This window comes from Nonomuraea sp. NPDC050540 (assembly GCF_044457485.1).
Lineage (GTDB): Bacteria > Actinomycetota > Actinomycetes > Streptosporangiales > Streptosporangiaceae > Nonomuraea.
The window spans coordinates 1-53,723 of record NZ_JBITHA010000023.1 but is presented as its reverse complement, the minus strand read 5'-3'; the positions used below and the strand labels follow the sequence as shown (position 1 = coordinate 53,723).

Here is a 53,723-nt window from a genome sequence, read left to right as displayed (position 1 = left end):
GACGCCGGCGCCGACCCTGGCCACACGACCGTCCAGGGTGACCTCGTCCAGGCGGGAGGTGCGCAGGAGGATCGTGCCCTCGGTGTCGCCGCTGGCACCGTGGCCGCTCGGCTGGGTGGTGACGGTCAGGCCGTTGCCGGCCGCGTGGCGGACGAGCGCGGCCACGTCGGCGGCGTGCGCGGCGTGGGCGACGGCCAGGACGGGCTGCTCGATCGCCAGGTTCCAGGGCTTGGTGGCCTGCTCGAAGGCGGCGTCGCCGGGGCGCAGGATCAGGCCGTCGAAGTTCTCGATGTTCATGGTCTTACGCTCCTGCGGTGGTGCGGATGGTGACGTTGATGCGGTTCCAGGCGTTGATGTTCGCGATGGCCAGGACGAGGGCGGCCAGTTGCTCTTCCGTGTAGTGGTCGGCGGCGGCGTCCCAGACGTCGTCGGGCACGCCCGCCGGGTTGTCGCTCAGGCGGGTGGCTGCCTCGGCCAGGGCCAGGGCGGCGCGCTCCTCGTCGGTGTAGTACGGCGCCTCGCGCCACGCGGCCACGGACCAGAGGCGCTCGTCGCTCTCGCCGGCCCGCTTGGCGTCGCGGGCGTGCATGTCGACGCAGTAGCCGCAGCCGTTGATCTGGCTGACCCGCAGGCGGAGCAGCTCCAGGGTGCTCTGGGGGACGTCGCAGCGGCGCAGGTGGGCCTCGACGGCCAGCAGGCCCTGGTACCCGGCGGTGGCGATCTTGATGCGGGCGCTCATGCGCTATTCTCGCTTTCCTGGATGTTTGATATCTAGAATCTGACGACGGGAGAGGCCCGCTCAGGTGCGCAGGCTCTCGAAACGGGCACGGGTGCCCTCGCGGGTGCGCGGATGCTTGCGCTGCACGGTCGCGGCGATGTCGGCGACGGTCCTGCCCGCCAGCGACGTGCGCCAGGCGAGGTCGGCCTGCCGCATGGCCACCGAGATTTCACAGTGCGCGCGGTAGTCCACATCGTCGCGGCCGCCGGGACCCTTGCGCAGGATGCCCTCGCAGCGGAACGCGTCCTCGCGGCCCTCGATCGCGGTCACGATGTCGAGCAGAGTGATCTGGTCGGGCCGCCTGGCCAGCCTGAAGCCGCCGCGCGGGCCCGAGATGGAGGTGAGGATGCCCGCCTTCACCAGGGACTGAAGCTGTTTGTTGAGGTAGGCGGCGGGCAGCTCGTAGAAGGCGGCGAGCTTCTTCGCCGTGATCGCCTCTTCCGGGTCGAGCCACGTCATGTTGACGCAGCTGTGCAGCGCCCACTCGACGCCCTCGTTCATCCGCATATTCTGGATACTAGACCTCCAGAATAGGAAGCGCAACCCGGTTAGCATCTGAGGGGTGCGTATCGGGATCTTTCTGATCGCGGCCCAGTTCCCCGGACAGGACGCCGGTCAGGCGCTGGCCCAGGCCGTGGAGTGGATCGAGGCCGCCGAGGAGGCCGGGTTCGACGACGTGTGGATCGCCGAACACCACTTCATGTCGTACGGCGTGTGCCCGTCAGCCACCACGCTCGCCGCGCTGGCCCTGGGACGGACCCGGCGCATCGGCGTCGGCACGGCGGTCAGCGTGCTGTCGGCCTGGCACCCGGTGGCGCTGGCCGAGCAGGCGGCGATGCTGCACCATCTGTCCGGCGGCCGGTTCACGCTCGGGGTCGGGCGCGGTGGGCCGTGGCTGGAGCTGGAGGTGCTCGGCACCGGCGTGGAGCGCTACGAGCGCGGGTTCACCGAGTCGCTCGACCTGCTGTGCGCGGCGATGTCGGGGGAGCGGGTCGCGGCCGACGGGGAGTTCTTCCGCTTCCGTGAGGTGGAGATGGTCCCGGCGGCCCGGATGCGGCCGGTGGTGGCCTGCACGTCGCGGGCGACGGTGGCGCTGGCGGCCGAGCGGGGGCTGCCGATGCTGCTGGGCATGCACGTCGGCGACGAGGAGAAGGCGGACCTGCTGCGCGAGTACGCGGCGCTGTCGGGCGGCGTCGTGCCGGACGGGGACGGCGGGCATGTGGCGGCCGCCGTGGGGTTCGTGGGGGACTCGACCGAACGGGCGGTCAGGGAGCTCAAGGAGGCCATGCCGCGCTGGCTGGAGCCGGGTCTGGCGGGATATGTGCCGGTGGACGGCCGGGCCCGCCCGCCCCGCGATATCCCGAAATATGTGGACTTCTTGAGCCGGGCACACCCGGTCGGCGACGCCGATCTCTGCGTCGAACGGATCCGGCGCACCGCCGAGGTCACCGGCCTGCGCCACCTCATCCTCATGGTCGAGGGCGGCGGGCCGGACCGGACTCTGGACAACATCCGCCGCCTCGGGCGGGAGGTGCTGCCGAGGGCCCGGCGGCCGACACCGCCGGGCCCCGCGCCGCCGGCTAGCAGTCCACCAGCTCCGGCTTCTGGTTGAGGATCTGTGCCCTGGGGGTCACGAACTCGGCGAGCGCCTTCTCGGCCGACGGGTCGAAGACGGCGACCCGGTGGCAGTTCTGGAAGGCGAGCCGTACCCCGAAGTGGCGCTCCAGCGCGCCGCGCATCGAGTCGCTCGCGAGGCAGCGCAGGAGCTGTCCCCGCGCCTCCTCCGACGGCGGCGGTACCTGGTTGTCGGCGAACTCGGCGCCGCTCTGACCACGCTGCTGGACCAGCTCGCTGATCACCGACCAGGCGTAGGGCAGGGAGTCGCGTACGCAGGCGACGAAGGCCGCGTCGTCGACGTCGCCCGCACGGGCCCGATCGAGCAGATCGTTCGGAACGGTCAGCGACATGCTGTCTCCTCACTATGGAAGAAAGGGATCTATCTGACGCTAGGTGAGAGCCCCGGAGGGCTCCAGATGGCGGGAGGGGGACAGTCGTCTACTGGGCCAGCGCGGCCGGGCCGTACACGAAGCCGGGGTCGATCTGTGTGGCGAGGTCGAGTCCGGTGCGCTCGTTGGCCCACGCGCGGGCGTTGCGCAGGTGGAACTCGGCCGTCTGACGGCCGAACCGCGCCCAGTCCTTGGGCTGCGCGTCGAGCTGCTTCAGCAGTACGGCCAGCGCGTCGAGGTTGCCGGTCTCCAGATCGGCCAGCGCGAACGGCCGCCCCTGCTCCAGCGCGCGCACGGCGGGCGAGTGCTCCATCCAGGTCAGCAGGTCGTCGCCCACGTGCTCGCGCAGGAACGCGACGTCGCCGGGGTCCTGCACCTTGTTGCCGACGACCGCGATCGGCACCTCGAAGTCGGCGGCGTGGTCGCGGTACTGCCGGTAGACGCTCACGCCCTGCCGGGTCGGCTCGGCGACGAGCACGGTCAGGTCGAAGCGGGTGAACAGCCCGGAGGCGAAGGAGTCGGCGCCGGCGGTCATGTCGACCACGACGTACTCGCCGGCCTCGTCCACCAGGTGGTTGAGCAGGAGCTCGACCGCGCCGACCTTGGAGTGGTAGCAGGCGACGCCGAGGTCCTCCTCGCCGAACGGGCCGGTCACCATGAGCCGCGGGCCCTCGGGCGTCGGTACGGAGTAGGGCAGGTCCTCGAACGTCAGCAGCCGCGAGCCGCGCCCCGGCGGAGTGGTCTTGACCATGGCCGCGGCCGAGGGGATGCGCGGGTTGTCGCCGCGCAGCAGCTCCTTGATCTCGGTGAGGCGGGCGCCGAGTGGCTCCGGCTGGGTGTCGAGGCCGAGCACGAGCGCGAGGTGCTGGTTGATGTCGGCGTCGACGGCGACGACCGGGCTGCCCTGGCCGGCCACGTATCTGGCGAACAGCGCGGACATGGTGGTCTTGCCGCTGCCGCCCTTCCCCACGAATGCCACGCGCACGCCGGAGCCTCCTTTGGTTTTGAAAACCGTTTTCGTTCTTGGGTGGGCTCATCATGCCACACTGCGGCCATGAGAGAAGAGGCTTTGGCGCGAGTCGCGGAACTGAACCGGGAAGGCAAGCTGGAGGAGGCGCGCGCGGCGCTGCTGGAGTTGTCGGCCGCGTATCCGGGTGATCCGGACGTGGCCCGGGAGACGGCCTACGCGCATGACCGGCTCGGCTTGGAGAGCGAGGCGGTGCCGTACTACGAGAAGGCGCTCGAACTGGGGGCGGACGACCGGGCCGGGGTGTTCACCGGGTTCGGCAGCACGCTGCGCGTGCTCGGGCGCTATGACGAGGCGTTGGCGACACTGGAGCGCGGGCTGGCCGAGTTCCCGGGCGATCCGGCGTTGCGCGCCTTCCACGCCATGGCGCTGCACAACAAGGGAGCCCACCGCGAGGCGGTGAGCTCCCTGCTGAAGCTGGTGTCGGAGGGCGAGCAGGCCGGTGGTTACGGCCGCGCGCTCGCCTACTACGCCGACAACCTCGATCTGGTCGTGGACTAACCGCAGGTCTCGTCGAGGGCGATCGGGCGGTCGGCGCTCGGCTCCTGCGTGGGCGTGGGCGACGGCCGCTCGCCGGGGGCGGTGGCCGTCTTGTTCGCCGGGCGCTCGGCCAGCGCCTGCTGGACCTTGCGCCTGATCAGCTGCCAGTCGGGGTAGGCGGTGCTGATCAGCGGCGGCACGAAGCTGAGGCTGCGGATCCTGGTGTCCTTGACCTTCTGCGCCAGATCGACCAGGGCAGGCAGCAGGCTCTGCGGGATGTCGGTGGAGATGGCCCGCTTGGTGGCGGTGGCCAGGCTCTCGAAACTGTTGAGCACGGTCATCGGGTCGGCCTGCTTGGCGACCGCGTTGAGCAGGCACTTCTGGCGGCCCATGCGGACGTAGTCGTCGCTGTCGGTGCGCGAACGGCCGTACCAGAGCGCTTCCTCGCCGGAGAGTTTGCGGGTGCCGGCGGGCAGCAGGCCCTCGCGGTACTTGCCGTAGACGATGGGCTCCTTGATGGTGACCTTGACTCCGCCCATCGCATCGACGATCTGGGCGAAGCCATACATGTCGACCATCGCGTAGTAGGTGACCGGGATGCCGAGGATGCCGCCGATCGTCTGCTTGAGCAGGGCCGGGCCGCGCTGGCCCTTGTGCACGCCTGGGGTCGTCTCGGGGTAGTCCTCGGCGTACTGGAAGACCTCGTTGAGCAGGCCGGGCGTGTACGGCGGTTCGCCGGTGAAGCCGTAGGGGAAGCGCTGCCGGGCCGGGCCGGCGGGCAGGGGCACGTTCTCCAGGTTGCGCGGCAGGCCGAGCAGGGTGGTGGCGCCGGTGGCCACGTCCACGCTGGCCACGGTCATGCTGTCGGTACGCACGCCCGGCCGGTTGGCGGCGGCGTCGGCGCCGATGAGCAGGATGTTGACCCGGTCGGCCCCGCTCCAGGGGTCGGCGGCGACGACGGGAGCGGTGTTCGTGTTGTTGAACAGGCTGGTGACCACGTCGCGCGAGACATAGGCCAGGCGGGCGGCGTAGGCGGTCGGGGCGACGACCAGGACGCACAGGACGACGGCCAGGATCGTGGTGGCCTTGCGGGCGGCGGTGTCGGAGGCGGCCGGCCGTACCAGGGCATAGGACCAGATGATCACCGTGGACCAGGCGACGGCGATCGCGATCAGCGTGATCGTCAGGGTGGTCAGCCAGCTCGGCTGAACCGCCAGCGACAGCAGGTGGCTGCCCAGCACGGTGACCACGGTCAGCACGGAGGCGAGCAGCAGCGCGTAGACGGCCATCAGCGCCAGGCCGGTACGCCGCCGGCCGGTGGCCAGATGGGCCACGCCCCACAGCAGGGCCGAGCCGAGGGTCAGCGCGATGCTGGCGCCGAGGCTGAAGTCGCGATCTCTGGCTGCCATCCCCTGCCAACCCCCGTTTCGAGCAGATCATCTCAGATTAGTAACGGTTTTGGGATGATTGGGACAAAATCCGGCTCGTGGCGCGTCAATTCACGGCAACGGAAACTTGCGATATAACGTGAGTGTGAGACGTGGAAAATATGGATTCGACGCGCCGTTGCCCTTCGCGGGGCTGGTCGTGGGAGCCGTTGTGCTGCTGGCTCTCACGATCGTCTCCTTCGCCTATGACGTGGTCCCCGCCGGCCTCGCGTTCCTCCTCGGAGGTCTATATACCCTGGCCAGCGCGTTCAGCTACGCGTACACCACGCGCCGGGGAAAGTTCGAGGTCTGGGCGGGGGAGCTCGACGACCTCGACGGCGGCGAACGCGTGCTCGACCTCGGCTGCGGGCGGGGCGCGGTGCTCATGGCCGCCGCGCGGCGGCTGTCCAAGGGGTACGCGACCGGCCTCGACCTGTGGCGCGCCAAGGACCAGTCGGGCAACCACGCCGCCGCCACCCGGGCCAACGCCGAGGCGGAGGGCGTCGCCGACCGGATCGAACTGGTCACCGGCGACATGCGGGCGCTGCCGTTCGTCAGCGACAGTTTCGACGCGGTCGTCTCCAGCCTCGCGATCCACAACATCGGCACGGCCGGGGGACGCGCCGAGGCCGTGCGCGAGGCCTACCGCGTGCTCGCGCCGGGCGGCCGGCTGCTGATCGCCGACTTCCAGCGCACCGAGGAGTACGAGGCGGTCCTGCGCGGCCTCGGCGCCTCCGACGTGCGCCGGCGCGACCTCGGCTGGCGGTTCTGGTACGGCGGGCCCTGGTTCGCCACCCGGATGGTGGAGGCCTACAAGAGGTGATCGGTCAGAGGAGGCGGGGGAGGGCGGGGCGCATGACGCGGAGGGCGGCGCCGGCGTCGGCGAGGTAAAGGTGGGGGACGTCCACGAACACGCGCATCGGGCCGTGGTCCAGGCCGAGATTCCGCGCCATCTCGGCCTGGACGTCCGCGAGCGGCAGGTAGTTCAGGTAGCTGGTGAAGGCGTTCTGGGAGCGGAAGGTGGCCGTCATCAGCAGGCGGTCGTCCCTTGCCCGGAAGGCCAGGCCGGTCAGGCAGGGGACCGAGTCATACGGCTCGCCGGGCGTGGTCAGCGAGATCCAGCCGCTCTTGCTGTACGGCCTGGCCCGCAGCAACTCCGCCGCCCAGGTCAGCTGGCCCTTGATGCGGGCGCCGTAGCTGTACTTGAAGGGCTCCACGATCGTGTCCTCGGTGAATTTTCTGGTGTAGAGGGCCAGCTTGGCGGCGTCGCCGTACCGCTCGACGATGGGGTCGGCGGGGCTGGGGCGGGTGATCTCGACCAGCACGGGCGGGCCTTCGATGACGGGGCCGCGGTCGTCGTCGGCCGGGACCCCGGATATCCAGACATGGCGGATCAGACCGATCCACGCCTCCCCACATGACGCCCATTGCACTGGGCTGTCCATTTACGTCTCCATATTCGGGAACTTGTAGGGGTTGTGGGGGAGCCGGCGCCGTCTTGTCACGTTGCAACGCACGTAGTAGATCGAGTAGTGCACCAGGGCGACGAGCAGGATGCTGGTCAGCAGCAGGAGCAGATTCGGGTACGTCCTGGACAGCCCGGTCACCCCTACCGTCAGGTAGGCCGAGTTGACCAGGGCCATCATCATCACGTTGATGCCCGGCCAGGTCAGCGGCGCGTAGGTCTCCGGGAAGCGCGGGTCGACGGGCAGGTTGGGCGTCCAGTCGAGCTCGTCCTTCAGCTGCGCCGTGTACAGCAGGCGGAAGTTGTTGATGGCCCTGGCCGTCCTGCCGTGCGCGTTGACCGCTTCGATCAGCCGCAGGAACGGCAGCACCCCCAGCAGGCCGAAGGCGGCCACCAGCGCGAAGAGGTACGGGGGAACGCTCTGCCAGGTCGTCAGATCATGTGGATTGACGACCTTGGCACTGGTCAGCGCGATCGTGGCGAGGAACGGCACCGACAACAGGCTCATCGCGAGCCTGGTCATCTTGAGCCGTTCTTCCTTCGCGGCCAGGTGGACCTGGTAGATGCCGTTGAAGTCCACGGCGGCGAGTTGGAGGAAGTGGGTCGCTTCGAGCGGCCCCGGTGAGGGGGATGACTTCCGCATCGGCGTGCTCCTGGATGGCCCGGTGAATCCAGTATGAGCACAGTTTCCGGAATTTGACTGGCATTCCTGCCAATCATTCCAACAAATCTCAACTTGTGGATGTCAGTGCAGGTCGGTTGATGGTTCTGATGATTGTGTTGATGTATGCGGTGGGAAGAGAGCGGAGGATTCCGGCGATCTCGTGGTCGCCGATCTCGGGGAGTGCGGCGAGGGCTTCGGCGGCAAGTCCGCGGCAGTATTCGATGGTCGTCTCGATCATCGTGGTCTGGCGAAGCTGGGCGAGGATCGCGGCTACTTGCTCATCCGAAATTCCCCTTTGTAGTGATATATCACCGTTTGTGAGGAAATTCGCTTTTGAGAGGATTAGCGGGAGGCTGTAGACGCCCTGCTTGAGGTCGTTGCCCGCGGGCTTGCCGAGTTGCTCGCTGGTGGCGGTCAGGTCGAGGAGGTCGTCGAGGATCTGGAAGATCAGGCCGAACCGCTCGCCGTACGCGGCCATCCTCGCCCGGTCCTCCGGGGAGGCCTGGGCGCAGACGGCGGCCACCAGGCAACTGGCGCGGAAGAGCGCCGCGGTCTTGCCGGTGATCGAGCGCAGCGCGCTGGCCTCGGTACGGCGCGGGTTGAACAGGTCCGTCGTCTCCAGGTACTGGCCTTCGGCCAGCTCCACCACCGTGGCCGCCAGCACCTCGGCGACCGGGCGGGAGACCGAGGTGATCGCGGCCAGGCCCGCTCTGGCCAGCATGAAGTCCCCGATGACCAGGGCCTTGCCGTCGCCCAGGTCGGAGTTGAGCGTCGCCGCGCCCCGGCGTTCCGTCGCGCGGTCCATCAGGTCGTCGTGGACCAGCGAGCCCGCGTGGATCAGTTCCACGCAGGCCGCCGCGGTGATGACCCTTCTGTCGGGGGTCTTGCCCAAGGCCATCGCCGTGGCGAGCGTCAGCGCGGGTCTCAGGCGTTTGCCGCCGGAGTTGATCACACGGGAGGCGCCGGCGTTGATCCCCGGCAGCGCCGAAGAACCGCTCAGTCGCGCCACGCGCGATTCCACCTTGCGGAGGCCGTTGACGATCGCCGGGTTTCGCAGCAACTGATCCATACCTCCAGACTGCGTCGCGGTGGCTGTGCCGTACCTGAGAGACGCTGAGGTTTTTCTCAGGAGACCCACCAGTCTCAGGGGAAGGTCAGGCGGGTGTTGGGGAGGGCGATCAGGGCCACCAGGGCGACCAGGGCGCCGGCCACTCCCAGGACGGGGATGATCAGGGCGGCGGCGGAGGCGTGGGCGGCGGGCAGGCCGTGGAGCGGGGTCTGCTCGGTCAGGACGGAGGTGTAGGTGGTTCCGGCCAGGGCCAGGGCGACGGAGCCGCCGATGTGGCGGAAGAAGTTCAGGTTGGCGGAGGCGGTGCCGAGGTACTGGGGCGCGACGGAGGCTTGGGCGGCGACCGTCAGGCCGGACAGCATGGGACCCATGCCGAGCCCGATCAGTGACATCCAGACGATGAGCAGCCAGTTCGGGGTGTGGACGGTCAGGTTCAGGCAGAGGAGGGTGCCGGCGATCATCAGGGCGGGCGCGGCGACGAGCCAGGGCTTGTAGACGGCGGTTCTGGCCATGAGGACGCCCATGATCCAGCTGCCCGCCAGCATGCCGAGCATCAGCGGGTAGATGCGCAGGCCGGAGGTGGTCGCGTCCTCGCCGAGCGCCTCCTGGAAGTAGCGGGGCAGGAAGACGACGCCGGTGTACATGACGAACGCGGTGAAGAACGACGTCACGTTGACCAGCGTGTAGCTGCGGCCGGCGAACAGGTGCATGGGCATGACCGGCGAGGCGGCCCGCCGTTCCACGAGGACGAAGGCGGCGAGCAGGACCAGCGCGAGCCCGATCGGCCCCAGCACCGGGAGGCTGGTCCAGGTGTTGCCGTCGAGGCCCTTTTCGGTCAGGCCGATCAGCAGCGCGCCGATCGCCAGGCTGAAGATCGAGATGCCCAGGTAGTCGGGGCGTTCGCGGCCGGTGCCGGGCTGGTGGGGCAGGTTGCGCGCGACGACGGCGAGCAGCACCAGGCCGATCGGCACGTTGACGTAGAAGGCCCAGCGCCAGGTCGCGTGGTCGGTGAACAGCCCGCCGAGGAACGGCCCGGCCAGGTAGCTCAGCGCCATGACGCCGCCAACGGCCCCCTGGACCCGGCTGCCACCCTGGGTGGGCGGGAAGAGGCTGAGCGCCAGGGCGAGCGACAACGGGACCAGCGCGCCCGCGCCCAGGCCCTGGATGGCGCGGAACGCGATGAGCTGGGTCATGTCCTGCGCGAGGCCGCACAGGGCCGAGCCCAGGACGAAGATGACCATGCCTATCAGCAACAGCGGTTTCCTGCCGTGCTGGTCGGACAGCCTGCCGTACAGGGGCATCGTCACCGTCGAGGTGAGCAGGTAGGCGGTCACGACCCACGTGTAGAGGTCGGATCCGCCCAGTTCCGCGGTGATGCGGGGCAGAGCGGTGCCCACGATCGTCTGGTCCAGCATCGCGATGAACATTCCGCCGAGCGCGGCGGCCACGAGGAGGGTGGTGCTTTGAGGCTTTGTGTCAGTCGGCACCTGTGAAGGTTCATATGTAAGGCTTTACATGTCAAGCCTTGGGTATGCTCCGGAGCATGTCCCTGCGGATCGCGTTGCTCGGCCTGCTGGCCGTCAAGGGCCCGGCGAGCGGTTACGACCTGGCCAAACTGTTCGAGGGTTCGCTCAACCATGTCTGGCAGGCCGGGCACACCCAGATCTATCCGGAGCTGGTGAGGATGGCCGGTGACGGGCTCCTGGCGGTCGAGGCCGAGGGCGCCAGAGGGCGCAAGATCTACACGATCGCGGAGGAGGGGGCGCGGCAGTTGCACGAGTGGCTGGCCGATCGCGAGCCGACCACGACCGTCCGCAGTGAGACCGCTTTGCAGGCGTTTCTCCTGCCGATTCTCGACACCGACGAGGCCATCGCGGCGGTCGAGCGAGTCAAGGCCCGCGCGCAGAAACGCCTGGACGAACTGAAATGCCTGCCGCCCGTCGCGAAGAACCCCAAGTTCGGCAGGTACGCGCTGCGCCTCGGCCTGGCCCAGACCCGCGCGACGATCGAATGGGCCGACGAAACACTCCACGCGCTGCGCACCAAATAGGCCATGATCTACCGATGATCGGTCATATCGGAGTCAACGTTCCCGACCTCGAAAGCGCGCGGACCTACTACGACGCGTTGATGCCCTTGCTGGGCTTCGAGAAGCACCTGGATATGGCCGATCAGTTCGCTTTCCGTCCGGCGGGGGGCAAACCGGGCACGTACCTCTTCTTCTATCCGGCGCTCACGCAGACCCTCTACAGCAGGCACCAGACCGGGTTGCAGCACCTGGCCTTCATGGTCAAGAGCCGGTCGGCGGTACGGGCGGCGCATGACTGGGCCATCGGAATGGAATGCCAGATCCTCCAGAAGCCACGAAATTTCCCTGAATATCCGCCGCCCTACTACGCGACGTTCTGGCTGGACCCGGCGGGGATCATGCTGGAGGCGGTCTGCCATCATGACCGGCCTTGACCCTCACACCGTGTGAGATGGGACCGTATGCCGCATGACGGAACTTGCTGAACGAGTCGACCAGGTCATCCGCGACGGTCGCGCGCCCGGCCTGCACGGGCTCGTGGTGATCCGTGGCGGCGAGACGGTCCTTGAACGCTATGGCCAGGGCGAAGACTTCAAGTGGAACGACTCGATCGGCACCGTGGTCTTCGACCGCGGCACCCTGCACGACATCAGGTCGGTGACGAAGAGCATCACGGCTCTGGTGTACGGCATCGCCCTGGGCAAGGGCTTGGTGCCCGATCCGGACGAGCCGCTGATGGCAGCCTTCTCCGAGTACCCCGACCTGGCCGCATCCAAGCGGAACCACACCATCGGCCACGCGCTGACCATGACGCTGGGCCTCGAATGGGATGAGAGCGTCCCCTACACCAGCCCGGCCAACAGCGAGATCGCCATGGAGATGGCGCCGGACCGCTATCGCTACGTCCTGGAACGTCCGGTCGTCGAGGAGCCCGGCACCCGCTGGGACTACTGCGGCGGCGCCTCCGCGCTGATCGGCCGTCTGATCGTCAAGGGCGCCGGCACCACCCTGGACGCCTTCGCCCGCGACACGCTGTTCGATCCGCTCGGGATCTCGTTCGAGTGGATGGCGGGTGAGGACGGCGCGGTCTCGGCCGCCTCCGGTCTGCGCCTGGCGCCGCGCGATCTGGCGGCTGTCGGGCAGCTTGTGCTGGAGGGCGGGCGGGGCATCGTGCCCGGGGAGTGGATCACGCGGTCGCTCACGCGGCACGTCGCGCGGGAGGACGGGTCGGGGTACGGGTACCAGTGGTATCTGGGCGACGGGTGGTTCGGCGGGTTCGGGAACGGGGGGCAGCGGCTCTTCGTCGTGCCGGGCGAGAACCTGGTCGTGGCGACCGCGGCCGGCGAGTACAACGACTTCGAGCAGCCGAGCGCCTCCGCCGTCATGGACGCCGTTCTCAGCGGGTGACGGCGCTCTTGAAGGCGGCCACGGCGGCGAGGATCGCGGGGTGCCGGCCGTACCCCTTGCGGAAGGCGACGAGCGTGCGGCGGGACAGCGGCAGCGGGGTCAGGCGCACGCCCGGCGGCGGCGACTGCGTGGCCAGGCCGGGCACCAGCGCGACGCCCTGACCCGCGGCGGCGAAGGCGAGGACGGTGTCGAAGTCGTCCACGTGGTGCCGCACGTGCGGCTCGAACCCGGCCGCCTGGCAGGCCCGGATCGCCATCGTGTGGCAGAGCGTGCCCGGTTTGCTCATGATCCACGGGTCGTCGCGGGCGTCCCGGATCGAGGGCCGGTCGGTGAGGTACATCGGCTCCTCGAACAACGGCTCGGCGCAGATCCCCAGATCCACGACAGGCGGCACGAAGTCGTACTCGTGCACCAGCGCCACGTCCAGCTCGCCCGCCCGCAACGCGGCCGACACGTCCGCCGGGTCGATCTCCGACACCATCGGCTCCAGCGCCGGGTGACCCGCCGCGAGCTCGGCGAGCGCGCGCGGCAGCAGCACCCTGGCCGCGGACGGGAACGCGCCGATCCGCAACGGCCCGCCCGGCCCGCCGCTGAGCGCGGCGAGCGCCGCCGTCGCCCGCTCCAGCTCTTCGAGTACGGCATGCGCATGCGTCACCAGCACCTGAGCCGCCGGGGTCAGGCTGACCGTGCGGCCGGTGCGTTCGAGCAGGGGCAGCCCGGCCTCCCTTTCCAGGGCGCTGAGCTGCTGTGACACGGCCGACGGGGTGAAGTTGGCGGCTTCGGCGACGGCGGCGATGGTGCCGCGCTGGGCGAGTTCGCGCAGGAGGTGGAGCTTGCGAGGATCGAGCATAAGACAAGCTTAAGCTCGACCGTAGGAATCGGCGCTGGACCTAATCAATGATCGTGCCGCACGCTCGGAACATGCTGAGAGGAATCTACGTACCGCTGATCACGCCCTTCACCGCGGGCGATCAGGTCGATCTGGAGGCGTTCGAGAAGCTCGCGCACCACGTGCTCGACCAGGGCGCGAGCGGGCTCGTGGCGCTCGGCACGACCGGCGAGGTCGCGATGTTGAGCGCCGAGGAGCGCGCCGCGGTGATCGAGAACTGCGTGCGGGTGTCCGGTGAGCGGGATGTTCCGCTGATCGTGGGCGTTTCCGGCAACGACACCCGCTCGACGATCGCCGCCCTGCGCGCTTTGCCGTCCGGGGTGACGGCGGCGCTGGTGCCGGTGCCGTACTTCCTGCGCCCGTCGGAGCGCGGGGTGATCGCGCACTTCGAGGCGCTGGCCGAGGCGTCGCCGGTGCCGCTGGTGATCTACCACATTCCCTACCGGACGGGTCAGCCGGTCTGTGCCGCCACGCTGCGGCAACTGGGCGCGCACCCGATGATCGCCGGGGTCAAGTACGCGGTGGGCGGCATCGACCAGGACGCCGTCGACCTTCTGGCCGATCTGCCGACCGGGTTCCAGGTCCTGGGCGGGGACGACGCGTTCATCTCGCCGCTGCTAGCGCTGGGGGCGTCCGGCGGCATCCTGGCCTCCGCGCATCTGGCCACGGACCGGTTCGTCGCGTTGGTGGAGGCTTGGGAGTCGGGTGACGCCGTTCTCGGGCGTTCGCTCGGACATCGGCTGGCGCGCCTGTCCGCGACGCTCTTCGCCGAGCCCAACCCCACGGTGATCAAGGGGGTGCTGCACGAGCGCGGGCTGATCCCCACCGCGGAGGTACGGCTGCCGCTCCTGCCCGCCGGCGACCAGTCGGTCACCCAGGCCATCGCCGCCCTGTCCACCATGGGCTGACCCCGTCACAAGGAGACGTGGTGGCGGTACAGCCAGGACAGGGACTCCTGGCTGGCCGTCTTCTTCAGGAACAACGGCATCATCAGGTCGCGGAACACCCGCCCCACCGGTCCGGCGGCCTTGCTGTTGCTGATGGTCCGCGAGTACGACACCACCCGCTCGGCCCGCTCGCGGCGCTCGGCCTCGAACGCGGCGAAGGCCGCACTGTGGTCAGGGGCGTCACGCAGGCAGCGGGCCAGCACGATCGCGTCCTCGATGGCCTGCGAGGCGCCCTGGCCGGCGCTGGGCGAGGTGGCGTGCGCGGCGTCGCCGGTCAGCACGACCCTGCCCTTGTGCCAGAGGGGGACGGGCGGCAGGTCGTACACCGGGAAGCCGTCCCCGATCGGGCTGTCGCGCAGGAGGTCGGCGGTGCGGTTGCCGTCGTGGCGGAAGGCCTCGACGAGCAGCGGCCGCCAGTCGCCCGGCACGTCGCCCTCCTCGCGCGGCAGGTTCGCGAACCACCAGACCTCACCCGAGGCGGCCACCGTGTAGCCGAAGAACGCCTTCTTGCCGAAGATCATGTGGTACGTGCCCGGTTCGCCGGTCAGGCCGGGGAAGGTGGTGAGACCGCCGAAGCTGTACAGGCCGGAGTAGCGGGGGGCGGGGGCGTTCGCGTCGATCAGGGTGCGGGTGCGTGAGTGCACGCCTTCCGCCGAGATCAGGATGTCGCCAGTCGCCCGCGTACCGTCGTCGAAGTGGGCGACGACCTGGTCGCCGGTGTCGTCCAGGGAGACGAGGCGCTTGCCGTACCGGATCTTGATGCCGCGCGCGGTGGCCTGGTCGCGCACGATGCGGTAGAGGTCGGAGCGCAGGATCGTGTGGCTGACCGTGCCGTCGTCGAGGGCCAGGCCGTTGGCGACCTCGCCGAGGCGTTTGCCGGAGCCGCTGGTCATGACCATGCGCGGGGTCGGGATTCCGGCGGCCATGACCTCGCGGTGCGTGTCGAGGACGCGCAGGGCGGACAGGCCGTTGGAGGCGACGTTCAGGAACGAGCCGACGCCCTCCGCCGTCGCGCCGTAGGCCTCGAAGATCTCGGCCTCGATGCCTGCCTTCTGCAGCGCCATCGCGGTCGCCGGTCCGCCGATCCCGCACCCTGTGATGAGAGCCTTCATCGTGATAACCTTTCGTTCGGTCGAACGAAATATATGACGATAGGAGAGGGTGTGTCCAGAGATATTTCGGAACACCGAAAGAATCTTCTCCAGGCGCTCGGCGACGCGGGGCGGGAGAGCAGCAACGCCGCGGTCATGTACCACACCGTCATGAGCGGGCTGCTCGGGCTCGGTGTGACCGAATGGAAGGCCCTTGACCTGCTCCAACGCCTTGGTCCGCTGACCGCGGGCGAACTGTCGCAGCACACCGGACTGGCTCCGGCCTCCGTGAGCGGGCTGGTGGACCGGCTGGAGGCGAAGTGGATGGTACGCCGCATCCGCGACCTCAAGGACCGGCGCCGGATCATCGTCGAGATCAACCCGGAGCAGTTGTCAGGGGCGAGTGCCGAGGCGATCGAGGTGTTCGAGCCGTTGATGCGGGGACTGGCCGATCTGTACGACGCGTACACGGACGAGCAGTTGGAGCTGATCCTCGACTACGTGACCAAGGCGGCGGCGGTCCAGCGCGCCGCGACCACCATCCTCACCGAACGCCAGCCCCGGCGATCCCACGATTAGGTCTTGACATATAGCAACATCCGCCCCAACCTAAACCGCATGGGTTCCCTGTGATTCTCGCACCGGACGCGTAGAGCGCTGCTCCGCGATCCGTCCCGCCATCGATCCGTTCGTTTTCGATGCGGCATTTGTGCCGAGAATCGGAGGTGGCTGCTTTATGCGTGCTACCCAACTATCGCTCACAGACATCACCAAGCGTTACGAAGACCGCGTCGTCCTTGACCGGGTGACCTTCACCGTGAAGCCCGGCGAGAAGGTCGGCGTCATCGGGGACAACGGCTCCGGCAAGTCCACGTTGCTGCGGTTGATCGCGGGGGCCGAGAGGCCCGACAACGGCGAACTCACCGTCGTGGCGCCGGGCGGCATCGGGTACCTGCCCCAGGCACTCGACCTGCCCGCCGGATCCACGGTGAGCGACGCCATCGACCGCGCCCTCCACGACCTACGCACCCTGGAGGCCCGCATCCGCACAGCAGAAACCCGCCTCGCCAAAGCCGACCCCACCCCCACTTTCACCACCCCGCCCACGGTCCCGTCGGCCACGGGCTCCGTGTTCCCGGGCGTCGGGACCACCGGTGGCGGGGCCGTAGCCGGTGATCAGGGCGCCGGGACCGGAGGGGTGACTGTGGCCGAGCTGGAGGTGGAGCTGGCTGCCTATGGGGAGCTGGTGGCGGCCTTTGAGGCGCGGGGCGGATACGAGGCCGACGCGCGGGTGGAGGTGGCCCTGCACGGACTGGGGCTTCCGGGGCTCGATCGGGAACGCCCGCTGGACACCCTGTCCGGCGGCGAACGCTCCCGTCTCGCCCTGGCCGCCACCCTCGCCGCGGCCCCCGAACTGCTCCTGCTCGACGAACCCACCAACGACCTGGACGACCAGGCCGTCACCTGGCTCGAAGAGCACCTACGCGCCCACCGCGGCACCGTCGTGGCCATCACCCACGACCGGGTGTTCCTGGACCGGATCACCTCCACGATCCTGGAGGTCGACCAGTCCCAGGTACGCCGCTACGGCAACGGCTACACCGGCTACCTCACCGCGAAGGCGGCCGAGCGGGCGGCATGGGCGCTGGAGCACGAGGAGTGGAAGAACGAGCTGGCCCGCCACGCCACCCTCGTCGACGCCAACGCCTCCCGCCTCGGCGCCATCCCCCGCAAGGTCGCCAAGGCCGGCATGGGCACCGGCGCCTGGCGCGCCCGCTCCCGGGCACATGGCGCGATGAGCCGCATCCGCCAGTCCAACCAACGCCTGGACTGGCTCCGCACCCACCCCGTCCCACCCCCACCGGCCCCCCTCCGCTTCACCCCCACCCCGTTCTCCCCGCCCGCCGCCCCCGCCCAGGTCCCCGCTACCCAACCGGGCCGGCTGTCCGGGTCGGACCGGCCGTATGTGTCCGGGCCGGACCGGGATGGGGCGTCTGGGCCGAGACAAGCGTCTGGTCCCGACTCGGTAGCCGGGTCGGACCGGTTGTCCGTGTCTGGCCTGGGCTGGGACGGGGCGTTCGGGACGAAGCGAGCGCTTGGGGCGGACCGGCCGTCCGGATCGGGCCAGGTCGGTGGGGTGGAGGGGGCTGGGATGGTGGAGCTTGGTGGGGTTCGGGTGGGGGAGCGGCTCAGGCTGGACTTCCTGCGGATCCTGCCCGGCGAGCGGCTGCTGGTCACCGGGCCCAACGGGGCGGGCAAGAGCACGCTCATGCAGGTCCTGGCCGGCGAGCTGGTACCCGACGCCGGAACGGTCAAGCGCCCGCCCCGCGTGGGATACCTGCGGCAGGAGGACCGGCCGGGGCGGATGGATCGGACCGTGCTGGGCGCGTTCGCCGAGGGACGGCCGGGCAGCATGGACGAGCACGCCGACGCGCTGCAGTCCCTGGGGCTGTTCCGTCCCGCGGACCTGCGGTTGCGGGTGGGTCAGCTGTCGTACGGCCAGCGCCGCCGCATCGACGTCGCCCGCCTGGTCAGCCGACCCGTCGACCTGCTCCTCCTGGACGAGCCCACCAACCACCTCTCCCCTCTCCTCGTCGAACAACTGGAGGAGGCCCTGTCCGTCTACGAGGGCGCCTTGGTGATCGTCACCCACGACCGCCGCATGCGGGCCGCCTTCCAGGGCTCACGCCTGGAACTCAAAGACGGCCACCCCACCACCTGACCCACGCCCATCCACACCCTGTGGATAGACACGGCACCGACAGCCAGTCCGCGCGACCTGCTCGCGAACTGGTCCCCAACCTGCGGCACCGCGGCCCACGCCAGACGGGGAAGGCAAGCGCGGGGCAAGGTGGGCGCGGGGCATGGTGGGCGCGGGGCATGGTGGGCGGCCGGGGCGAGCCAGGCGGGCTGACGGATGACCTGCTCACGCGTCGGACAAGGGGAGTCGCGTGGTCACGCGCGCCCGTTGCCCCGTTGCCCGGGTGGGTGGGGCGGCGGGGCGTAGGCGGCGTGGTGCTTATCGTCAGGGTTCGGGGGTGGATTGGCGGATTGCGGTGGTGATGTCGGTGACGCGGTCCGTCAGGAGGCCGATGGCGCCCACTGTCCGGGTCACCGGGTCGTCCTCGGCCCCGCCCAACGCCCTCGTACGCAGGTACGCGGCCTTGATGGCGGTCCAGCGCTCCTGCTGTTCCGGTGTCAGGCGGCCCCTGAGCTCGGCGAGCTTGAGCAGGTTGGCCTCGGCGTCGGAGGTGAGCGTCTGGGCCTCGCCGACGTAGTGGTCGTCGATCACCGCCTCCAGTTCGGCGTCGTTCATGGCGGGCACGATCCGCTCGGCCAGCTTGTTCATGTTCCGGTAGGAGCCCTGCAGCTTGTACGGCGGCTCGGTGCGCGCGTCGTCCGACTGCGCCGCCGAGGCGATGTACGCCTGGTTGTTGGCCAGCACCACCTCCTGCACCCGCACCAGCTTGGCCAGCACGGACAGGATCTGGTCCAGCTCGACCTTGGAGTAGGGGTGCTTGAGCTGGTCGGAGCGGACCGCCTGGTCGCCGCGCGCCAGCCGTACGAGCAGTTCGACGTCGGAGCGGTCGCGGGTGGAGAGCGGGGCCAGGACGGGGTTGGAGGTGAGGGCGTTGTCCACGTAGCTGAGCGCGAACAGCTCGTCGCGGCCGGAGAGCACGTCGCCGAGGTTCCACACGTCGGCCCGGTTGGCGAGCATGTCGGGGATGCGGAAGCGCTTGCCGGACTCGGTGTACGGGTTTCCGGCCATGCACACGGCGAAGCGCTTGCCGCGCAGGTCGTAGGTGCGGGTGCGGCCGTTCCAGACGCCTTCGATGCGGCGCTGGGCGTCGCACAGCGAGATGAACTTCTGCAGCAGTTCGGGCGAGGTGTGCTGGATGTCGTCGAGGTAGAGGAGCGTGTTGTTGCCGGTCTCCAGCGCGAAGGAGATCTTCTCGACCTCCTGCCTGGAGGTGGCGTCGGGGGCCTCCTCCGGGTCGAGCGAGGTGATGGCGTGGCCCAGCGCCGGGCCGTTGACCTTGACGAAGACGAGGCCCAGGCGGCTGGCCACGTACTCCATGAGGGTGGTCTTGCCGTAGCCGGGCGGTGAGATGAGCAGCAGGAGGCCCATCTGGTCGGTGCGTTTGCCCGCTCCCGCCGCGCCGAGCTGCTTGGCCAGGTTGTCGCCGATGAGCGGCAGGTAGACCTCGTCGAGCAGGCGGTTGCGCACGAAGGCGCTCATGACCTTGGGCTTGTACTCGTCCAGCCGCAGGCGATCGCGCTCGGCCGCGACCAGCTCGACGCGGCGCTTCTGGTACGCCCGGAAGGCGGGGACACGTTCGGCGGCGAACGTCCTGGTCCTGGTGAGGATCTCGTCGAGCCGGAGCGGCAGCGTGCGCTCGGTGATGCGCGGATGGGCGCCGAGCAGGCCCTCGACCACGGCGCTGACGCTCGCGCTGGAGTCGTAGCGGGGCAGGTCGCCGCAGAGCTGCAGGGCTATGGCCTCGGGCAGCTCGGGTGACCGGTCGAAGGCGCCCAGCCAGGCCTCGGCGAGCTGGATGCGCGCGGGCGGCTCCAAGGACCTGAGATCGTCCTCGAACGAGCGCTGCGCCGCCGGGCCCAGCCGGGCGCGGAAGTTGTCCATCACCGAACGGGCCGCCTTGCTGGTGACGAAGCCGGCCGGAGTGGTGGCCAGCTCCTCCACGAGATACTCCCCGGCCAGCCGGGCCACGCCGGGGGCGGCGGTGATCAGGGACGACAGTTCCTCGGCCAGGGCGGCCACGGCCTCGTGAGCGCCGAACGCCTCACGCGCTCTGACCAGGGAAGACGCTCTGGTGGTGAATGTTTTACGTGAAACCTCGTCCGTGTGGAAGGCCCAGAAGAGCTGCGCCGCCGCTCTGGCCGCGGGGGAGTAGCGCAGCAGCCCGGCGCCGTCGCGCAGGCGGACCAGGGCGTCGAGGATCAGGGTGGCGTCGTGGTCGTGGACGCCGCGTTCGTAGCCCTCGTCGTAGCGTTCCTCGGCGGCCCGCCGTACGAGATCCGCCGAGGGGAGGTCGGCGGTGTCGAGAAGTGCGGCGGCCAGGTGCTCGGCGCGGTAGACCTCGGGCGTCTCCGAGACGAGCAACTGGTCCCAGAACGGGCGGGTGTCGGCGAAGTCGGACGGGACCGCCGCCCGGTAGTCGGTGCCGGTGATGGCGAACTGCATCGTGCCGTCGTGGGGGACCAGCGTGAGGTCGACGGGCTGGGTGTTGACCGCGAAGCGGTGGCGCCCCAGCCGCAGCGTCTCGCCGCCCGCGTCGAACAGGTCGAGCCGGTCGCGCAGCGAGCGTCCGGCCTCCTGCTGGGCGGCCTTGACCCGGCCGTCGAGCTCTTCCGCGCGCACCGGGTCGCCCAGGGTACGCAGCTCGGCGGAGACCGACTGGAGCTTGGCGACCATCGGGTCGGTGGCGAAGTAGGTGTTGACCTCGTCGAGCGAGGCCAGCCCGGCCACCCGCCTGGCGACGCTGCCCAGGATGCGCTCGGCCGAGGCGAAGACCCGGTCGGCGCGGCGGGCACGCTCGTCGAGCTGGCCCTGCTTGCGCGCGGAGAACGCCTCGTAGACGTCCTCCCGCTTGGTGCTGAGCTGGGCGGCGAAGTCGTCGAACTCCCCGAAGCGGGATTCGAGCCCCTCCAGCTGCAGCATGAGCTTGCCGAGCTGCTCGTCGCAGCGCTCCGGGGTGTCGGCCATGGCCAGCGCGCCGGTGATCGCCTGCCCGAGCAGAGCGAACTCGGCGGCGAAGGCGGCCCGCCCCTCGCTGGACAGCAGCTCCCTGCGCCGGCCCTCCAGCACCGCGCGGGCGTGGTTGACGCCGCCGAGCACCTCGGCGATGCGCTCCAGGATGGAGGTGCGCACGGTGGCGTCGGCGATGTCGAGCGAACCGACCACTTCGGTGACCACCTCAAGCCCCTCGGCCTGGTCGGCCAGCAGCTCCGACACCGGCACGGCGTCGGCCACGGTGGCGATCGCGCCCGCGTCGGCGGCGAGCCGCTCGACCGCGCCGTGGTAGCCGGTGAAGGCGTCGGGACCCTGCAGGAACGCGACCGCGCGCGTGCCGGTCTCCTTCAGCTCGGCCGCCAGCTCGCCGGCCAGCGAGTCGAGCCGGGTGAGGTCGAGGTAGCGGACCTCGCGCAGCGTCACCAGCCGCCCCTGCGCGCGGCGCAGCGTGGCCAGCAGGCTGACCCAGGCGTCGGCGCTCGCCGGCAGGTCGCCGCGGGCCTGCCGGACGAGGGTGACGGTCTCCTCCTCGGTGGCGGCCAGTGTCCGCGCGGCCTGCGCGGTCAGCTGCTCGACGTTCTCGTACTCGTCGAGCACCTGGCCGGCGGTCGCGCGTACGTCGGTGAGCGGGGCGCGCAGCCCGTGCTCACCGAGCCAGTGGTAGTGGTCGAAGGCCCGCTCGCAGGCGGCGATCAGCGCCTCGAAGGTCGCCGCTGACGGCGACATCTCCTCGACCATGCGCGCCACGGACAGGCAGTCGGAGATGCCGCGGACCAGCTCGGCGTTGCCGATGCGCTCCAGTGGCCCCGAGCCGGTGGGCTGGGCGGCGGCGTAGGTGTCGGAGACGTACGGCGTCTGCCACACCTGCATGGGATGGACCCGGGTCGGTTCGTCGGAGGTGGCGCGGAAGACCACCATCGTGCCGTCGTCGAACAGGCTGAACCCGTGGCACGGGATGGGGTTGGCCACCTCCTTCCTGATCACGTTGTACGGCAGCAGCAACGACCTCCCGTCGCCCCGGGCGTGGAAGACGTAGAGCACGTCCTCCCCGTTGGGCGAGCGGACCACGCGCTCGAACTCCAGCTCGCTGACGTCGAGGTCGAACGTCTTGCTGACCCCGGTCGCCAGGTAGTAGCCGCCGGGGAAGATCAGCCCCTGGTCCTCCGGCAGCCGCTGGCAGGCCTGGCCGATGCCGTCGAGCCTGACCACCGTCTTGGTCCGGGTGTTGAACACCAGGTGCCGCCACTCCGGCTCCTTGTACGGCCGGATGCGCAGCAGGATGAGCGGACCGACCCGCGCGTAGGAGACGTCCGCGTCGGCCAGCGACTGCAGCGGCTCGGTGACCGGCTCGGAGTAGATCCCGTGGCCGCTCTCGGTGTTGTCCTCGACCTTGATGGTCAGGTCGCCGCCGACGGTCTCGACGAAGACCTCGCCCTCGATGGAGATGTGCGGGTGGCGGCCCAGGACGTGGTCGTCGCGGTTGGTGACGGTCCACTCGAAGTCATGGGACGCCGGGAACACGTGGTCGCGCTCGCCCCGGTTGTCGAGGTATTTGCCGGACAGGTCCCAGCGCAGGACCTTGCTGTCGCTCGGCCCGGTCTGGAAGACCGCCAGCAGCTTGCCCTCGACCCGCCGCAGGGTCTGCAGGCGGGTCTCCTTGTAGTACCGGTACAACTCGGCGAAGTCCTTCTGGAAGGCGGGGTCGGTGAGCGCCTCCCACTGTGCCGGATCGAACCGGAACGCTTCGCCGTCGCGCGTGAACCTGTGGACGGAGAACACGTCGTCCACAGCCGTCTCCGGCTTGAGTCCGATGAAAACGTTGTACCCGAACACCATCACCTCCCCGACGGAGACGATGTCCCTGGGCACGCAGTTGTTCCCGGTCCTGATCCGTTCCGTGCCGAGCAGCGTGAGCTCGGCGCCGCCGAAGACCTTCAGCCGCTCGTCGTTGACCGCCTCCGCGGCCTGCGCCAGCAGCTTGGCCTGCGACTGAAGGCGGTTCCTGAGCACCTCATAGGTGCCCGCCTCAAGATCCGCCATGCGCTCAGGCCCTCAGCGCGGCGACCGAGGAGTCGGCGACGCCGAGTCTGCGCGCGGTCTCCAGAAGCTCGTTCAGCTTCGCCTCCGGCCCACCGCTCTGGATCATCTGCATGAGCAGCGCGGACACGGTGACGTTCTTGAGGTCCTCGGTGCCGATCCCGCCGACGATCGCCGCGAGGTCCGCGGGCAGGCTCGCCGACCCGTTGAGGTACGGCGCCGCCAGCGTCCTGGCCACGGCCGAGTGCTCCACGAACCCGTCGACCGCCTTGCCCGCGGTGATCGAGCCCACGACCCTGTCGAAGAACATCGTGTCGCCGCCCACGATGTCGATGTCGGCCTTGGACAGCCCCGCCGCCAGCACGCTCGCCTGCGACTCGGCGACCTTCGCCTGCACGTCGATGCGCTTGAGGTGGATCTCCTTGTCGGCCTCCAGCCGCAGGCGGTACTCCTCGTGCGTACGCGAGGCCTCGTCCAGCGCGGCCAGCGCGGCGGCCTTCTCGGTCAGACCCTCGGCCTCGGCCTTGAGCTTCTCGCCGACGGCCGCGGCGGCGGCGAGCGCGAGGGCCTGCTCGCCCTCGGCGCGGGCCTTGAGCCGCTCGCCCTCGACCAGCGCCATCGCCTTGGCGCCTTCGGCCTCGGCGCGCAGCCGCTCGCTCAGCACCATCGCCTCGGCGCGGCCGACCTTCTCGATCGCCGCCGCGTCGCGCTCCTTCACCTGCACGTCGGCCAGCCCCGCCGCGGCGCTCTCGGCCTGGACGCCTTCCGCGAGCCGGATCTTGGCGCGGGCGTCGAGGTCGGCGGCCTGCTGCCTGGCCTCGGCGAGCACGAGCTCCTCGCGGGCGCGGAACTTGGAGGCCGCCTCGGCGGCCTCGGCCGCCTTGATGTCCTTGACCAGGTTCTCCTGGGCTTCCGCCTCGGCGGCGATGATCGTGGTCTGGCGCAGCCGCTCGGCCTCCTCGACCGCGCGCAGCCGCTTGATGTTCTCCTCCTGCTCGGCGACGGTCTTGTCGACCGCGATGCGCTCGCGCACGACCTCGGCGATCGAGCGCTTCTCGGTCTCGACCTCCTTGTCCTTGGAGATGCGCGACAGCTCGGTCTCGCGTTCGCGGGCGATGACCTCCAGCATGCGGTCCTTCTCGATCCGCTCGGTCTCGATCGCGATCACGCGTTCCTTGTTCTTCTCGGCGACGGCGACCTCGCGGGCGCGGTTCTCGTGCTGGACGCCGAGCTGCTCGTCCGTCTTGATGTTGGCGGCCTGGGCCTTGAGCCGCTCCTCGGCCTGCACGCGGGCGGTCTCGGCCTCCTCGCGCGCCCTCATGGTCTCGATCTCGCGCTTCTGCTTGGTCTCGGCGTCGGCCTGGCGGCGTTCCAGCTCCAGGATCGCCTCGCGGGCGTCCACGTTCTGGCGGGTGATCTCCTTCTCCTCGTTGCGCTGGAACTCGTTGGTCCGCACGTGCTCGATGGCCGTGAGCTCGGTGATCTTGCGGATGCCCTGCGCGTCGAGGATGTTGGACTTGTCCAGGTTGTGGAGGGGCGTCTGCTCGAGGTAGTCGATCGCGGCGTCCTCAAGGCTGTAGCCGTTGAGGTCGGTGCCGATGAGCCGGAGGATCTCGTCGCGGAACTCGTCGCGCTTGGTGTAGAGGTCGACGAAGTCCAGGTGCTTGCCGGCGGTCTTGAGCGCCTCGGAGAACTTGGCGTTGAACAGCTCCTGCAACGTCTCCTCGCCGCTGGCCCGCGCGGTGCCGATGGCCTGGGCCACCTTGATGACGTCCTCGGCGGTCTTGTTGACCCGGACGAAGAACGTGATGCGGATGTCGGCCCTGATGTTGTCGCGGCAGATCAGTCCTTCACGGCCGGACCTGACGATCTCCATCGTCTTCACCGAGATGTCCATGGTCTCGGACTTGTGCACGACGGGCAGCACGACGGCGCCCGTGAACGTCACGTCGACCCGGTTGACCTTCGAGATGATCAGCGCCTTGCCCTGCTCCACCTTGTGGAAGAGACGGCTGATGACCACGAGGATCGCGATGACGATGAGCAGGGCGGCGGCCAGCGTGATCGCCAGGCCAAGGGAGATGACACCCATCAGTGGTCCCTTTCATAGGGCATGACCAGGAAGAATTCCCCGGAGGAGGAATAGTCGAAGATGAGGGCGTTGTCGCCGCGGGAGAGGCGGTCGTCGCCGGTCGTCCTGACCTGGACGACGGCGGAGGACCCGTCGGCGGCGGTGACCTCGGCCTGGCCGAAGTCGGAGGTGACCTGTCCGGTGCGGATCACGCAGTGCCGGCCGACGAAGTCGTGGCGCGAGGGGCCGCGCTCGTCGGGATACAGGCGGCGAAGCGGCACGACCAGCAGGCGGGCGCCGAACCAGCCGCCGGCCAGGGCCACGATGAGCACGGCGATCAGCAGGTGCGGCGCGGAGACGAGCTGGCCGCCGATCAGGCTGAGCAGCCAGCCCAGCGTGATCACGATCGACAGCGTCACTCCGGCGGGCGCACCTGCCAGTCCGAGCCAGGAGGCGTCGACGTCGTCCAGGTCCAGAAGCCCGGTGAGCGCGGTCACCCAGTAGGCGACGACGATCACGAGCAGAAAGCTGAAAAGGACTGTCGGAAAACCCAGCACGGCTTGTAAGAACTCAGACATCTTCCCCCTGGTACATCCCCCGTCGGACTCTATACAGGTAAAGACGAAGTAAAGCGGAAAGTTCCCGTTATGGGCAGGTTTGCCGCGCCGTATATGCGAAAGAGCGACCGGAAACCCGGTCGCTCCTTGGGCGGAAGGTCAGGCGCGCGCGGCCGCGACGGCCTCCTTGAGGTGCTTCTCGTCCTCGGTGCTGAGCGAGGTCTTGATGATCTCGCCGCCGTACTGCGCGATCTGCTCGATGACCTTGTCCGGCGTGCTCTGGCGGACCAGGAGGAAGAGGGCGGCGGTGCCCGGGGGCATCTTCTCGCCGAGTTCCTTCATGAAGTCGTCGTTGACGCCCACGTCGGTGAGGGCGCCGCCCGCCGCGCCCGCGGCCGCGCCGAGTGCCATGCCCAGCAGTGGCATGAAGAACAGCAGCCCGATGAGGCCGCCCCACAGCGCGCCGCCGGCCGCGCCCACGCCGGTGGTGCTGGTGGTCTGGTGAAGTTTGATCTTGCCGTCGTCCTTGCGCTCGACGATGGCCGCGTCCTCAAGCGTGATGAGGTTCTGCTTCTGCAGCTCGAACAGCCGCGTACGCACGGTCTCCGCGGTCGCGACGTCCGGATAGTCGATGACGATGAGGTTGCTCATGCCGTCCCCCGATTTCTATGAGCTCCTCACCGATAGTACACAGATGGCTACGCGAGGTCGGATGCTTCCCATTCGTGGCACGGCTGGAGCCCGTGGTGGTGGAAGATCACGCCGACCATCTTCTTGGTGGCGGAGTTGTGCACGCCCTGACCGGTCGGGCCGCACGGGCAGTCGTGCGACTCCTCGTGACCGATGGCGTCGTCGAGGGGTCTGACGTGGACGATCTTCTGCATGGTCGCTTGCCCTTCCTTTGGCGGGAAGTTTAAGTCACGGGGTTGACCTCAAGCAAAGTTGAGGATGCAGGCTCGTCGGCATGAGCGAAGTGATGAAGGCGGCGGCGTTCGCCGAGTTCGGCGGCCCAGAGGTGTTGAAGGTCATGGAACTGCCCGCGCCGCAGGCGGGCCCGGGACAGGTCCGGGTGCGGGTGAAGGCCGCGGGCGTGCAGCCGTACGACACCGCGGTACGCGCCGGATGGACCCCGCCGGGCATCGCCGGCGACCTGCCGCGGATTCCCGGCAACGAGTTCGCCGGAGTGATCGACCAGGTGGGCGAGGGCGTGACCGGCTTCGCGATCGGCGCGGAAGTGCTGGGCTTCACGCAGCTCAACGCCTACGCCGAGTACGCGGTCGTGCCCTCCGCCGCGGTCACGCCGAAGCCGGCCGGGCTCGCCTGGGAGGTGGCGGGGGCGATGACCGCGGGCGTGCAGACGGCCGAGATCGCCATCGACAACCTGGCGATCGGATCGGGGGACACGCTGCTGATCCACGGCGCGGCCGGATCCGTGGGCGGCGCCGCCACGCAGATCGCCCGCCGGCGCGGCGCCACGGTCATCGGCACCGCCCGCGCGGTCAACCACGACTACCTGCGCGACCTCGGCGCGATCCCGGTCGAGTACGGCCCCGGCCTCGCCGACCGGGTGCGCGCGCTGGCCCCGGGCGGCGTCACCGCGGCCCTGGACGGCGCCGGCGGCGAGGCGCTGGAGGTCTCGCTGGAACTGGTGGCGGATCGCGACCGCATCCTCACCCTGTTCGAGCACGACAAGGCCGCCGGGCTCGGCATCCGCACGACGGTGGGCGAACGGCTGGCCGAGCGCCTGGGCCGCTATGCCGCTCTGGTGGCCGCGGGCGAGTTCAAGTACCACATCCGCAGCACCTACCACCTGTCCGAGGCCGCCGACGCGCACCGCGAGATGGAGACCGGCCACGGCCGCGGCAAGATCGCCATCGTGATCCCTTAGGAGGTGCCGGTCGGGCGCTTGCGGTCGTTGAAGCGCCCGACCTTGGCCCGGTTGCCGCACACGTCCATGGAGCACCAGCGGCGGCTGCCGTTCTTGCTCACATCCAGGAACCACAGCACGCACCGCGGGTTCGCGCAGTGCTTGACCCGCCCGCCCATGACGCGCACGAGGTCGGCGGCCGCCACCCACGGCGCGTGCCACCCGGGCTCGTCCACGACCACCATCTCGTACGGCCCGCCCGCCCCGACCTGGGGCCGCACGCTCCCGTGGGCCAGCACCGCGTTGAGCCGCTGGTGCCCCCGCCCTTCGAGCGCGTCGCGCATGGCGGCCCGCGCCTCGACCAGCCGCTCCCGCGCGCCCGATCCGCCCGGCAGCCCGTGGTCGGCGAGCCACGCCTCGACCCCCTCGGCCGTGTCGAACTGGTCGACCAGCTCCCCCTGCCACATCCAGGTGGTGTCGACCAGGTCAAGACCGACGGGCTCCCCGCGCAGCGGCCGGATCTTCATCCTAGCCTCTCAAATCAGTTTGACCGGTTAATCATTGCCATGCTATCACTTAACCATCAAATCGCGTTTTGATGGTTAAGGAGTGACCATGCGCTACCGCACCGCAGTCGTCGAGGGACTGAACGTCTTCTACCGCGAGGCCGGAGACCCGTCGGCGCCCACGCTCGTCCTGCTGCACGGCTTCCCGACCTCGTCGATCGCCTACCAGGAGCTGATCGGCGAGCTGGCCGGGGAGTTCCATCTGATCGCCCCCGACTACCCGGGCTTCGGCCACAGCTCGGCCCCGGCCGCCGACGCCTGGGACTACACCTTCGACCACCTGGCCGACGTCGTGGACCAGCTCCTGGACTCCATCGGCGTCGACCGGTACGCCATCTACGTGCACGACTACGGCGCCCCGGTCGGCTTCCGCCTCGCGCTGCGCCACCCCGAGCGCATCACCGGCATCGTCACCCAGAACGGCAACGCCTACGACGAGGGCCTGACCCCGTTCTGGGACCAGATCCGCGCCTACTGGGCCGACCCCTCCAAGGACAACGGCGACGCCCTGCGCGCCCTGCTGACCCGTGAGGCCACCCACTGGCAGTACACCCACGGCGTCCCCGACACCTCCCTGGTCAACCCCGACCATGAGGCCTTCGACCAGGCGCTGCTCGACCGGCCCGGCAACCAGGAGATCCAGCTCGCGCTCTTCCTCGACTACGGCGTCAACCCCGGCCGCTACCCGTCCTGGCAGGAGTACCTGCGCACCCACCAGCCGCCGCTGCTGGCGGTCTGGGGCAGGGGCGATGAGATCTTCGGCCCGGACGGCGCCCGCGCCTACGCCCGCGACGTGAAGGAGGCCCGCATCCACCTGCTGGACGCCGGGCATTTCCCGCTCACGACGCGGCTGAGCCAGAGCGCCGCCCTGATTCGCGACTTCCTGCGCGGGCTGTCGGACTGATGCCGCCGTTGAAGAACGTGGTCAGCGCGACGACCGCGGCCCTGGCCGGGCTCCTGTTGCTGGCCGGGATCACCAGCGCCACCGGCCTGGCGTTGTTCGCCCTGCCGTTCGCGGCCACGGCGGGGATCGTGGCGCTGGCCCCGGCCGCGCCGTTCGCGCAGCCGCGCAGCATCGTGCTCGGGCACGTCAGCGCGACGGCGCTGGCGCTGCTCATCACGTCGGTCGCGGGGCCTTCGGTGTGGACGGCGGCCGTGGCCGCCGCCCTGTCGACGGCGCCGATGATGCTGCTCAAGGCGCCGCATCCGCCCGCCGGCGCGACCGCGGCGCTGGTCGGGCTCACCGCTCCCGAGCCGCTCTACCTGCTCAACCCGGTCATCCTCGCCAGCGCCGTCGTGATCGCCGGTGGGGTGGTGCTCGGGAAGCTGCTACCCGGCCACAGCTACCCGGCTTCCTGGAGGTGAGGTCACAGGCGCGGGCGCAGTGCCTCGGCGATCGCCAGCTGGTCCTCGTCCAGCTCGGTCTCGCCGTCCTGGACGTCCCACAGGGCGTTCTGCAGGAGCCGGCCGTACGTCCAGCCGGCGGCTCGCTTGGGGTCGAGCGCGAGCCGGTCGACCAGCAGGTCGAACCGCCGGCGTACGGCGCGGTGCACGTCGCCGGTGGCCACGACGTCCTCCCAGCGGTTGTCCAGGGCGGGCCACAGGTCGAAGCCCGGGTCGCCGGCCAGCGGCTTGGGGTCGATGGCCAGCCACGGCTCGCGCCCGGCGGCCAGGACGTTCTCGTAGTGCATGTCCCAGTGCAGCAGCCGATCACCCGGCTCGGTGACCAGTTCGGCGACGACCGAGGCGCACGTCTTCAGCCACGCACGGTCGCTCTCCTTGGCCAGGGCGGCCACCGCGTCGGGGGTCTCGTCGATCATGTCCTGGGCGATGTCGGCCAGGCGGCGCATGCCCTCGGGCGCCGGGTAGGCCACGAGGCGGGCCAGCAGGTCGGCCAGGATCGTCAGGGCCTTGGTGTCGTCGGCGACCGTCGCCAGGGTGCGATGGCCCTCCAGCCGTTCGAGCAGCAGCGTGCCGGTGGAGGGATCCTCATCCAGGAGGCGGACCATGGCGTCGCCGTTCCAGACCTTCAGGCCCATGGCCTCGCTGGCGTTCTCGTCGTTGACCGGCTGCAGCTTGAGCGCGGCCGGTACGCCGTCGGGCCCGGTCACGGGGAGGACCAGCGAGACGTACCCGTGCATCGGGTCTCCGTCGAGCCGTAGCCCCCACTCGTCGAGGTAACGCCCGGCCAGGGCGGGCAGTCCGGCGATCCAGGTGGGTCCGCCCTCCTCGCCCTCGCCGATCTCGTCGTGGTTGCTGATGAGCTTGGCGGGTATTTCGATCTTCGTCACAAACGTCCTAGAAATGCCAGGGGAAGGGCGACCAGTCGGGCTCGCGCTTCTCCAGGAACGAATCGCGACCCTCCGCCGCCTCGTCCGTCATGTACGCCAGCCGGGTCGCCTCACCCGCGAAGACCTGCTGTCCGACCAGGCCGTCGTCGATGAGGTTGAAGGAGTACTTCAGCATGCGCTGCGCGGTGGGCGACTTGCCATTGATTTTCCGCGCCCACTCCAGGGCCGTGCTCTCCAGCTCGGCGTGGGGGACGGCGGCGTTGACCATGCCCATGCGGTGGGCGTCCTCGGCGGTGTAGGTGTCGCCGAGGAAGAAGATCTCCCTGGCGAACTTCTGCCCGACCTGGCGGGCGAGGTAGGCGGAGCCGAATCCGCCGTCGAAGCTGGCCACGTCGGCGTCGGTCTGCTTGAAGCGGGCGTGCTCGCGCGAGGCCAGCGTCAGGTCGGCCACGACGTGCAGGCTGTGCCCGCCGCCCGCGGCCCAGCCGGGGACGACGCAGATGACGATCTTCGGCATGAAGCGGATGAGGCGCTGCACCTCAAGGATGTGCAGGCGGCCGGTGGCCGGGGTCCCGTCGGCGTACTGGTAGCCGTCCTTGCCGCGGATGCGCTGGTCGCCGCCGGAGCAGAAGGCCCAGCCGCCGTCCTTGGGCGAGGGGCCGTTGCCGGTGAGCAGGACGCAGCCCACGTCGACGCTCTGGCGGGCGTGGTCGAAGGCGCGGTAGAGCTCGTCGACGGTCTGCGGGCGGAAGGCGTTGCGCACCTCGGGGCGGTTGAACGCGATCCGCACCGTGCCCTGGTCGACGGCGCGGTGGTAAGTGATGTCGGCGAAGTCGAAGCCTTCGACTTCCTTCCACGCCTGGGGATCGAACAGCTCGGAGACCATGACGGCGAGCCTAACGGATCTGTTTCTCGGCCCATTCGGCCCACTCCTCCTGCGTCCTGGTGAAGCGCAGGCCCCACTCCAGGGCGATCCGGCCGTACACGGAGAGGTTGTCGGCGCCGCCCTCGACGAACTCGCGGATGCTCTCCAGGTGCTCAAGGTTCTTGCGGCCGATCTCGGCCTGGCGGCGGATGTAGCCGCGCGCCTGCTCGGGGTCGACCTGGGCCAGGAAGAAGACGCGCAGGAGCATGTCGCTGCGGATGGTCCCGACCGGCTCCACGTCGGTGATCCACCGGCGCAGCTCGGCCAGGCCCTCTTCGGTGACGGAGTACTCCTTGCGGCCGCGCGGACCCTCCGCCGACACGCTGACCAGACCGGCCTCGGCGAGCCTGCCGAGCTCGGTGTAGAGCTGGCTCTGCGTGGCCGGCCAGACGTTGCCCAAGGACGCGTCGAAGAGCTTGAGCAGGTCATATCCGCTCGCGGGCCCCTCGGAGAGCAGGCCCAGCACACCATGGCGAAGACTCATGTTCCTATAGTGACATATCTCAAGTGGAACGTTCGGCTCAGCCGTGCGCTTCCGCCCTCAGCTCGGCCAGCAGTTCGCCCTGGTCCACCAGCATCTCGGTGAGGATGCGGCGGACCGCGTCGAGCAGGTCGGCCAGTTCGGGCGTGGCCAGGGAGTAGACGACGGTGCTGCCTTCCCTCTCGGCGCTCACGACCCCTGCCCTGCGGAGTACGGCGAGCTGCTGTGACAGGCTCGATGCCTCGATGTCGATCTGGGCCAGGAGATCCCGGACCGGAAGCGGCCCCTCCTGGAGAAGTTCCAGCACCCTTATGCGAGCGGGGTGCCCGAGCGTCCGGAAGAAGTCGGCCTTGGCCTGGTAGAGCGGGACGGGCATGCGTCCAGGCTAATCCAGTGCAGTTGCATAATTGTTCAAGTCGCAATGTCGTTGGTTAGGATGACACCCGGGGAATAGGGAGTTGCCATGGGCCGAGGAAGACAGAAGGCGAAGCAGACCAAGGTCGCTCGCGAGCTGAAGTACACCAGCCAACACATGGACATCGACGCGTTGCGCAGGGAGTTGTCTGCGGACACGTCGCATGATGAGGGCTCTGGCGTACCGCATGACCAGGAGTCCGAGCCCGCCCGTTGAGGCGGGTGCGAAGGAGCCGTGTGCCAGCCGTCCGGGAAGGGACCGGGCGGCGCGACACGGCCTTCTCGCGTCTCGGGCTCCAGGTCGGCACGACCGCTTATCGGGGCTGAATCTCGATCACGGTCTTGCCGCGTGAACGGCCGGCCTTGTTCTTGGCCAGCGCCGTCGCGGCGGCGGACAGGGGCACCAGGTCGTCGATGTGGACCTTGATCCGGCCCGCGTCGATCAGGTCGGCCAGCAGGTCCAGGAGTTCGGCCGAGGCCTTGTTGTCGAGGTTGACTCCGGTGATCTCCCTGGCCGCCAGGGCCGCGGGGTCCGCGGAGAAGACCGTGGTGACCACCGTGCCGCCGGGCCGTACCGTCTGGGCGAGTTGTTCCAGCGCGGCCGGGTCGGTGCTCACCGTGTCGAGCACCACGTCGATGCCGCCGGGGTGAAGCTGCAGCACCTGCTCGGCGACCGGGCGCAGGGTGTGGTCGACGAGTTCGGCGGCGCCGATCCCGCGCATGTGCTCGGCCATGTCGGCGGTGGCCGTGGCGACGACCTTGGCGCCGGCGTTGGCGGCGAACTGCACCGCCTGCTGGCCGACGCCGCCCGTGGCCCCGGAGACCAGGACCACCCGGCCCTGGTCGATCTTGGCCGTCTCGACCATGTTGTAGGCGGTCGTGGTCGCGATGGGCACCGCGGCGGCCTGGGTGAAGATCATGCCGGCGGGCATGCGCGCGATGACCGGGCTCGCCAGGGCGTACTCGGCGTAGCTGCCCTTGAACTGGCCGTAGACCTGGTCCCCCGGACGGAACGCCGACACCGCGGGGCCGACCGCCTCCACGACCCCGGCGCCGTCGATGCCCAGCACCTTCGGGAAGGCCTGGCCGGGGGTCTTGAACTCCCCTTCGGCGATCTTCCAGTCGACCGGGTTGAGACCGGCGGCGTGGAGCCGCACGAGGACGCCGTTGGGGCCCGGCGTCGGTTTCGGCAGTTCCATGAGCTCGGGTTCTTGCCCGAAGCCGGAGATGGCGATGGCACGCATGGGAGGTACATGCCCGTGTGTCCGGTTCGCCAACCTGAGTAGGGGCGTACTCACGACACCATCCGTGACCGGCCGCACGCTGGGTGCGAAGGAAGCGACCGCGGAAAAGCGAGGTGGTGGCCATGGCGGCCAGAAGTGTGGCGGTGACCTTCACCAACACCACAGGAGAGATCCTCGGCAAGAACTTCGAGGCGCTGATGCACGGCGTCTGGACCAACGGCATCGAGCCCCCGCAGACCGTCGTGCCCGGCGAGACCGTGAGCTGGGAGAGCGAGTCGGACGGCATCGCCACCGGCACCGAGGGCCGCGTGCAGTACCGCGTGGGCGACGGCGGGCCGATCATCGAGATGCACTGGAGCAACCCGTTCGTCGGGGCCAACACGTTCAACGAGGCGTGCGTCGCGGGCAAGGCGCTGCTGCGCAGCGGCGGCGACGGCGAGAACGCCCGGGTGTCCTGGGTGCTGGAGAACTCGCAGTGGCACACCACCGCGTTCCGGCCCAGCCTGCACGGCTTCCACTTCAACAACTCCTGGCCGGAGGGCACCACGCTCAAGCACCTCGACCTCGGCGTGGTGAGCCTGCCGATCGGCGACGCCACCAACGGGCTGTGCGGCGGCATGGTCTACGCGGCCATGGACTACTTCCTGTCCAACCAGCTCGCGCCCGCGCAGACCGTCGCGCCCGCCGGTGAAGGAGTGCCGCTGTTCGACTACTTCGTCTCGCGGCTGTTCGACTCCTTCGACCTGCCCGACCTGCCGCTCAGCCTGCTCAAGCTGATGAACCCGGCCTACCCCGACACCGACCAGGGCATCTTCGAGCCGATCGGGCTCATGTCGGGCCGCTCGGCCATCATGGTCAGGGACTCCTGGCCGAAGGTGAAGGACTGGATCGACCAGGGCTTCCCGCGGCCGATCTGCCTGGTGAAGACCAAGAGCCTCAACCCCGCGGACCTGGGCAGGAACCACCAGGTGCTCGTCTGGGGCTACCACGTGAGCGGCACCGGGGTCACCTTCGCCCTGTACGACCCCAACTTCCACGACCACGACGCGCTCATGATGACGTTCGACACCTCCCGCACGGACGTGCCGGTCGCCGTCGGCGTCACCGACCCGGGCCAGGGCACGATCTCCTGCTTCCTGCCCACCGCCTACGCCGCCCAGACGCCTCCCTGACCCCTGCTAGGTTCTGGGGCGTGCTCCAGGGAAGGAAGAACGAGCTGGTCGCGATCGAGCGGCTGCTCGGCACGGCCCGCGAGGGCGGCAGCGGCGCGCTGGTCCTGCGCGGCGAGCCCGGCGTGGGCAAGAGCGCCCTGCTGGAGCACGCGGGCCGCGCGGCCGACGGGTTCGCGGTCCTGAGCGGATCGGCGGTGGAGAGCGAGTCGGAGCTGCCCTTCGCCGCCCTTCACCAGATCCTGCGCCCCCTCCTCGACCAGCTCGACGCCCTCCCGGAGCCGCAGGCCGCCGCCGTACGGACCGCGTTCGGCCTGGCCACCGACGGCGTGGCCGACCGGTTCATGATCGGCCTGGCCACGCTGACGCTGCTCGCGGAGAACGCGCCGCTGCTCTGCCTGATCGACGACGCCCAGTGGCTCGACCAGGCCTCCGCCGAGGCCCTGCTGTTCGCCGCCCGCCGCCTGCACGCCGAGGGCGTGGTGATGCTGGTCTCGGCCCGTGACGAGGCGTCGCTGGCCGGGCTGCCCGAGCTGCGGGTCGAGGGGCTGGACCGGGCGGCGGCCCACGCGCTGCTGGCCCGCCACCTTCCCGGCCTGCCGCCCCACGTCAGAGACCGGGTGGTCGAGGAGTCGGGCGGCAACCCGTTGGCCCTGCTCGAACTGCCCGCCTCCGCGGCGGCGGAGGTCGGGCCGCTGCCGCTGCCCCGCCGCCTGCAGGAGGCCTTCGGCAAGCGCATCGCCGTCCTGCCCTCGCGGGCGCGCAGCGCGCTCGTGGTCGCCGCCGCGGCCGACTCCGGCGAGCTGGGCACGATCCTCGCCGCCACGCGCGAGCTCGGGCTGCCCGACGACGCGCTGGCGCAGGCCGAGGGGCTGGTGAGCGTGCGGGGCTCCACGGTCTCGTTCCGGCACTCGCTGACCAGGGCGGCGGCCTACCAGAGCGCCGGGTTCGTCGAGCGGCTGGCCGTACACCGGGCTCTGGCGGCGACCGCGGCCGATCCGGACCGGCGGGCGTGGCACCTGGCCGCGGCGGCGACCGGGCCGGACGAGGAGGTCGCGGCGGGACTGGAGGCGGCGGCGGAGCGGGCGCGCGACCGCACCGGGTACGCCGCCGCCGCGGCGGCCCTGGAACGCGCCGCGCACCTGACCCCTGACCCGGAGCGGCGGCTGCGCCGGCTGACCGCGGCAGCGCAAACGGCGACGGACGCCGGGCAGAACGGGCGGGCGGGCGGCCTGGTCGAGGAGGCGCTGCGGCTGAGCGGTGACCCGGACGCGCTGGCCACGTTGCGCGCCAAGGTCGCCTTCGAGGACGGCGACCCGGGCGCCGCCTACACGATCCTCATCGAGGCGGCCGGGCGGGCCGAGGGCGAGGCCCGGGTACGGCTGCTCACCGACGCGGCCAGGGCGGCCTGGACGCGCGCCGACCCCGAGGGCATGCGGCGCGCGCACGGCCTGCTGGCCGAGCTGCCGGGGCAGGAGTCCCTGGCGGCGGCCATCGGCGGGGCGGCCGAGCTGATGTCCGGCGATCCCGGTGAGGGCCTGCGGATCCTGCGCGAGAACGTGGCGGCGATGCCCCAGCGTCGCGCGGGACTGGTCGGCGAGCGGCTCGCGACCGTGATGGTGGACTTCTTCAGCGGCGATTTCGCCCGATCGCGCGAGACGATGCTGGTGCTCGCGGGCGAGTTCCGGCGGCGCGGCATGATCGGCTGGCTGGCCGGGGTGCTGGGGACGCTGGCCGAGGCCGAGTTCTTCCTGGGCCGCTTCCACGAGGCGGCGGCCAGCGTCGACGAGACCATCCGCATCGCCGTGGACACCGGACAGCGCCGGCGCGAGGCGCACGCGCGCGGCCTGCTCGCGGTGCTGGCGGCGGTACGCGGCGAGGAGGAGAAGGGCGAGGGCGAGTGGGCCGGGCGCGCGGGCGCGCTGCTCGACCTGGGGCGCGGCCGCTTCGAGGCGGCGCTGGAGCGCATGGATCAGCTCACCGGGCAGAACCACGCGCTCTACTTCGCGCCCGACCAGGTCGAGGCGGCGGTCAGGCTGGGCCGTCCCGAGCGGGCCGCCGAGCCGCTTGAGCGCTTCGAGCGGTGGGCGCGGGCCGCCGGTCAGCCCTGGGCCGACGCGGTGCTCGCCCGCTGCCGTGCCCTGCTGGCCGAGGATCCCGAGGAGCAGTTCGCGCTGGCCGTACGGGATGGGGCCAGGCCCTTCGAGCAGGCCCGCAGCAGGCTGCTGTTCGGGGAGTGGCTGCGCCGTGAGCGGCGCAAGGCCGAGGCCCGCACGCAGCTGCGGGCCGCGCTGGAGACGTTCGAGCGCGCGGGCGCGCACCCGTGGGCCGAGCACGCCCGCGCCGAACTGCGCGCGGCGGGTGAGACCGCCGCGCGGGCCGCGCCCGACGCGATGGCCGCCCTCACCCCGCAAGAGCTGCAGGTGGTACGGCTGGCCGCGACGGGCGCCACCAACAAGGAGATCGGCGCCCAGCTCTTCCTGAGCCCGAAGACGGTCGGCCACCACCTCTACCGGGCCTTCCCGAAGCTCGGCGTGGCCACCAGGACCGAGCTGGCCCACCTGTTCAGCTGAGCTCGGCCTTCCTGCGCAGCAGGGCGTTACGCCGGCGGTGAGCCAGGAACGTCACCACCGCCGCGACCGCCACGCACAGCGGCCCCACCACGAACAGGACAGGAGTGTCGCGCACGACGGCGAGCACGGCGAGCAGCACCGCCGTCATGGTGGAGGCGGCGACCGCGAGCCAGCCCGCGACCACTCGGTCCAGCGCGAACATGGGCGTACGCCGGGCCAGCACCCACCCGCCGTACCCGGCCCAGGCCAGGCAGAGGGCCAGGAGCAGGGCGAAGGCGAGGTGCAGGCGGTCCGGCAGCGGTCCCGGCTCGGTCAGCCACAGCGAGCCCAGCGCGACCGCGCCGGAGAGCCCGGCGAGCAGCGCGACCAGCCCGCCGGCGCGCCGCCACGGCGACAGCACGGGCGACAACGTGGCGATGATGTCATCAGGCGAGTTCATGGCCGTATCCCTTTCGCGTGAGGTGTTCCGACAGCAGGCGACGGGCGCGGTTGAGCCGTGACTTGACGGTGCCGACCGGTACGCCGCAGATCTGCGCGCAGTCCTCCAGGGAGAAGTCCTCCAGGTAGAACAGCGCGAGCACGTCCCGTTCCCGCACGGGCAGCGCGGCCAGGGCGTCGACCAGCTCGGCCCGGTCGAGCGCCGCCTCGAAGACGTCACCCTGCGGGCCGGGCGGCTGTGATTCCGGTGGCGGCTGGGCGTACTCGGCGCGCAGCCGGTCGGCGACCGACCGCCTCGCGATGGTGAACAGCCACGGCGCGAACCTGCCCGGTTCCTTCAGCCGGGGCAGGCCGCGCAGCACCGCCACCCAGACCTCCTGGGTGACGTCGTCGGCCCGCTCGGCGTCCAGCATGCGATGGACGTAGGTCCAGACGGGTCCGTGCCATGTTCTGACCAGCTCGGCCAGCGCGTCGCGCTCGCCGAGCTGGCAGCGGACCACCAGCAACTCGTCGCTCATGCCTGTCCAGTCGGGTGATGGTCCGGGAAGGTTCATGCCGGGGCGATAAACACCTCATGCGGTCGTGTGCAGGCTTGTTCACGCTCTGTCACGTCCCTACCTTCTTGGCGGGGGGACGCATGAGAAAGCTCCTATATCAGGATGCCGGACAGGTCGATTTCGAGCGGCGCGGGTTCCGGCTCGGGCCCGCGAGGGGCCACCTGGAAGCCGTCGGGCGGGCCTTCATGGCCGGGTTCAACGCCGCGGGTCCCGGCGGGATGGACGTCTCCGGCCTCGCGCCGGAGATGCGGGGGTTCGCCTACGAAGGCGCCGGGATGGCGTGTGCCATGCACGACGTCCTGACCCTCTCCGGCGGCAGGCGGCTGGCCGCGCTGCTGGCCGGGCAGGGGCGCGAGCACCCGTACCCGATCCATCTGGGCGCCGGATGGGCCTTCGCCAGGCTCCGGCTGCGGCCGTGGCCCATGCGCAAGGCGCTGGACCCGCTGCTGCGCTGGCTGAGCTGGGACGGCTACGGCTTCCACCAGGCCTTCTTCCGCCAGCCCGTGGGCCTGACCACCAACGGGGTCAGGCGAGCCATCCGCGACCAGGGCTACGGCCGGGCACTGTGGTTTCGCGAGTGCGCCGACGTGGACGCCCTCGCCGTCACCATCGCCGCCTTCCCACTCGACCGGCACGCCGACCTGTGGAGCGGCGCGGGCCTGGCCGCCGTCCACGCCGGCGGCGCCACCCCCGACGACCTGGTACGGCTGGCCCGCCACGCCGGCGAGAACCGGGCCGACCTCGCCCAGGGCGCCGCCTTGGCCGCCGCGGCCAGGGTGCGCTCCGGCCTCGTCCCCGCCCGCGCCGAGCAGGCCATCGAGATCCTGGCCGGAGCCGGACCCGAGCGGGCGGCCGGCTGGGCCGAGCAGGCCAGGCGCGGCCGCGGCCACACGGCGGAGGAGTACCAGCTCTGGCGGGCGGAGATCCGCAGGTTGTGGGGATCGCGGAGAAACGTGCGCTCCTGAGGGGGTTGACCGCTCCGGGCGGCCCGCAGAACCTACGGGTGTGCAGACCTACCGCTATCTCGTCGTCGGCGCCGGTCCCGGCGGACTCCAGCTCAGCTACTTCCTGCACCGCCGCGGCGCGGACTACGTGACGCTGGAGCGGGAGGCGGGACCGGGGGCCTTCTTCCGGCACTATCCCCGCCACCGCAGGCTGATCTCGCTCAACAAGGTCCACGTGGGCGACGACGATCCGGAGATCCGGCTGCGCTGGGACTGGAACTCGCTGCTCAACGACACGCCGGACCTGCTGTTCCCCGCGTACTCGGCCGAGTACCTGCCCGCGGCCGACGACCTGACCCGCTACCTCGCCGACTTCGCGGCCAAGCACGCGCTCAACGTGCGCTACTCCACGCCGGTCACGGAGATCCGGCGCGAGGAGGACGGCTTCGTGGTGCGGGCGGGCGAGCACGTCTACCGGGCCGAGTGCGTCGTCGTGGCCACCGGGTGGGGCGGGCCGTACGTCCCTGAGATCCCGGGGATCGAGCACGCGGTCGGCTACGAGGACATGGAGACCGACGGCGCGCGCTTCGCCGGGCAGCGGGTGCTGGTCATCGGCAAGGGCAACTCGGCGTTCGAGACGGCGCAGGCGCTGCTGCCGCACGCCGACATCGTCCACCTGGCCAGCCCCCGCCCCTTACGGCTGGCCTGGCGCAGCAAGCACCCCGGCGACGTACGCGGGCAGTACGGCGCCTTCCTCGACAGCTACTGGTTCAAGACCCTGCACGCGGTCCTGGAGTGCGAGATCGACCGGATCTGGCGGGAGGACGACGTCTTCAAGGTCGCCATCACCTACACGCTGGCCGACGGCGAGCGGGCGCTGCTCGACTACGACGCTGTGCTGCGGTGCACCGGGTTCACCATGGACCAGGGGGTGTTCGGTGATGGCAGCGTGCCGTACCTGCACGAGAACGGGCGGATCCCGGCCATCGGGCCGGACTTCCAGTCGGCCAACGTCGACGGGCTGTACTTCGCCGGGACGCTGATGCAGGGGCGCGACGTCAAGCACGCCTCCTCGGCCTTCATCGACGGCTTCCGCTACAACCTGCGCACGCTGGACCGGCTGCTGGCCGAGCGCTTCGACGGGGCGCCGCTGGAGCACCGGCCGGCGCCGGTGGAGGCGGGCGGGCTGTGCGCGTACATGCTGGACCGGGCGAACTGGAGCTCGGCGCTGTGGACGCAGTTCGAGTACCTCTGCGACGCCTACGTGATCGAGGACGGCCGGATCGAGCACTACGAGGACCTGCCCGAGGACTACGCGACCGGGCGGTTCCACGATCTGCTCACGCTCACGCTGCGCTGGGGGCCGCGCGACCAGCCGGACGTCTTCGCCATCCAGCGGCATCCCGAGCCGGATCGGGCCGAGGAGAGCGCCTTCCTGCATCCGGTCGTGCGCCGGTGGCGGGGCGGGGCCCTGGTGGCGGAGAAACACCTGCTGGAGGATCTGCGGGCGCGCTGGCGCGACCCGGTCAGGCACGTCGAGCCGCTCACCGGGTTTCTGGCCGGGCAGCTTTAGCGCAGGTGCGGGGCCACCACGTCGATCCGGTTCGTCCAGACGCCGCCCGCGTAGCCTTCCGGCAGGCGTTCCAGGTCGGCGGGGGTGTCGAAGCCCTCCGACCAGCCGCCGTCGCCCGCGACCAGGACGACGCGGGTGCCGTGGGCGCGCATCCGCTCGACGAACCTGTGCGGCCAGCCCCACAGCCAGGGGGCGTAGCTCTCCGGGAGGTGCAACTGGATGTTCTGGCAGACCGCGGGGACCAGGCCGGTCCAGCCGGTCGCGACGTAGCGCAGGCCGCAGCGTTCCATGATGGCCCGGGAGCCGACCCTGGCGCCGGGCGCCTTGGCGGCGTAGGCGGCCACCGAGGCGTCGCCGCCGTAGACGGTGATCTTCGCGCGGCGCTCGGGGGGCAGGGCTTCGGCCACCTTCTCGCCGTCGGCGGGGTCGTCGCTCTTGATGTGCAGCAGCAGTTCCCTGCCGGGGAAGGCTTCCAGGACCTCATCCAGAGCCGGCATCAGGCCGACGCCCTTGCCGCGGAAGGGGAAGGTCCTGCCGCCGTCGGGTGTGTAGCCGTGGCCGACGTCCAGGCGGCGCAGCTCGGCCATCGTGTGGTCGCGGACCGCGCCCCTTCCGTCCGTGCGGCACTCCAGGAGGTGGTCGTGGAAGACGGCGATCCTGTCGTCCTTGGTCACCTGGACGTCGAACTCGACCATGTCCGCTCCGGCCGCGAAGGCGGCGCGCATGGACTCCAGGGTGTTCTCCAGGTAGGGGTGCCGCGGTGGGTGGATGCGCTCCGCCGTACAGGTGTCGCCGGTCAGGCCGGCGAACCCGAACGTCTGCGCCATCCCGCGGTGGGCCAGCAGCAGCGGCGGCTCGTCCGGGGCGCTCCACGAGCGGTTGCCCGCGTAGACGAGCACGAGGCCCAGGAGCACGACGAGGGCGATGCGGCGTTTCGACACCGCTCGACGATCGCGTCGGCCGGCCCGGCCCACAACCGGCGAAGGGACTAGTCCCTTGGTACGAGCCGCGCGGCCTGGGTGCGGCTGGTGACGCCCAGCTTGGCAAGCACGTTGCTGACGTGCGCCTTGACCGTGCGCTCGGCCAGGCCCAGCGTGCGGGCGATGTCCTGGTTCGACAGGCCCTCGGCCACCAGGTCCAGGACCTCCCGCTCCCTGGCGGTGAGCGCCTCCAGGCCGGGCGGGCGGGCGCGGGCCAGCAGCCGGCCGGCCGAGGCGCTCAGCGTGGTGACGCCGGCGTGCGCGCCCCTGACGGCCGCGGCCAGTTCCTCGCCGGTGGCGTCCTTGAGCACGAAGCCGTCAGCCCCGGCGGCCAGGGCGCGCTGGATCTCCCCGGCCCTGCCGACCGTGGTCAGCATCAGCACGCGCGGCCGCGGCCTGGGCAGGTGCTCGCGCAGCAGCGTGATGCCGTCCATGCCCGGCAGGTACAGGTCCAGCAGGATCATGTCCACCTCGCCGGCCGCGAGGAAGGCGAGAAGTTCCGGCCCGTCTTCCACCGCGGCGACCACCTCGATGTCAGGTTGTGCCCCGAGAATGAGGGACATGCCCTCCCGGACGAGCGCCTGGTCATCGACGATGGCGAGCCTGATCACGCGGCCGATGCTACGAGATGCCCGGCTATGGCTGGAACTCTCGCTCGCCGGACTCCTCGCCGGGCTCTTCGTGATCAGCGGCGCGGCCGTCTCGGCGCCGCTCGGGCTGGCGCAGATTCTTCCGCTGGCCTGGCGGCGCAGGTACCCCGCGCTCGTGCTCGTCGTGGTCGCGCTGGCCACGCTCGTGCACCTGCGGCTCGGGATGTGGCGGGTGGTGGGCTGTCTTCCCGCCATGCTCGCGCTGCACGCCGCCGCCGGGAGCGGCAGCAGGAGCGTGCGGATCTGGCTGTGCGCGGCCGCGGCGCTGGCGCTGTCGATCTCGGACGCCACCCTGCGCGGGCCGGTCGAGGGCGGGCTGATCAGCCTCGTGTCGTTCACCGTCGTGTGGGTGACCGGGGTCGAGCGCGGCCAGCACGCCCGTGAGCGGGCCGCGCTGGCGGCCACCGCCGCCGAGCACGCGCGGCTGCGCGCGGAGTCGGCCGAGCGCGAACGGCTGGCCAGGCGGCTGCACGACACGCTGGCCGGGACCGTCACGGTGATGCTCGTCCAGACCGAGGCGCTGCGGCACACGGCCGCCTTCGCGCCGCCGGAGCGCGAGCGGGTGGATCGGGTGCTGTCGGCGGGGCGCAGGGCGCTGGCCGAGGTCCGCGACACCATCGCCGATCTCGACCGGCGGGACGCCTCGGGGGCGGAGCTTTCCGCCCATCTCAGCCGGCTGCGGGCGGCGGGGCTGGACGTGCCCGCCGTACCGTCGATGGATCTCGCGCCGCCGCTCGCGGACGTCTTCCACCGCCTGGTCGGGGAGGCGGCGACCAACGCGCTGCGGCACGGCGGGCCGGGCGCGCGGGTGGAGTACCTGGCCGAGGGGCGGGTGCTGACGATCGTCAGCATCCCCGTGCGCGCGCGGCGGGCCGGGAGCGGCGGTTACGGCCTGCGCAGCCTGGCCGCCGATCTCCAGGAGTACGGCGGCGCCCTCGCCTATGGCCGGGACGGCGAGCGCTGGGTCGTGACCGCGACCTTCCCGGAGTAGCCGATGCTGTCCAGGCGCGCGATGCTCCTGCTGGGGGCAGCCGCGCTGCTCCCGGCCGAGGACCCGTTAGAGCTGGTCGGGCGGCGTTGGCGGGAGCTGGCCACGGGCTCACTTGTCCACGACATCGACGGATATATCCGGCGGGCCTACGCCCCCGGCGCCGACCCCGAGGGCAACTGGTGGCGCTGGCGGATCGGCGTGCCCAAGCGGCTCCTCGACAGCGCGATGCGTACCGGCTACCGGGGCACGCTGCTGCTGGAAGCCGTCGACCACTTCGTCCCGGAGAGCGTGCTCGACGACTACGACGGCACCAGCACCGGCGCCAACCGCGTGGACCTGTGCACGGTGCTGCTGCTGCGCGCCGTCCTCGGCGGCGGCCGCTCCGGCCGCGAACGGGCGGCCAGAGCGGTCGCCGGGCTCGCGCCGGTCCTGCGCTATGTCACGGAAGGCGATGGCTTCTACCGCGACGGCTCCTTCATCCAGCACTCCTGGGTCCCTTACCAGGGCGGCTACGGCGCGGTGCTGCTGTCCGGCCTGGCCAGGATCTTCGCCGTGCTGCGCGGCACCCCCTGGGAGGTCGCCGACCGGCAGGTCGTCCACGACAGCGTCGAGCGCTCCTTCGCCCCCTTCATCCACCAGGGCCTGTGCATGGACCTCGTCCGGGGCAGGAGCGTCGGCAGGCACCCGGACGGCGCCCGGCGCAGAGCCCGCGAGATCGCCGAGGCCGTGCTGCTGCTCGGCGAGACGGCCGGCGCCGCCGAGCGGGCCCGGTGGCGCGGCATGGTCAAGGGCTGGGGCCTGCTCGACGACGACAGGGTCGCGGCGCGGCCCGAGCCGCCGGGCCACGTGCTGATGCCGATGAGCGCCCGCGCCGTCCACCGGGCGCCCGGCTGGTGCGCGGCGCTCAGCATGAGCTCGCACCGGATCGGCCACTACGAGCACGGCAACGGCGAGAACCTGCGCGGCTGGCACACCGGCGCCGGAATGCTCTACTGGTGGACCCCGGAGCACCCCGCCCAGTACGCGGACGGCTTCTGGCAGAGCGTCGACCCCTACCGGCTGCCCGGCACCACGGTCTCCACCCGCCGCCTGCCCGACGGCGCCGGGACCGCGTGGGGCGAGACCCTCACCCCGTGGCGCTGGGTCGGCGGCGCCACCGACGGCACGTACGCCACCGTCGGCCATCACCTGTCCGGCCTGGAAAGCTCACTTGAGGCGTTCAAGTCGTGGTTCTTCCTCGACGACGCCGTGGTCTGCCTGGGAGCCGGGATCGCGTGCCGCGACGGCGTACCCGTCGAGACCGTCGTGGACAACCGCAGGACCGGCGCCGCCCTGGCCGTGGACCGCCGGGCGGGCTGGTTCCACCTGGAAGGCCACGCCGGATACGTCGTCCTGGACGGGGCGCAGCCGAAGATCGGGCGCGACGAGCGGTACGTGACGCTCTGGCTGGACCACGGCGCCGACCCCGCGGACGCCCGTTACGCCTACGCCCTGCTGCCCGGCGCCTCCGAGGCCGGGACGCGGGCCCGTGCCGCCGCGTCGACCTGGCTGCACGTCCTGGCCAACACGAGCGGGCAGCAGGCCGTACACGTGCCGGGGCTGGGCCTGACCGCGGCCAACTTCTGGCGGCCCGGCACCGTCGGCCCGCTGACCGCCTCCGCGCCCTGCGCGGTCCTCGTCAGGGAGAAAGGCGACGGCACCGCCACGCTCACGGTCGCCGACCCGTGCCGCGAACTGCCTGGTCTGACCGTCGTCTGGAACCGGCACGTCCTCGTCTTCGAGGCCCTCCCCGAGCCCCGGACCGTGACGCTCCCCGTTTAGCCGCCTGCCGCCGGGTAGCCGGATGTGCGTCCGCAACCAAAGGAAAGGAGCAGTCATGCAGCCTGACCCGAACCTGTGGGCCTACCACCACGACGTGTACGGAACCGGCGGCACCATGGATCTCGCCGGATACACCGTCGAGGCGACCGACGGCAAGATCGGTTCGGTCGACGAGGCGACTTACGAGGTCGGCGAGAGCTACATCGTCGTCGACACCGGCCCGTGGATCTTCGGCAAGAAGGTCATGCTTCCGGCCAGCGTCGTCACCAGGGTGGATCCGCAGGAGAAGAGAGTCCACGTCTCCCGCACCAAGCAGGAGATCAAGGACGCTCCCGAGTTCGACGCGTCGAACTACAAGGAGTCCGTCTACCGGGACCAGATAGGCACCTACTACGGGAAGTTCCCCCCGTACGGTCCCGGCCCTCTGTAAACGCGAAACCCACGGGCAGGCCGCCCTCGCGGCCTGCCCGTGGCCGGTCTCCGAGGAGGTTTCCATGGATCTGCGAGGAAAGGTGGTCGTGGTGACCGGCGCCAGCGGCGGTGTCGGCCGCGCCGTGGTGCGGGAACTGGGCACGCGCGGCGCCACCGTCGCGCTGATCGCGCGTGGCACGGCTGGCCTGGCCGAGGCGTCGGTGGAGGTCGGCGTCGCGGGCGGCGAGGGCCTCGTCTACGAGGCCGACGTCGCCGACTATCACCAGGTACGGCAGGCCGCACAGCGGATCGAGGCCGACCTCGGCCCGATCGAGGTGTGGATGAACGTCGCCTTCTCCTCGGTGTTCGCCACGTTCTGGGACATCCAGCCCGAGGAGTACGAGCGCGCCACTCGCGTCACCTACCTCGGCTACGTCTGGGGCACCCGCGTGGCACTCGACCTCATGCGCCCCCGCGGCCACGGCGTCATCGTCCAGGCCGGGTCGGCGCTCACCTACCGGGCCATCCCCCTGCAGTCCGCCTACTGTGGCGCAAAACACGCCATCAAGGGCTTCACCGAGTCCGTCCGCACCGAACTGCTGCACGAGAAGAGCGACATCCAGATCACGATGGTGCAGTTGCCCGCGCTCAACACCCCGCAGTTCGACTGGGTGCTGGCCAGGCTGGGCCGCCATCCGCAGCCGGTGCCGCCGATCTACCAGCCCGAGGTCGCCGCCCGAGCCATGGTCTACGCCGCCGAGCACCCGCGCCGCCGCGAGTACTGGGTCGGCGCCACCACGGCGGCCACGATCCTGGCGCAGAAGTTCGCCGCCGGAGCGCTGGACCGCTACCTGGCCCGCACCGGAGTCGACGCGCAGCAGATCGCCGGCGAGGCGCCCAGCGGTGTCCACAACCTGTGGAAACCCGCCGACGACGAGCAGTCCTACGGGGCGCACGGCCGCTTCGACGAACGCAGCCACCCCCGCAGCCTGCAGGTCTGGCTCTCTCGCCACCGAGGCGCGCTCGCCCTCGGCGCCGCTGCCGCCGCCTTCCTGGGCTGGCGGGCGCTCCGTTAGACAGCGTGACCGTGGGTAGCTGTCCGTTCACGAGCGGCGACTTGGCCGTGGCGGAGAACCGGCGGCCGGTGTGGAGGGCCGGCGCGGGGGTAGGTAGGGCCCTTACCGATCCGTCCGATCCGTCCGATCCGTCCGAGGAGGGACATGCCGACCGCACGAGAGATCATGACACCCGGCGCGGAGTGCATCGCCGCCGACGCCAGCGTGTCCGAGGCCGCGGAGAAGATGGCCAGTCTCGACGTCGGCTCACTGCCGGTCTGCGGGTCGGACGAGCGGCTCCGGGGGATGCTGACCGACCGGGACATCGTGGTCAAGGTCCTGGCGATCGGCAAGGATCCGGACTCCTGCCGTACGGGCGAGCTGGCCCGGGGCAGGCCGGTCACGGTCGGCGCCGACGACGACGCCAGGGAGATCCTGCGCACGATGGCCGCGTACAAGGTCCGGCGGCTGCCCGTCCTCGACGGCCACCGCCTGGTCGGCGTCGTCGCCCTGGCCGACGTCGCCCGCGCCCTGCCGGATGCCCCGGTGGGGGACCTGATGAGCGCGATTGCGAGTTGATGACCATGACGCACAACGAGGACTACCGTCCGCCCGAGCGTTCGCCCGAGGGCAAGCCGATGGCCAGTGCCACCCCGCGTGACGTGGTGCACATCAGGGTGGGTTCGTTCATCCTGATCTTCGCCGTCGTGCTCGGCGTGGCGAGCCTGCTGCTGGGCATCCCGCTGCTGGCCGCCGGGGCCGGGGTGGTGATCGTGGCCACGGTCGTGGACATGGTGCTGGCCGTTCGCGGGCAGCGCGCCCGTGGTTCCGGGGAAGCCGGCTGAGGCGGCCTCAGCGGTGGCGGATCTTGAGGCGGCCGTAGCCGAGTTCGCCGCTCACCTGGACGTGCAGAGTGCTCGGGCCCGGGTTGCGGGGTGGACGGTGGGTGGCGCCGCCCCAGGTGAGGCGTACCCGGTCGTAGTCGACGCTCGCCCGCTTCGGCAGGGTGAGAAGGACCGAGCCGTAGGCCAGCTGGAAGTCGATCTCGATGGCCGCGTGGCGGATGTCGGCCGCGGACAGGTCGAGGTTGGCGCCGCCGTACTCGCCGATGATCCGCAGCGAGCGGGGGACGCGCCACGCGCCCGAGCGGCGGATGCGGGCTCCGGTGGAGACCAGCTCGACCCGCTCGTCGGGCAGTTCCGCCAGCGCCGTGGCGAGCGTGCTGGGGGAGCGCGCGGTGAGGGCCTGCTCCAGCCGCACTTCCATCTCGGCGGAATCGAGATGGCCCTCCGCGTAGGCGTGCTGGAGCCTCTGGACGGCCTGGTCGCGCTCGGCCTCGGACAGGGGCATGACGACCTCCTTTCATGGTGTCATACAGACACCATAATGGTGCCATGCATCATCCGGTAGTGCGCTCGGACTCCAGGCTGGCGAGGATGTGGCGCAGGCCGAAGGAGAACTGGTCCTCGCGCGCCGCATCGACACTGACGTCGGCGACGTGCTGGGCGGTGTAGAGACGGCGCAGTCGCGGGTACGGCTGGGCGGCCCGCTCGGCGACCGGCCACATGAGCGCCACCCAATCCTCCTGGCTCAGGCCGTTGCGGGCCATCAGCGACAGCACCGCCGCCTCGGCCGTGCTGACACCGGTGACGTAGGACGCGACGGTGCTCAGCGCCCGGTTGGCCGCCTCCAGCGGGAAGCCGGCGGTCTCGAGGATGCCGATCATGCGATCGGTCTTTTCCATGGTGTTCGGGCCGAGGTACGACAGGCCGGCCGCGCCGAAGAGCTGTGCGGACCAGGGGTGGCGCAGGATCGCCGCGCGCAGGCTGTGGGCGCAGGCGAGCGTGGGGGTGCGCCAGTCGGCCGGGTCGCCGCTCTCGGTGATCTCGATCTCGGCGTAGATCTGGTCGACGACCAGTTCGATCAGCTCGTCCTTGCTGGCCACGTGGCGGTAGAAGGCGGTGGCGGCGGTGCCCAGCTCCGCGCCGAGACGCCGCATGCTCAGCGCCTCCAGCCCTTCGGCGTCCAGGACGCGGATCGCGGTGGCGACGATCAGCTCGCGGGTGAGCGCGGGCGATTTCTTGGGCGGGCGCGTCCACACCGACGGGCTCTGTTCTTGCATGCTCTCTCCCTGGTCGCGGCCATTGTAGTGCACAGCGTGATTGCCATCGAGTACACTGTTCGCTTAGGGTGCACGGTGTGAATTCCTTCGACACCCCGGAACCCATCCAAGCCGCGGTCGACCTCGCGGCGGGAGAAGTTCGGCTCGTGGCGGAGCGCCGCGCCGACACGCTGGTCAGGGTGAACCCGCTCGACCCGGCCAGCGACGACGACGCCACCGCGGCCGGTCTGACCGAGGTGGAGTACTCCGGCGGCCTCCTGAAGGTGCGCACGCCGCGCCTGTGGGGGCGCCGCACCGGCGCGGTCGAGGTGGAGATCCGGCTCCCCGAAGGTTCCGGCCTGGAGGTCGGCCTGTCCACCGGCGGAGTACGCAGCCACGGCCGGCTCGGAGAGACCAGGATCCGCACCACCCACGGGGAGATCCAGCTCGACCAGACCGCCGGGCTCCACCTGGAGTCGGGGTCGGGCCACGTGTGCGTCGCCGCGGTCGAGGGTCCGGCCGTGATCAAGATGCCCAGCGGCGACCTGTGCCTCGGCGAGGTCACCGGCAGCCTGCGGGTCCGCGCCGCCAACGGGCGGATCGTGGTCGAACGGGCCCACGCCGACGTCGAGGTGATGACCGCGCACGGCGACATCAGGATCGGCGAGGTGATCCGCGGCCTCGTCACGCTCACGACCGGCTCGGGGGCCGTCGACGTGGGCGTCAGGGAGGGCAGCGCCGCCGTGCTGAGCCTCGGCTCCACCTACGGCGCCGTACGCGACCTGCTGGACGCGGAGCCGCCGCCCGAGCCGGCAGAGGAGAACCTCGTGATCCACGCCTCGGCCACGCACGGCAACGTGGTGGTCCGCCGCGTGGCTCACCTGCGGAAGTAGGCGCGGGCCGGCGGAAGGAGGAGCAGCACGACCACCGGGGTGAAGAACATGCGGCCCCCGGTCGGGACCGGCACCCAGTCCGGGTAGACGTCCGAGGTCGCGTCCACGACCGCCCGCGCGTCCGCGCTGTTCTGGGGGTACTCCACCTTCGACGGCCGGCTGAGGATGACGAGCGCGTCCATCACGAGGAACAGGGGTTGCGCGATCAGGGTGAGGATCCAGCCCGCGCGTCTGCCCGCCAGGTTGAGCGAGCCCGGGACCGCGACGACGACCGCGGTGCCGACGGGCATGAGCAGCGCGTCACCGCCCTCGTCGAAGCGGACGTCGTTCGCGGCCAGGACCGACTGCGACAGACCCAGCCCGATCAGTTGTGCCACGGCAGGACGTGCGGGCTGGTTGACCGGGTCGGGGGCCGAAGTCGGCCGGTGAGACCTGCTTGCCGTCCGCTTTGAGCACCTCCTGGGGTCAAGATGTCCTGACGGCAACACGGCAAGCTGGTCGTCAGGGTATCTTGACGGGTATGACGATGAAGCTTTCCGACATCCCCGACCACGAGGGGTTCGCCGCGCCCGTCCTCCCCGACGGGCAACTGGCCCGTTCCTCCAGTGCCTTCACCCGAGCCTTCACCGGCTACCAAGCCGCCTGCTCCTGCGGATGGGCCGACCGCCGCCGCTTCCCGCCCACCCCGGAAGGCGTCAAGGAGGCGGAGGGCCGCTGGTACACGCATGCCGCCCCGCTCCTGGCCGCAGCCCCACCCAGCTGGCTGGTCGTCAAGTCGAACCTGCTGTGCGAGCAGATCGTCAACCTCGCCGCCGACCGCCCGCTGGCCGCCCTCACCCTGCTGGCACAGGTGGAGAGCTGGCAGCGGACGTTGCTCGACCAGGCCGTGGCCGGGGCCAAGGCAGCCGGTGCCTCCTGGGCCGATGTCGGCGAGGCCATGGGCATCACGAAGCAGGCGGCCCACGAACGCTTCCGCGCGCACGTAGGCCCCCAATGACCGTCAGCGGCAGGTACGGAGCATGTTGATCAGCGCCTTCTTCTCCCGCTTGGTGACGAAGAGGCGGTAATGATGTTTCACCGAGATCCAGGAGGTGGCATACCGGCACCAGTAGCCCCGGCGCGGCGGCCGCCAGCTCTGCGGCCCCTTGCCGCCCTTGGCGATGTTGATCGAGTGGCTGACGACCTTGAGCTCGGGCCGCGTCAGGTCATTGGCGAACGCACGCCGCTTGGCCTGACTCCACCGCTTGGCCCCCGACCGCCACGCGTACGCCAGCGGCACCACATGGTCGACGTCCACCAGCTTCTCGCTCTTCAGCACCTTGCCGTCATAAGGGCTGTACCAGGTCCCCTTGACCGGATGACAGTACTTGTTCCTCCGCACACCCCGCCCATCACGCGCCAGCACGACTTCGCGCGCGTCACAGGTCCCCCGGTGATGTGCCCACCGAGGCTGGAACCGCCGATGACTGTAGCCCCGGCCGGACAACGCCTTGGCAACCTTCAGCTGCCCAAGCATCCGAAGAGACCCGGCCTGTGACTGTTCGCGCCGTTCAGCCGCCGCCTGCGGACTCATGGCCACCGCCGTAACCGGAACAGCCAGAGCAGTGAGTACGGCGACGCGGACCACCCGACTTAAGATCATGCTTTCCCCCATACCCACGACACCGTAAGGGCTCAGCCGCCCTCGCGCACCCGGGATTCCCCACATCCCAGCAGCTACCCGGCCCCAGAGACGTCGCCCCAAGAGCAACTCCTCCCTGCACCACGCCCCAAATCAACCGACTCGATACACCCAGCCCAACATGTCCCAGCCGCCACCCAACCTTGGCCCCTGCCGGCGCCCAACCTCAGCCCTCGGTGGTCGTCGCCGCGTGCCCACTGGACAGCTACGCCGTCCACCCGGCTCATGCCCGTGGCCCGAAAGCACCCGCGCCCGCAAGCCCACCCAACCCCTGGAGCGCGACCGACAGCTGAGCGCGCCCGAGAGACGAGAACGACCGGCACACAACCCCGACCGGCACACAACCCCGACCGCCACAACCCCCGACCGCCACAACCCCCGACCGCCACAACCCCCGACCGCCACAACCCCCGACCGCCACAACCCCCGACCGCCACAACCCCCGACCGACACGCGAGCACCGCTGACAGGCGAGCCCGACCGAGAAGAGGGGCGGTCAGGCGGCGAACCGCTCACACAACCACGCCAGCGCCAGCGGATACCGGTACTCGATCGCCATATGCGTGGCGTCGAACAGCTCGAACCGCGTCCGCTCACTCCGCAGCCCAGCGTCAAGAACCGCCTGATGAAAGGCGGCCGCACCCAGGTCCAGGTACCACTCGTCCCTGGTGCCCGCGTCGATCCAGACACCCCGCATGCTTTTGAGCGACCCGGCATACTGCTCCTGCCTGGCCATACGGACGGGATCTCTGGCCAGCCACCTCTCCCAGACCTCCGGAACCAACGCCCCATTCCCGTCGAACGGCAACCGGACCGTCCCGTCCTCGTCGGCCGAGTAGGCGGCCGCATAGCCGTAGAGTTCGATGAGGACGTCGTCGCCCGGCCTGGTCATGGCGATCCGCCCGCGGAAGTCGGCCAGGAACGCGTCGTACGACCCGTCATAGAGGTCACGCAGCGTCCGGGCCGCCCGCGGAAACTCCGGCAGATAACAGGTCTCGAACAGCGCGTCACCGGCATGCGTGGCGAACAACCCGAACACGTCGGGCCGCATCATCGCGGTGACCATGGCGCCATAGCCGCCGCTCGACTTGCCGGTGATCGCCCGCATGTCCCGGTGGGGCAGCGTGCGGTAGTGGCCGTCCACCCACGGCACGACCTCCCTGCACAGGTAGGTGTGATAGCGGCCGGTCCCGGGGGAGTCGAGGAACTGGCTGCCTCCGTAGGCCGTCCACGCGTCGACGTAGACGACGATCGCCGGGGGCGTCTGACCGGCCGCGAACACCTCGTCGGCCAGTTCGGGGAACGGCCGGCGGAACGGGGTCCGGTTGCTCCACATGGCGAGGTGCCCGGTATAGCCCTGGATGACGTAGACCGTGGGGTAGCGCCTGGTGGGTTCGTCGTCGTAGCCGGGCGGGACGTACACCCACAAAGGCCGCTCGTGCGGATCGCCCAGCGGGTTGCCGCGCAGGACATCGCTGTCGATGACATGGCGGTCGATGCGACCGGCGAGGTCGGCGGACCAGGGAAGCACGGAGCACTCCTCACGTGAGCAGGGTCAACGGCGGGGGGTCTAGCCGGGCAGGACGTGGGACAGCGCGCGGCGGAGGATGGCGGCGAAGGGTTCTGCGGTGCCCGGTTCCAGCCACCTCCGCCCCGCCACCCGAACCGCGCCCGCGACGGCGGCAGCCGTAACGGCGGGGAAAAGGTCGCCGTCGCCATCGGTGCGGTCCGCGATCGCGTCGGCGAGCGGGCCCTCGGCCATGGTGAACGCCTTGAGCGCCTCGCCTTCCAGCTCGGGCGTCAGCATGATCATGCTCAGCCCGGCCCGGTCTGGCTCGGGTTCTGTGTAGAGCTCGATCACGGCGGCGGTGATGGCCTCGGTCAGCGACTCGCCGGCCGGGCGGGCGCGCAGGGCCTTGCCCGCGCGTTTTGACTGGTCGGCCTGGAAGGCGCAGATCGCCTCGCCTCTGCTGGAGAAATAGTTGTTGTACGTGCGGGGCGACACCCCGGCGGCCGCGGCGATGTCGTGAACACGCACGAGTGCCAGCCCGTTGGGCCCCTGCTCGATGGCCAGGCGCAGCGCCGCATGGCCGATCGCCTCCCTGGTGGCCTGGCTGTTGCGTGTCCGTAGGTCTGCGGTCTCGTCGGTCATGCCGATACGATACCGCGAGATTGCGCGTCGCGCATCATGTGCGTGACACGCAAATTCTCTGTAGAGTGCCAGCGAGCCGGGACGGCGCAGTCGCGGGTGCCGTCCCTCCACAGACAGGTCAGGAGTGCGGAATGACGTCAAAAATGATCGCGTTCGACGAGGACGCCCGGCGCGGTCTCGAGCGCGGCATGAACCAGCTCGCTGACGCCGTGAAGGTGACCCTTGGTCCCAAGGGGCGCAATGTCGTGCT

At 70.5% G+C, this 53,723-nt stretch carries 58 protein-coding genes (1 of these 58 running past the window's edge); 25 read left to right on the top strand and 33 right to left on the bottom strand.

Annotation, left to right across the window (positions count from 1 at the left end):
* The 3 genes in view from ACIBI5_RS47555 to ACIBI5_RS47545 are tightly spaced (at most 60 nt apart) and all read right to left on the bottom strand, a layout consistent with a single transcriptional unit that may run on beyond the window.
* On the bottom strand, positions 1–297 hold the start of the coding sequence (locus ACIBI5_RS47555) for an FAD-binding oxidoreductase (protein WP_397257416.1). The gene continues 963 nt to the left of window position 1, outside the view; 297 of the gene's 1,260 nt are visible here — the first part of the coding sequence; its start codon is at positions 295–297; the stop codon falls past the left edge of the window.
* Positions 298–301: 4 nt separating this feature from the next.
* A complete protein-coding gene (locus ACIBI5_RS47550) occupies positions 302–739 on the bottom strand; it encodes a carboxymuconolactone decarboxylase family protein (protein WP_397257414.1) in 438 nt (145 codons plus the stop codon).
* A 60-nt stretch (positions 740–799) separates the two neighbouring features.
* On the bottom strand, positions 800–1,285 hold the full coding sequence (locus ACIBI5_RS47545) for an RrF2 family transcriptional regulator (protein ID WP_397257412.1): 486 nt from the start codon (positions 1,283–1,285) through the stop codon (positions 800–802).
* Positions 1,286–1,340: 55 nt separating this feature from the next.
* Between ACIBI5_RS47545 and ACIBI5_RS47540 the strand changes: the two genes are divergently transcribed.
* Complete coding sequence (locus tag ACIBI5_RS47540; RefSeq protein ID WP_397257410.1) at positions 1,341–2,390, top strand: LLM class flavin-dependent oxidoreductase; 1,050 nt, start codon at positions 1,341–1,343, stop codon at positions 2,388–2,390.
* On the opposite strand, the gene ACIBI5_RS47535 is transcribed toward ACIBI5_RS47540, so the two are convergent.
* Positions 2,359–2,745, bottom strand: a complete 387-nt coding sequence (locus ACIBI5_RS47535) for an SCO5389 family protein (protein WP_397257408.1) — start codon at positions 2,743–2,745, stop codon at positions 2,359–2,361. The two genes, ACIBI5_RS47540 and ACIBI5_RS47535, sit on opposite strands and share 32 nt — an antisense overlap.
* Positions 2,746–2,833: 88 nt before the next feature.
* Complete coding sequence (locus tag ACIBI5_RS47530; RefSeq protein ID WP_397257407.1) at positions 2,834–3,769, bottom strand: ATP-binding protein; 936 nt, start codon at positions 3,767–3,769, stop codon at positions 2,834–2,836.
* A 69-nt stretch (positions 3,770–3,838) separates the two neighbouring features.
* Here ACIBI5_RS47530 and ACIBI5_RS47525 point away from each other — a divergent pair, with 69 nt between their 5' ends.
* A complete protein-coding gene (locus ACIBI5_RS47525; RefSeq protein ID WP_397257405.1) occupies positions 3,839–4,312 on the top strand; it encodes a tetratricopeptide repeat protein in 474 nt (157 codons plus the stop codon).
* On the opposite strand, the gene ACIBI5_RS47520 is transcribed toward ACIBI5_RS47525, so the two are convergent.
* Positions 4,309–5,700 (bottom strand): LCP family protein, encoded by a 1,392-nt coding sequence (locus ACIBI5_RS47520; protein ID WP_397257403.1) that lies wholly within the window; start codon positions 5,698–5,700, stop codon positions 4,309–4,311. The genes ACIBI5_RS47525 and ACIBI5_RS47520 overlap by 4 nt on opposite strands.
* 124 nt (positions 5,701–5,824) lie before the next feature.
* Here ACIBI5_RS47520 and ACIBI5_RS47515 point away from each other — a divergent pair, with 124 nt between their 5' ends.
* Positions 5,825–6,541 (top strand): class I SAM-dependent methyltransferase, encoded by a 717-nt coding sequence (locus ACIBI5_RS47515; protein ID WP_397257401.1) that lies wholly within the window; start codon positions 5,825–5,827, stop codon positions 6,539–6,541.
* A 4-nt stretch (positions 6,542–6,545) separates the two neighbouring features.
* Here the strand turns inward: ACIBI5_RS47515 and ACIBI5_RS47510 are convergent, their stop codons facing one another.
* The 4 genes from ACIBI5_RS47510 to ACIBI5_RS47495 all read right to left on the bottom strand — a co-directional run bounded on the left by ACIBI5_RS47510 (position 6,546) and on the right by ACIBI5_RS47495 (position 10,403).
* A complete protein-coding gene (locus ACIBI5_RS47510) occupies positions 6,546–7,163 on the bottom strand; it encodes a hypothetical protein (protein WP_397257399.1) in 618 nt (205 codons plus the stop codon).
* Positions 7,164–7,826 carry a hypothetical protein gene (locus ACIBI5_RS47505; protein WP_397257397.1) on the bottom strand — a complete coding sequence of 221 codons (663 nt, stop codon included), beginning with the start codon at positions 7,824–7,826 and terminating at the stop codon, positions 7,164–7,166. It lies immediately after the preceding gene.
* Between the two features lie 88 nt (positions 7,827–7,914).
* A complete protein-coding gene (locus tag ACIBI5_RS47500) occupies positions 7,915–8,916 on the bottom strand; it encodes a polyprenyl synthetase family protein (protein ID WP_397257395.1) in 1,002 nt (333 codons plus the stop codon).
* Positions 8,917–8,990: 74 nt separating this feature from the next.
* The gene (locus tag ACIBI5_RS47495) at positions 8,991–10,403 is read right to left on the bottom strand and encodes an MDR family MFS transporter (RefSeq protein WP_397257393.1); all 1,413 of its coding nucleotides are present in this window, start codon (positions 10,401–10,403) and stop codon (positions 8,991–8,993) included.
* Between the two features lie 56 nt (positions 10,404–10,459).
* Here ACIBI5_RS47495 and ACIBI5_RS47490 point away from each other — a divergent pair, with 56 nt between their 5' ends.
* The 3 genes from ACIBI5_RS47490 to ACIBI5_RS47480 are packed head-to-tail and all read left to right on the top strand — an operon-like array spanning position 10,460 to position 12,352.
* Complete coding sequence (locus ACIBI5_RS47490; protein WP_397257391.1) at positions 10,460–10,966, top strand: PadR family transcriptional regulator; 507 nt, start codon at positions 10,460–10,462, stop codon at positions 10,964–10,966.
* 14 nt (positions 10,967–10,980) lie between these two features.
* A complete protein-coding gene (locus ACIBI5_RS47485) occupies positions 10,981–11,379 on the top strand; it encodes a VOC family protein (protein ID WP_397257389.1) in 399 nt (132 codons plus the stop codon).
* A gap of 34 nt (positions 11,380–11,413) precedes the next feature.
* Positions 11,414–12,352: a serine hydrolase domain-containing protein gene (locus ACIBI5_RS47480; RefSeq protein WP_397257387.1), complete on the top strand. Its 939-nt coding sequence runs from the start codon at positions 11,414–11,416 to the stop codon at positions 12,350–12,352.
* On the opposite strand, the gene ACIBI5_RS47475 is transcribed toward ACIBI5_RS47480, so the two are convergent.
* Positions 12,342–13,202 carry a LysR family transcriptional regulator gene (locus ACIBI5_RS47475; protein WP_397257385.1) on the bottom strand — a complete coding sequence of 287 codons (861 nt, stop codon included), beginning with the start codon at positions 13,200–13,202 and terminating at the stop codon, positions 12,342–12,344. The two genes, ACIBI5_RS47480 and ACIBI5_RS47475, sit on opposite strands and share 11 nt — an antisense overlap.
* 71 nt (positions 13,203–13,273) lie before the next feature.
* On the opposite strand from ACIBI5_RS47475, the gene dapA reads away from it, so the two are divergent.
* On the top strand, positions 13,274–14,149 hold the full coding sequence (dapA, locus tag ACIBI5_RS47470) for a 4-hydroxy-tetrahydrodipicolinate synthase (protein WP_397257383.1): 876 nt from the start codon (positions 13,274–13,276) through the stop codon (positions 14,147–14,149).
* A gap of 5 nt (positions 14,150–14,154) precedes the next feature.
* Here dapA and ACIBI5_RS47465 read toward each other — a convergent pair whose 3' ends face one another.
* On the bottom strand, positions 14,155–15,300 hold the full coding sequence (locus ACIBI5_RS47465) for an FAD-dependent monooxygenase (protein WP_397257381.1): 1,146 nt from the start codon (positions 15,298–15,300) through the stop codon (positions 14,155–14,157).
* Between the two features lie 51 nt (positions 15,301–15,351).
* On the opposite strand from ACIBI5_RS47465, the gene ACIBI5_RS47460 reads away from it, so the two are divergent.
* Both ACIBI5_RS47460 and ACIBI5_RS47455 read left to right on the top strand, forming a co-directional pair.
* Positions 15,352–15,858: a MarR family winged helix-turn-helix transcriptional regulator gene (locus ACIBI5_RS47460; RefSeq protein ID WP_397257379.1), complete on the top strand. Its 507-nt coding sequence runs from the start codon at positions 15,352–15,354 to the stop codon at positions 15,856–15,858.
* A gap of 157 nt (positions 15,859–16,015) precedes the next feature.
* Positions 16,016–18,001 carry an ABC-F family ATP-binding cassette domain-containing protein gene (locus tag ACIBI5_RS47455; protein ID WP_397257377.1) on the top strand — a complete coding sequence of 662 codons (1,986 nt, stop codon included), beginning with the start codon at positions 16,016–16,018 and terminating at the stop codon, positions 17,999–18,001.
* Between the two features lie 303 nt (positions 18,002–18,304).
* Here ACIBI5_RS47455 and ACIBI5_RS47450 read toward each other — a convergent pair whose 3' ends face one another.
* The 5 genes from ACIBI5_RS47450 to ACIBI5_RS47430 all read right to left on the bottom strand — a co-directional run bounded on the left by ACIBI5_RS47450 (position 18,305) and on the right by ACIBI5_RS47430 (position 26,580).
* On the bottom strand, positions 18,305–23,071 hold the full coding sequence (locus tag ACIBI5_RS47450; protein WP_397257375.1) for a DNA repair ATPase: 4,767 nt from the start codon (positions 23,069–23,071) through the stop codon (positions 18,305–18,307).
* 4 nt (positions 23,072–23,075) lie between these two features.
* A complete protein-coding gene (locus ACIBI5_RS47445) occupies positions 23,076–25,160 on the bottom strand; it encodes an SPFH domain-containing protein (RefSeq protein ID WP_397257374.1) in 2,085 nt (694 codons plus the stop codon).
* Positions 25,160–25,657 carry a hypothetical protein gene (locus ACIBI5_RS47440; RefSeq protein ID WP_397257372.1) on the bottom strand — a complete coding sequence of 166 codons (498 nt, stop codon included), beginning with the start codon at positions 25,655–25,657 and terminating at the stop codon, positions 25,160–25,162. Before ACIBI5_RS47440 ends, ACIBI5_RS47445 begins: the two co-directional genes overlap by 1 nt.
* A gap of 198 nt (positions 25,658–25,855) precedes the next feature.
* Positions 25,856–26,347: a DUF1269 domain-containing protein gene (locus ACIBI5_RS47435; protein ID WP_397106081.1), complete on the bottom strand. Its 492-nt coding sequence runs from the start codon at positions 26,345–26,347 to the stop codon at positions 25,856–25,858.
* Positions 26,348–26,394: 47 nt separating this feature from the next.
* Positions 26,395–26,580: a hypothetical protein gene (locus ACIBI5_RS47430; RefSeq protein ID WP_184959265.1), complete on the bottom strand. Its 186-nt coding sequence runs from the start codon at positions 26,578–26,580 to the stop codon at positions 26,395–26,397.
* Positions 26,581–26,660: 80 nt separating this feature from the next.
* Between ACIBI5_RS47430 and ACIBI5_RS47425 the strand changes: the two genes are divergently transcribed.
* Positions 26,661–27,584: an NADP-dependent oxidoreductase gene (locus ACIBI5_RS47425; RefSeq protein WP_397257370.1), complete on the top strand. Its 924-nt coding sequence runs from the start codon at positions 26,661–26,663 to the stop codon at positions 27,582–27,584.
* Here the strand turns inward: ACIBI5_RS47425 and ACIBI5_RS47420 are convergent.
* Positions 27,581–28,090, bottom strand: coding sequence for a CGNR zinc finger domain-containing protein (locus tag ACIBI5_RS47420; RefSeq protein ID WP_397257368.1), 510 nt, complete (start codon positions 28,088–28,090; stop codon positions 27,581–27,583). The two genes, ACIBI5_RS47425 and ACIBI5_RS47420, sit on opposite strands and share 4 nt — an antisense overlap.
* Before the next feature lie 88 nt (positions 28,091–28,178).
* Between ACIBI5_RS47420 and ACIBI5_RS47415 the strand changes: the two genes are divergently transcribed.
* Entirely contained in the window at positions 28,179–29,033 is an 855-nt protein-coding gene (locus ACIBI5_RS47415; protein ID WP_397257366.1) for an alpha/beta fold hydrolase, read from the top strand.
* Entirely contained in the window at positions 29,033–29,494 is a 462-nt protein-coding gene (locus ACIBI5_RS47410; RefSeq protein WP_397257364.1) for an HPP family protein, read from the top strand. Before ACIBI5_RS47415 ends, ACIBI5_RS47410 begins: the two co-directional genes overlap by 1 nt.
* 2 nt (positions 29,495–29,496) lie before the next feature.
* On the opposite strand, the gene ACIBI5_RS47405 is transcribed toward ACIBI5_RS47410, so the two are convergent.
* Genes ACIBI5_RS47405 through ACIBI5_RS47390 form a run of 4 tightly spaced genes read right to left on the bottom strand, consistent with a single transcriptional unit; the run spans position 29,497 to position 32,202 of the window.
* Positions 29,497–30,420: an aminoglycoside phosphotransferase family protein gene (locus tag ACIBI5_RS47405; RefSeq protein ID WP_397257362.1), complete on the bottom strand. Its 924-nt coding sequence runs from the start codon at positions 30,418–30,420 to the stop codon at positions 29,497–29,499.
* 7 nt (positions 30,421–30,427) lie between these two features.
* Entirely contained in the window at positions 30,428–31,306 is an 879-nt protein-coding gene (locus tag ACIBI5_RS47400) for a 1,4-dihydroxy-2-naphthoyl-CoA synthase (protein WP_397257360.1), read from the bottom strand.
* 10 nt (positions 31,307–31,316) lie between these two features.
* Complete coding sequence (locus ACIBI5_RS47395) at positions 31,317–31,829, bottom strand: PadR family transcriptional regulator (RefSeq protein WP_397257358.1); 513 nt, start codon at positions 31,827–31,829, stop codon at positions 31,317–31,319.
* Positions 31,830–31,866: 37 nt separating this feature from the next.
* Positions 31,867–32,202 carry an ArsR/SmtB family transcription factor gene (locus ACIBI5_RS47390; protein ID WP_397106067.1) on the bottom strand — a complete coding sequence of 112 codons (336 nt, stop codon included), beginning with the start codon at positions 32,200–32,202 and terminating at the stop codon, positions 31,867–31,869.
* An 87-nt stretch (positions 32,203–32,289) separates the two neighbouring features.
* Here ACIBI5_RS47390 and ACIBI5_RS47385 point away from each other — a divergent pair, with 87 nt between their 5' ends.
* A complete protein-coding gene (locus tag ACIBI5_RS47385; protein ID WP_184959274.1) occupies positions 32,290–32,457 on the top strand; it encodes a DUF3073 domain-containing protein in 168 nt (55 codons plus the stop codon).
* 97 nt (positions 32,458–32,554) lie between these two features.
* Here the strand turns inward: ACIBI5_RS47385 and ACIBI5_RS47380 are convergent, their stop codons facing one another.
* Positions 32,555–33,484, bottom strand: coding sequence for an NADP-dependent oxidoreductase (locus ACIBI5_RS47380; RefSeq protein WP_397257356.1), 930 nt, complete (start codon positions 33,482–33,484; stop codon positions 32,555–32,557).
* 122 nt (positions 33,485–33,606) lie between these two features.
* Between ACIBI5_RS47380 and ACIBI5_RS47375 the strand changes: the two genes are divergently transcribed.
* Entirely contained in the window at positions 33,607–34,656 is a 1,050-nt protein-coding gene (locus ACIBI5_RS47375; protein WP_397257354.1) for a hypothetical protein, read from the top strand.
* Between the two features lie 20 nt (positions 34,657–34,676).
* Positions 34,677–37,226, top strand: a complete 2,550-nt coding sequence (locus tag ACIBI5_RS47370) for an AAA family ATPase (RefSeq protein WP_397257352.1) — start codon at positions 34,677–34,679, stop codon at positions 37,224–37,226.
* On the opposite strand, the gene ACIBI5_RS47365 is transcribed toward ACIBI5_RS47370, so the two are convergent.
* Positions 37,219–37,665: a hypothetical protein gene (locus ACIBI5_RS47365; RefSeq protein WP_397257350.1), complete on the bottom strand. Its 447-nt coding sequence runs from the start codon at positions 37,663–37,665 to the stop codon at positions 37,219–37,221. The two genes, ACIBI5_RS47370 and ACIBI5_RS47365, sit on opposite strands and share 8 nt — an antisense overlap.
* A complete protein-coding gene (locus ACIBI5_RS47360; protein WP_397257348.1) occupies positions 37,652–38,182 on the bottom strand; it encodes an RNA polymerase sigma factor in 531 nt (176 codons plus the stop codon). Before ACIBI5_RS47360 ends, ACIBI5_RS47365 begins: the two co-directional genes overlap by 14 nt.
* Before the next feature lie 119 nt (positions 38,183–38,301).
* Here ACIBI5_RS47360 and ACIBI5_RS47355 point away from each other — a divergent pair, with 119 nt between their 5' ends.
* Together ACIBI5_RS47355 and ACIBI5_RS47350 are read left to right on the top strand one after the other, a co-directional pair.
* A complete protein-coding gene (locus ACIBI5_RS47355; RefSeq protein WP_397257346.1) occupies positions 38,302–39,186 on the top strand; it encodes a DUF1702 family protein in 885 nt (294 codons plus the stop codon).
* A 40-nt stretch (positions 39,187–39,226) separates the two neighbouring features.
* On the top strand, positions 39,227–40,738 hold the full coding sequence (locus ACIBI5_RS47350; protein WP_397257344.1) for an NAD(P)-binding domain-containing protein: 1,512 nt from the start codon (positions 39,227–39,229) through the stop codon (positions 40,736–40,738).
* Here the strand turns inward: ACIBI5_RS47350 and ACIBI5_RS47345 are convergent.
* A complete protein-coding gene (locus ACIBI5_RS47345) occupies positions 40,735–41,679 on the bottom strand; it encodes a glycerophosphodiester phosphodiesterase family protein (RefSeq protein ID WP_397257342.1) in 945 nt (314 codons plus the stop codon). The genes ACIBI5_RS47350 and ACIBI5_RS47345 overlap by 4 nt on opposite strands.
* A gap of 47 nt (positions 41,680–41,726) precedes the next feature.
* Positions 41,727–42,329, bottom strand: a complete 603-nt coding sequence (locus tag ACIBI5_RS47340) for a response regulator (RefSeq protein ID WP_397257340.1) — start codon at positions 42,327–42,329, stop codon at positions 41,727–41,729.
* A gap of 7 nt (positions 42,330–42,336) precedes the next feature.
* Here ACIBI5_RS47340 and ACIBI5_RS47335 point away from each other — a divergent pair, with 7 nt between their 5' ends.
* From ACIBI5_RS47335 to ACIBI5_RS47310, 6 genes are all read left to right on the top strand, one after another.
* Positions 42,337–43,359, top strand: a complete 1,023-nt coding sequence (locus tag ACIBI5_RS47335) for a sensor histidine kinase (protein WP_397257338.1) — start codon at positions 42,337–42,339, stop codon at positions 43,357–43,359.
* Positions 43,360–43,362: 3 nt separating this feature from the next.
* Positions 43,363–45,180, top strand: coding sequence for a polysaccharide lyase 8 family protein (locus ACIBI5_RS47330; protein WP_397257336.1), 1,818 nt, complete (start codon positions 43,363–43,365; stop codon positions 45,178–45,180).
* Positions 45,181–45,235: 55 nt separating this feature from the next.
* Positions 45,236–45,610 carry a PRC-barrel domain-containing protein gene (locus ACIBI5_RS47325; RefSeq protein WP_397257334.1) on the top strand — a complete coding sequence of 125 codons (375 nt, stop codon included), beginning with the start codon at positions 45,236–45,238 and terminating at the stop codon, positions 45,608–45,610.
* Positions 45,611–45,674: 64 nt separating this feature from the next.
* Positions 45,675–46,667, top strand: coding sequence for an SDR family oxidoreductase (locus ACIBI5_RS47320; protein ID WP_397257332.1), 993 nt, complete (start codon positions 45,675–45,677; stop codon positions 46,665–46,667).
* A gap of 144 nt (positions 46,668–46,811) precedes the next feature.
* Positions 46,812–47,225: a CBS domain-containing protein gene (locus tag ACIBI5_RS47315; RefSeq protein WP_397257330.1), complete on the top strand. Its 414-nt coding sequence runs from the start codon at positions 46,812–46,814 to the stop codon at positions 47,223–47,225.
* Between the two features lie 5 nt (positions 47,226–47,230).
* On the top strand, positions 47,231–47,491 hold the full coding sequence (locus tag ACIBI5_RS47310; protein ID WP_397257328.1) for a hypothetical protein: 261 nt from the start codon (positions 47,231–47,233) through the stop codon (positions 47,489–47,491).
* 7 nt (positions 47,492–47,498) lie between these two features.
* Here ACIBI5_RS47310 and ACIBI5_RS47305 read toward each other — a convergent pair whose 3' ends face one another.
* Together ACIBI5_RS47305 and ACIBI5_RS47300 are read right to left on the bottom strand one after the other, a co-directional pair.
* Positions 47,499–47,996 carry a DUF1707 domain-containing protein gene (locus tag ACIBI5_RS47305; RefSeq protein ID WP_397257326.1) on the bottom strand — a complete coding sequence of 166 codons (498 nt, stop codon included), beginning with the start codon at positions 47,994–47,996 and terminating at the stop codon, positions 47,499–47,501.
* Positions 47,997–48,045: 49 nt separating this feature from the next.
* On the bottom strand, positions 48,046–48,768 hold the full coding sequence (locus ACIBI5_RS47300; protein ID WP_397257324.1) for a TetR/AcrR family transcriptional regulator: 723 nt from the start codon (positions 48,766–48,768) through the stop codon (positions 48,046–48,048).
* A gap of 77 nt (positions 48,769–48,845) precedes the next feature.
* On the opposite strand from ACIBI5_RS47300, the gene ACIBI5_RS47295 reads away from it, so the two are divergent.
* Positions 48,846–49,640, top strand: coding sequence for a DUF4097 family beta strand repeat-containing protein (locus ACIBI5_RS47295; RefSeq protein ID WP_397257322.1), 795 nt, complete (start codon positions 48,846–48,848; stop codon positions 49,638–49,640).
* Here the strand turns inward: ACIBI5_RS47295 and ACIBI5_RS47290 are convergent.
* Positions 49,625–50,017 carry a hypothetical protein gene (locus ACIBI5_RS47290; protein ID WP_397257320.1) on the bottom strand — a complete coding sequence of 131 codons (393 nt, stop codon included), beginning with the start codon at positions 50,015–50,017 and terminating at the stop codon, positions 49,625–49,627. The genes ACIBI5_RS47295 and ACIBI5_RS47290 overlap by 16 nt on opposite strands.
* A 143-nt stretch (positions 50,018–50,160) precedes the next feature.
* Between ACIBI5_RS47290 and ACIBI5_RS47285 the strand changes: the two genes are divergently transcribed.
* Positions 50,161–50,637 carry a hypothetical protein gene (locus tag ACIBI5_RS47285; protein WP_397257319.1) on the top strand — a complete coding sequence of 159 codons (477 nt, stop codon included), beginning with the start codon at positions 50,161–50,163 and terminating at the stop codon, positions 50,635–50,637.
* Positions 50,638–50,640: 3 nt separating this feature from the next.
* Here ACIBI5_RS47285 and ACIBI5_RS47280 read toward each other — a convergent pair whose 3' ends face one another.
* From ACIBI5_RS47280 to ACIBI5_RS47270, 3 genes are all read right to left on the bottom strand, one after another.
* The gene (locus ACIBI5_RS47280; RefSeq protein WP_379613248.1) at positions 50,641–51,021 is read right to left on the bottom strand and encodes an HNH endonuclease family protein; all 381 of its coding nucleotides are present in this window, start codon (positions 51,019–51,021) and stop codon (positions 50,641–50,643) included.
* Between the two features lie 796 nt (positions 51,022–51,817).
* Positions 51,818–52,852: an alpha/beta hydrolase gene (locus ACIBI5_RS47275; RefSeq protein ID WP_397257317.1), complete on the bottom strand. Its 1,035-nt coding sequence runs from the start codon at positions 52,850–52,852 to the stop codon at positions 51,818–51,820.
* 39 nt (positions 52,853–52,891) lie between these two features.
* Positions 52,892–53,473 carry a TetR/AcrR family transcriptional regulator gene (locus tag ACIBI5_RS47270; protein WP_397257315.1) on the bottom strand — a complete coding sequence of 194 codons (582 nt, stop codon included), beginning with the start codon at positions 53,471–53,473 and terminating at the stop codon, positions 52,892–52,894.
* Between the last annotated feature and the right edge of the window lie 250 nt (positions 53,474–53,723).

What these genes read in the sequence shown, in the direction of transcription:
- ACIBI5_RS47395 (WP_397257358.1), bottom strand. Translation starts at nt 31,829, where the DNA reads ATGAGTCTTCGCCATGGTGTGCTGGGCCTGCTCTCCGAGGGGCCCGCG.
- ACIBI5_RS47435 (WP_397106081.1), bottom strand. Translation starts at nt 26,347, where the DNA reads ATGAGCAACCTCATCGTCATCGACTATCCGGACGTCGCGACCGCGGAG.
- ACIBI5_RS47270 (WP_397257315.1), bottom strand. Translation starts at nt 53,473, where the DNA reads ATGACCGACGAGACCGCAGACCTACGGACACGCAACAGCCAGGCCACC.
- ACIBI5_RS47550 (WP_397257414.1), bottom strand. Translation starts at nt 739, where the DNA reads ATGAGCGCCCGCATCAAGATCGCCACCGCCGGGTACCAGGGCCTGCTG.
- ACIBI5_RS47485 (WP_397257389.1), top strand. Translation starts at nt 10,981, where the DNA reads ATGATCGGTCATATCGGAGTCAACGTTCCCGACCTCGAAAGCGCGCGG.
- ACIBI5_RS47450 (WP_397257375.1), bottom strand. Translation starts at nt 23,071, where the DNA reads ATGGCGGATCTTGAGGCGGGCACCTATGAGGTGCTCAGGAACCGCCTT.
- ACIBI5_RS47505 (WP_397257397.1), bottom strand. Translation starts at nt 7,826, where the DNA reads ATGCGGAAGTCATCCCCCTCACCGGGGCCGCTCGAAGCGACCCACTTC.
- ACIBI5_RS47445 (WP_397257374.1), bottom strand. Translation starts at nt 25,160, where the DNA reads ATGGGTGTCATCTCCCTTGGCCTGGCGATCACGCTGGCCGCCGCCCTG.
- ACIBI5_RS47535 (WP_397257408.1), bottom strand. Translation starts at nt 2,745, where the DNA reads ATGTCGCTGACCGTTCCGAACGATCTGCTCGATCGGGCCCGTGCGGGC.
- ACIBI5_RS47480 (WP_397257387.1), top strand. Translation starts at nt 11,414, where the DNA reads ATGACGGAACTTGCTGAACGAGTCGACCAGGTCATCCGCGACGGTCGC.
- ACIBI5_RS47425 (WP_397257370.1), top strand. Translation starts at nt 26,661, where the DNA reads ATGAGCGAAGTGATGAAGGCGGCGGCGTTCGCCGAGTTCGGCGGCCCA.
- ACIBI5_RS47330 (WP_397257336.1), top strand. Translation starts at nt 43,363, where the DNA reads ATGCTGTCCAGGCGCGCGATGCTCCTGCTGGGGGCAGCCGCGCTGCTC.
- ACIBI5_RS47355 (WP_397257346.1), top strand. Translation starts at nt 38,302, where the DNA reads ATGAGAAAGCTCCTATATCAGGATGCCGGACAGGTCGATTTCGAGCGG.
- ACIBI5_RS47335 (WP_397257338.1), top strand. Translation starts at nt 42,337, where the DNA reads ATGCTACGAGATGCCCGGCTATGGCTGGAACTCTCGCTCGCCGGACTC.
- ACIBI5_RS47400 (WP_397257360.1), bottom strand. Translation starts at nt 31,306, where the DNA reads ATGGTCTCCGAGCTGTTCGATCCCCAGGCGTGGAAGGAAGTCGAAGGC.
- ACIBI5_RS47375 (WP_397257354.1), top strand. Translation starts at nt 33,607, where the DNA reads ATGGCGGCCAGAAGTGTGGCGGTGACCTTCACCAACACCACAGGAGAG.
- ACIBI5_RS47490 (WP_397257391.1), top strand. Translation starts at nt 10,460, where the DNA reads ATGTCCCTGCGGATCGCGTTGCTCGGCCTGCTGGCCGTCAAGGGCCCG.
- ACIBI5_RS47390 (WP_397106067.1), bottom strand. Translation starts at nt 32,202, where the DNA reads ATGCCCGTCCCGCTCTACCAGGCCAAGGCCGACTTCTTCCGGACGCTC.
- ACIBI5_RS47465 (WP_397257381.1), bottom strand. Translation starts at nt 15,300, where the DNA reads ATGAAGGCTCTCATCACAGGGTGCGGGATCGGCGGACCGGCGACCGCG.
- ACIBI5_RS47415 (WP_397257366.1), top strand. Translation starts at nt 28,179, where the DNA reads ATGCGCTACCGCACCGCAGTCGTCGAGGGACTGAACGTCTTCTACCGC.
- ACIBI5_RS47510 (WP_397257399.1), bottom strand. Translation starts at nt 7,163, where the DNA reads ATGGACAGCCCAGTGCAATGGGCGTCATGTGGGGAGGCGTGGATCGGT.
- ACIBI5_RS47285 (WP_397257319.1), top strand. Translation starts at nt 50,161, where the DNA reads ATGACGATGAAGCTTTCCGACATCCCCGACCACGAGGGGTTCGCCGCG.
- ACIBI5_RS47320 (WP_397257332.1), top strand. Translation starts at nt 45,675, where the DNA reads ATGGATCTGCGAGGAAAGGTGGTCGTGGTGACCGGCGCCAGCGGCGGT.
- ACIBI5_RS47385 (WP_184959274.1), top strand. Translation starts at nt 32,290, where the DNA reads ATGGGCCGAGGAAGACAGAAGGCGAAGCAGACCAAGGTCGCTCGCGAG.
- ACIBI5_RS47545 (WP_397257412.1), bottom strand. Translation starts at nt 1,285, where the DNA reads ATGCGGATGAACGAGGGCGTCGAGTGGGCGCTGCACAGCTGCGTCAAC.
- dapA (WP_397257383.1), top strand. Translation starts at nt 13,274, where the DNA reads ATGCTGAGAGGAATCTACGTACCGCTGATCACGCCCTTCACCGCGGGC.
- ACIBI5_RS47310 (WP_397257328.1), top strand. Translation starts at nt 47,231, where the DNA reads ATGACGCACAACGAGGACTACCGTCCGCCCGAGCGTTCGCCCGAGGGC.
- ACIBI5_RS47305 (WP_397257326.1), bottom strand. Translation starts at nt 47,996, where the DNA reads ATGCCCCTGTCCGAGGCCGAGCGCGACCAGGCCGTCCAGAGGCTCCAG.
- ACIBI5_RS47380 (WP_397257356.1), bottom strand. Translation starts at nt 33,484, where the DNA reads ATGCGTGCCATCGCCATCTCCGGCTTCGGGCAAGAACCCGAGCTCATG.
- ACIBI5_RS47525 (WP_397257405.1), top strand. Translation starts at nt 3,839, where the DNA reads ATGAGAGAAGAGGCTTTGGCGCGAGTCGCGGAACTGAACCGGGAAGGC.
- ACIBI5_RS47430 (WP_184959265.1), bottom strand. Translation starts at nt 26,580, where the DNA reads ATGCAGAAGATCGTCCACGTCAGACCCCTCGACGACGCCATCGGTCAC.
- ACIBI5_RS47300 (WP_397257324.1), bottom strand. Translation starts at nt 48,768, where the DNA reads ATGCAAGAACAGAGCCCGTCGGTGTGGACGCGCCCGCCCAAGAAATCG.
- ACIBI5_RS47455 (WP_397257377.1), top strand. Translation starts at nt 16,016, where the DNA reads ATGCGTGCTACCCAACTATCGCTCACAGACATCACCAAGCGTTACGAA.
- ACIBI5_RS47315 (WP_397257330.1), top strand. Translation starts at nt 46,812, where the DNA reads ATGCCGACCGCACGAGAGATCATGACACCCGGCGCGGAGTGCATCGCC.
- ACIBI5_RS47325 (WP_397257334.1), top strand. Translation starts at nt 45,236, where the DNA reads ATGCAGCCTGACCCGAACCTGTGGGCCTACCACCACGACGTGTACGGA.
- ACIBI5_RS47500 (WP_397257395.1), bottom strand. Translation starts at nt 8,916, where the DNA reads ATGGATCAGTTGCTGCGAAACCCGGCGATCGTCAACGGCCTCCGCAAG.
- ACIBI5_RS47420 (WP_397257368.1), bottom strand. Translation starts at nt 28,090, where the DNA reads ATGAAGATCCGGCCGCTGCGCGGGGAGCCCGTCGGTCTTGACCTGGTC.
- ACIBI5_RS47360 (WP_397257348.1), bottom strand. Translation starts at nt 38,182, where the DNA reads ATGAGCGACGAGTTGCTGGTGGTCCGCTGCCAGCTCGGCGAGCGCGAC.
- ACIBI5_RS47365 (WP_397257350.1), bottom strand. Translation starts at nt 37,665, where the DNA reads ATGAACTCGCCTGATGACATCATCGCCACGTTGTCGCCCGTGCTGTCG.
- ACIBI5_RS47520 (WP_397257403.1), bottom strand. Translation starts at nt 5,700, where the DNA reads ATGGCAGCCAGAGATCGCGACTTCAGCCTCGGCGCCAGCATCGCGCTG.
- ACIBI5_RS47475 (WP_397257385.1), bottom strand. Translation starts at nt 13,202, where the DNA reads ATGCTCGATCCTCGCAAGCTCCACCTCCTGCGCGAACTCGCCCAGCGC.
- ACIBI5_RS47410 (WP_397257364.1), top strand. Translation starts at nt 29,033, where the DNA reads ATGCCGCCGTTGAAGAACGTGGTCAGCGCGACGACCGCGGCCCTGGCC.